The following is a 52932-nucleotide window of genomic DNA, read 5'->3' on the forward strand; positions in this document are numbered from 1 at the left end:
CCGCCAACCTCGATCGTGTCGGTTTCGATGCCTATCACGGCGCTCCTGCTGCACGTAACGTCAGCGGCAGCATCAGCGGCAACCTGGGCAAGGGCGAGCTGCGCATGGACAGCAAGGACTTCTCCTTGCACCTGTACCCGATCTTCGCCAAGCCTTGGCAGTACATCCAGGCCAACGCGACGCTGACCTGGAAGCTCGACCAGGAAGGCTTCACCCTGATCGCTCCGTATCTCAAGGTGCTGGGCGAGGAAGGCAAGATCGCCGGCGACTTCCTGATCCGCCTGCACTTCGATCATGCCCAGGAAGACTACATGGACCTGCGGGTCGGCCTGGTGGACGGCGATGGGCGCTATACCGCCAAGTACCTGCCCCAGGTGCTCAACCCGGCGGTGGATGAATGGCTGCGCACGGCGATCCTCAAGGGTGCGGTGGACCAGGGGTTCTTCCAGTACCAGGGCTCGCTGAACCACGACGCCATCGAGGCCGCGCGCAGCATCAGCCTGTTCTTCAAGGTGCATGATGCCGAGCTGGCCTTCCAGCCGGGCTGGCCGCACCTGACCAAGGTCAACGGCGACGTGTTCATCGAAGGCAGCCGGGTGCGCATCGTCGCCAGCAAGGGCCAGTTGCTCGATACCAAGGTGCACGATGTGTTCGTCAACATCCCCCATGCGCCGGACGGGCAAAGCTCGCACATGTACATCGACGGCGATTTTGCCGGTGGCCTGGGCGATGGCCTGAAGATCCTCCAGCAGGCTCCGATCGGCACCGCCTCGACCTTCGCAGGGTGGCAGGGCGAGGGCGACCTGCAAGGCAAGGTGGACCTGGATATCCCCCTGGCCAAGGGCGAAGAGCCGAAGATCGTGGTGGATTTCAAGACCGACAAGGCCCGTCTCAAGCTCAGCGAACCGCCGCTGGAGCTGACCCAGCTCAAGGGCGACTTCCGCTTCGACAGCGCCAAGGGCTTGAGTGGCGAAGGGATCAGTGCCCAGGCATTCGAGCGGCCGCTGACGGCGCAGATCTTCGCCGATGGCCGCGCCGGCAAGCTCAATACCCGGGTGGTGGCCAAGGGACAGGTGGCGGTCAAGAAGCTTACCGACTGGTTGCAGGTCAGCCAGCCATTACCGGTGTCTGGCGAGTTGCCGTTCCAGTTGCAGCTGAACCTCGATGGCGCCGATAGCCAGCTGATGGTCAGTTCCAGCCTCAAGGGCGCCGCGGTGGACCTGCCGGCACCATTCGGCATGTCCGCCAATACCGGGCGCAACAGCGTGTTTCGCATGACCTTGCAAGGTGCCGAGCGTCGCTACTGGTTCAGTTACGGCGACCTGGCGGGCTTCACCTTCGCCGCCCCCAATGGCAAGTTCGCCGAAGGCCGGGGGGAGTTGTTCCTCGGTGGCAGCGAAGCCCAGTTGCCGACGGTCAAGGGCCTGCGGGTGCGAGGCGTGTTGTCGGAGCTGGATGTCGAGCCCTGGAAGGCCCTGGCCGACCGCTATGCCGGGCAAGACCCAGGAGGCAGCGCCAAGCAGCTGCTCAGCAGTGCGGACTTCAAGGTCGGCAAGCTCACGGCCTTCGGCAGCACCCTGGACCAGGTCAACTTGTTGCTGACCCGCAAGTCCAGCGCCTGGGAGCTGCAGATCGATAGCCAGCAGGCCAAGGGCAATGTCGGTATTCCCGATGCCAAGGCGGCGCCCATGGCCATCGACATGCAGTACGTCCGCCTGCCGGCTGTCGACCCGACGGTCCAGGCCGATGAAAACGCCCCTGACCCCCTGGCATCGGTGGATCCCAAGAATGTGCCGCCGCTGGACATCTCCATTGCCCAGCTGTTCCAGGGCCCGGACCTGATTGGCCGTTGGGCGCTCAAGGTCCGGCCTACACCCAAGGGCATGTCGTTCAATGGCTTGAACCTTGGACTCAAGGGTATGTTGCTCGAAGGCGAGGGTGGCTGGGAGGGGCAGGCGGGTGCCAGCAGCAGTTGGTACCGGGGACGCATCGGCGGCAAGAACCTGGCTGATGTACTCAAGGGCTGGGGCTTTGCCCCTACCGTCACCAGCGAGGACTTTCACTTGGACGTCGATGGCCGTTGGCCCGGTTCGCCGGCCTGGGTTGGCTTGAAGCGTTTCTCCGGCAGCCTCGATGCGACCCTGAACAAGGGGCAGTTCGTCGAGGTCGAGGGCGGCGCCCAGGCCCTGCGGGTATTCGGCTTGCTCAATTTCAACTCCATTGGCCGGCGCTTGCGCCTGGACTTCTCCGACCTGTTCGGCAAGGGCCTGAGCTACGACCGGGTACGGGGCGTGCTGGCGGCCAGCAACGGGGTGTATGTCACCCGTGAGCCCATCGCGCTCACCGGGCCATCGAGCAACCTGGAGCTCAACGGCACCCTGGACATGGTGGCCGACCGGGTGGACGCCAAGCTGCTGGTGACCCTGCCGGTGACCAACAACCTGCCGATCGCCGCCCTGATCGTCGGGGCGCCGGCGGTGGGTGGCGCGCTGTTCCTGATCGACAAGCTGATCGGCGATCGCGTGGCGCGGTTCGCCAGCGTCAAGTACAACGTCAAGGGGCCGTGGAAAGAGCCGAAGATCACCTTCGACAAGCCGTTTTGAGCATCTGCGGCTTGCGTCCATGGAGTAGCATGGCGCTCTACCCAATATGGAGTTCGCCATGTCCCTTGCGGTGATTCAAATGGTCAGCCAGAGCGATGTGCTGGCCAATCTGGCACAGGCTCGCGGCCTGTTGGAGCGAGCCGCTGCCGGCGGGGCGAAGCTGGCGGTGCTGCCGGAAAACTTCGCCGCCATGGGCCGCCGGGACATGGCCGCCGTCGGGCGTGCCGAAGCCCTGGGCGAAGGTCCGATCCTGCCCTGGTTGAAACAGGCCGCCCGCGACCTCAGGTTATGGATAGTCGCCGGTACCTTGCCGTTGCCACCCCAGGACCAGCCCGAGGCCAAATCCAATGCCTGCTCGCTACTGGTGGATGACCAGGGGCAAGTGGTGGCTCGCTACGACAAGCTGCACCTGTTCGATGTCGACGTGGCGGACAATCGCGGGCGCTATCGCGAATCCGATGACTATGCTCATGGGAACCGGGTGGTGGTGGCGGATACGCCGGTGGGGCGTTTGGGGCTGACAGTCTGCTACGACCTGCGTTTTCCCGAGCTCTACAGCGAATTGCGCGCTGCCGGGGCAGAGCTGATCACCGCACCCTCGGCCTTTACCGCCGTGACCGGGGCCGCCCATTGGGAGGTGCTGGTACGAGCCCGGGCCATCGAGACCCAGTGCTACGTGCTGGCGGCGGCCCAGGGCGGAGTGCACCCCGGCCCCCGCGAGACCTACGGGCATGCGGCGATCGTCGACCCTTGGGGGCGGGTGCTGGCCGAGCAGGAGCAGGGCGAAGGCGTGCTGCTGGCCGAGCGTGACAGCAGCGAACAGGCGTCCATCCGGGCGCGGATGCCGGTGTTCAGCCACCGGCGCATTTTCTCGCAAGGCGTTCAACGGCTTGCATAAGTACGACGAATTTAAGGCCAAAGCATATGAGCGGGTTGTTGTCCTCAGTCAGTGAACATCTTCTAGCCCCTGGCGGCGTGACCATCGAAAGCCTGCAAGGCGTGCTGGGCGACCTGGCAGGTCCGGGCATCGATGCTGCCGACCTGTACTTCCAGGGGCAGATCTCCGAGTCCTGGTCCCTGGAGGACGGGATCGTCAAGGAAGGCAGCTTCAACCTCGACCAGGGTGTCGGGGTGCGCGCCCAGTCCGGCGAGAAGACCGGTTTTGCCTATAGCAACGCCATCACCCTGGAGGCCCTGGGCCAGGCCGCTCGCGCGGCGCGTTCGATTTCCCGGGCCGGGCAGAACGGCAAGGTGCAGGCGTTTTCTACCCAGGACGTGGCACAACTGTATGCCCCGGACAATCCGCTGGAGGTCATCAGTCGTGCCGAGAAGGTCGAACTGCTCAAGCGCGTTGACGCTGCGACCCGAGCCCTGGACCCACGTATCCAGCAGGTCAGCGTGAGCATGGCCGGGGTCTGGGAACGGATCCTGGTGGCTTCCACCGATGGTGGTTTGGCGGCGGACGTACGGCCGCTGGTGCGCTTCAACGTCAGCGTCATCGTCGAGCAGAACGGCCGGCGCGAGCGCGGTGGCCATGGCGGTGGCGGGCGTACCGACTACCGTTATTTCCTCAGCGAGGACCGGGCCATGGGTTACGCCCGCGAGGCGCTGCGCCAGGCGCTGGTCAACCTGGAAGCGATTCCGGCTCCAGCCGGCACCTTGCCCGTGGTACTGGGCTCCGGTTGGTCCGGGGTGCTGCTGCACGAAGCCGTGGGCCACGGCCTGGAGGGCGACTTCAACCGCAAGGGCAGTTCGGCCTACAGCGGCCGGATTGGCGAGATGGTCGCCTCCAAGCTGTGCACCATCGTCGACGACGGCACCCTGGCCGAGCGCCGTGGCTCGCTTAGCGTGGACGATGAAGGCACTCCCACCCAGTGCACCACGTTGATCGAGAACGGCGTGCTCAAGGGCTACATGCAGGACAAGCTCAACGCGCGCTTGATGGGCGTGGCGCGCACCGGCAACGGTCGCCGCGAGTCCTACGCACACCTGCCGATGCCACGCATGACCAACACCTACATGTTGGGTGGCGAAAGCGATCCGGCGGAAATCATCGCCTCGGTGAAGAAGGGCATCTACTGCGCCAACCTCGGCGGCGGCCAGGTGGATATCACCAGCGGCAAGTTCGTGTTCTCCACCAGCGAGGCGTACCTGATCGAGGACGGCAAGATCACCGCGCCGGTCAAGGGGGCGACCCTGATCGGCAATGGCCCGGAAGCCATGAGCCGGGTATCGATGGTGGGCAACGACCTGTCCCTGGACAGTGGCGTCGGCACCTGCGGCAAGGACGGGCAGTCCGTACCGGTAGGCGTCGGCCAGCCAACTTTGAAGATCGATGCGATCACGGTGGGTGGCACAGGGGCGTGATTGGGCAAGGGACGGCTGGGCTGCCTGGGCTGCCTGGGCGGCCCAGCCGGAGCGGCTCAGCGCAGGCCGCGCTGGGTCTCGTCGATGTCGCGGATGTACTTGAAGATCTTGCGGCTGGTGGCAGGGGGCTTGTTATGGGCCACCTCATGCTGGGCCTGGCGGATCAGCGAGCGCAGTTGCTGGCGATCGGCCTCGGGATACTCGCTGACGAACTTGTCCAGCACGTCGTCGCCGCCGGCGATCAGGCGATCGCGCCAACGTTCCAGGTTATGGAAGCGTTCGTTGTACTGCCGGGTGGAGGCATCGAGTTGATCGAGCAACTGCAAGATGGCGTCGATGTCCTGGTCCCGCATCAGCTTGCCGATGAATTGCAAGTGGCGTTTACGGGCGATATGGGCGACATGCTTGGGGGCTTCCGCCAGGGCCCGGCGCAGGGCGTCGGTCAATGGCAGTTTGGCCTGCAGATCGGGTTTGAGAGTGGTAAGGCGCTCGCCGAGATCAACCAGAGCATGCAGCTCGCGTTTGACCTGGGTTTTGCTTTTCTCCCCATCGAGGGAGTCGTCGTAAGAATCAACCATGGTGGCAGTCCGCAAAGAAACGCCGCCATGATAACCAGTCGAGGGCCGCTTGTCCGGCCCGGTCGCTCGCCGGCCTTAATCGAAAGCAGAATTTGAGTGGAGAACACCATGAGTGCAGCACAAAGCGTCGGCCCACAAGCTTTGCCGGCCCTGCAGGAGCAAGTGGAGCAGATCATCGCCGAAGCGCGGCGCCAGGGAGCCAGTGCCTGTGAAGTGGCAGTATCCCTGGAACAGGGACTGTCGACCTCGGTGCGCCAGCGGGAAGTGGAGACCGTGGAGTTCAATCGCGACCAGGGCTTTGGCATCACCCTCTATGTAGGCCAGCGCAAGGGCTCGGCCAGCACCTCCGCCAGTGGTCCGGACGCTATCCGTGAAACCGTGGCCGCGGCCCTGGCGATCGCCAAGCACACTTCCGAGGACGAGGCCTCGGGCCTGGCCGATGCGTCCCTGATGGCTAGCGAGGTGCGGGACTTCGATCTGTTCCATGCCTGGGACATCACTCCCGAGCAGGCCATCGAGCAAGCCCTGGCCTGCGAGGCGGCGGCGTTCGCTGCCGATGCGCGAATCAAGAATGCCGACGGCACTACCCTGAACACCCACCAGGGTTGCCGGGTATATGGCAACAGCCATGGCTTCATCGGTGGCTACGCCTCTACCCGTCATAGCCTGAGCTGCGTGATGATCGCCGAGGCCGATGGCCAGATGCAGCGCGACTACTGGTATGACGTCAATCGCCAGGGCCAGTTGCTGGCGGATCCGGCGAGCATCGGCCAGCGCGCCGCCCAACGTGCCGCCAGTCGCCTGGGCGCTCGCCCGGTGCCTACCTGCGAAGTGCCGGTGCTGTTTTCCGCCGAGTTGGCCGGTGGTCTGTTCGGCAGCTTCCTGGGGGCGATTTCCGGCGGCAACCTGTACCGCAAGTCTTCGTTCCTGGAAGGCGCCCTGGGCCAGCAACTGTTCCCGCAATGGCTGACCATCGACGAGCGTCCGCACCTTCTGCGCGCCATGGGCAGCTCGGCCTTCGATGGCGACGGCCTGGCCACCTACGCCAAGCCTTTCGTCAAGGATGGCGAGTTGGTGTCCTATGTGCTTGGCACCTATTCGGGGCGCAAACTGGGTATGCCGAGCACCGCCAACGCCGGTGGGGTGCACAACCTGTTCGTCACCCATGGCGATGAAGACCATGCCGCCTTGCTGCGGCGCATGGGTCGAGGGCTGCTGGTCACCGAGCTGATGGGCCATGGCCTGAACATGGTCACCGGCGACTATTCCCGCGGTGCCGCCGGTTTCTGGGTCGAGAATGGTGAAATCCAGTTCCCGGTGCAGGAGGTGACCATTGCCGGCAACCTGCGGGACATGTTCAAGCAGATCGTGGCCGTGGGTAATGACTTGGAACTGCGCAGCAACATCCGCACCGGCTCGGTACTGATCGAACGCATGACCGTCGCTGGCAGCTGATCATCGTTTGTGTCTTCAGAACGCGCCGCCCTTTGGGTGGCGCGTTTTTTTATGCCTGGCATTTCCATGGCGGTGCAGGAGCTGGACAAAACCTGTACAAGCCAGATTGATTTGATTCTCAATATCATTTAATAATGAAAATCATTATTCAATGAGCCCAGGTCATGAGTTCTGCCTTGCACGAGCAGCCTTACCTTGAAAGCTGGCGCTGGATGAGCCGCCAGATCCGTTGCGCACTGGACCCGGACGAACCCCGTCTGATCGAGCATTACCTGGCCGAGGGGCGATATCTGGCCTGTTGCACGGCCATATCCGCCTGGACCGTTGCCGAAACCTCCTTCCGTTTGTTGATCGATACCGCGACCGATACCGCGTTGCCCTGGCACTGGCGCAGCTTGTGCCTGGACCAGGCGTGGCGACCTCTGCGCGATATGGAGCGGTTGTCGTTGTGCAAGTGCCGGCTCAAGCGCTGGCAAAGCCATGCCTGGCGACTGGCGACCTGTTCGCTGTTGCCTTCCATTCCCCTGATTGAACTGGTGCAAGGATTTCCCGATGAGTAATACCCGTATCGAACGCGACAGCATGGGCGAGTTGCAGGTCCCGGAGCAGGCGTTGTATGGCGCGCAGACCCAGCGTGCGGTGGATAACTTTCCTATCAGCGGGCAGCGCATGCCGCGGGCTTTCATCCGGGCGCTGATCCTGGCCAAGGCCGCGGCGGCCAGGGCCAACGTCGAGCTGGGCCAGATCAGCCAGTCCCAGGGCAAGGCCATCGTCGATGCCGCCCAGGGGCTGCTGGAAGGCGACTTCATGCAGCACTTCCCGGTGGATGTGTTCCAGACCGGTTCCGGTACCAGCTCCAACATGAATGCCAACGAAGTGCTGGCGACCCTGGCCAGCCGGTTGCTGGGCGAGGTGGTCAACCCCAATGACCATGTGAACTGTGGCCAGAGCAGCAACGACATCATTCCCACCACCATCCATGTCAGTGCCGCCCTGACCTTGCATGAGCAACTGTTGCCAGCCTTGGTGCACCTGGTCGAGGTCATCGAGCGCAAGGCGTTGGAGGTGCACTCGTTCGTCAAGACCGGCCGCACCCACCTGATGGATGCCATGCCGGTACGCATGAGCCAGGTGCTGGAGGGCTGGGCACAGCAGCTCAAGGCCAACATCGCGCATCTGCAGGATTTGCTGCCGAGCCTGCAGGCCCTGGCCCAGGGGGGGACTGCGGTAGGTACGGGAATCAACGCGCATCCGGAGTTCGCCGCGCGTTTCAGCCGGCAACTGAGCGAGCTGACCCAGGTGCAGTTCACCCCTGGCAAGAACCTGTTCGCCCTGATCGGCTCCCAGGACACCGCGGTAACCGTCTCCGGGCAACTGAAGGCAACGGCGGTTTCGCTGATGAAGATCGCCAACGACTTGCGTTGGATGAACTCGGGACCACTGGCCGGATTGGGGGAGATCGAGCTGGAGGGCTTGCAACCTGGTTCGTCGATCATGCCTGGCAAGGTCAATCCGGTGATTCCGGAGGCGACAGCGATGGTGGCGGCCCAGGTGATCGGCAACGACAGCGCCATTACCGTGGCCGGGCAGTCGGGTAACTTCGAGCTCAACGTAATGCTGCCGATCATTGCCCAGAACCTGCTGAGCAGTATCGAGTTGCTGGCCAACTCCAGCCGCCTGCTGGCAGACAAGGCCATCGCCAGCTTCAAGGTCAATGAAGCGAAGCTCAAGGAAGCGCTCTCGCGCAACCCGATCCTGGTGACCGCCCTCAACCCGATCATCGGTTACCAGAAGGCCGCGGAGATCGCCAAGACCGCCTACAAGCAGGGGCGTCCGGTGATCGATGTGGCACTTGAACACACCGATCTGTCGCGCAGCCAGCTGGAGGTCCTGTTGGATCCGGAGAAGCTCACCGCAGGTGGCGTGTAACCCCCGTTAGCGCTTTGGAGGTCGATCATGGAGCACTGGAAACGCACGATTGAAAGGGCCAATCGCCTGTTCATGCAGGATGAGCTGGTGGATGCCCGTGAGTTCTACCTGCAAGCGCTGGCATTGGCCCAGGTGCTGTTCGAGCGCTGGCCTGATGCCGACGAAGCGGTGGCGGCCTGCGTGATCTCCCACCACAACCTGGCGGACCTGCATTTACGCCTGAACCAGCCGGAGGAGAGCGCGGAATATCTCTGCGCTATCCACCAGCGGTTGTTGCAGACCATGCAAGACAACCGCTTGCCCCTGGCGCTGCGTGAAGCGGCCTTGCGCCAAAGCAGCAAGACCTACCTCGAGCTGCTCAATTTCATCGGTGAGCACGGCGCATATCCCCGTTCCCACCGCTTGCTGGACAACAACATTGAGTGCCTGTCTGCGGATAGGCACGGCAGCCCCTCTCATGGAGTGCACTGACATGTCCTTTACCTTGCCTGTTCTGCCGTATGCATACGATGCCCTGGAACCGCATATCGATGCGCAGACCATGGAAATCCACTACACCAAGCACCACCAGACCTACGTCAACAACCTCAACGCGGCGATAGAAGGTACCGAATGGGCCGAGTGGGGGGTGGAGAGACTGGTGGCGAGCATCCAGCAGTTGCCGGAGGGGTTGCGTGCCGCGGTGATCAACCAGGGCGGCGGGCACGCGAACCATTCGCTGTTCTGGGCGGTGATGACGCCTGCTGGCGGGGGCAAGCCCGATGGCGCACTGGCACAGGCCATTGACCGGCATTTGGGTGGGTTCGAGAGCTTCAAGGAGGCTTTCACCAAGGCCGCGCTGACCCGTTTTGGCAGCGGCTGGGCCTGGCTCAGCGTGACTCCGGAGAAAACCCTGGTAGTGGAGAGCAGTGGTAACCAGGACAGTCCGCTGATGAATGGCAATACACCGATTCTTGGCCTGGATGTGTGGGAACACGCCTACTACCTGCGCTACCAGAATCGCCGGCCCGAATACATCAATGCCTTCTATAACGTGATCAATTGGCCAGAAGTCGCCCAGCGTTACCACGCCGCGATGGCCTGATTTTTCCTTGGATAATAAATAAGGTCGACTATGGGCACAGAGACATTGGCGATCAGCAGCGGACGGATGTTTCGTTATGCCTTCGGTTCGCTGCTGCTGTTGGCGGGTACCGCATTGCTGGTGGCTCAGGGGCTCAACTGGCTGAACCTGGAACCGCGTTTGTTGCGTGCCTTGCAGGGCGGCGCGATCTGCGCCTTGGGCACTGCGCTGGGAGCGGTGCCGGTGCTGGTGATCCGCAAGATGCCGATCGCGGTGAGTGATACCTTGCTTGGCTTTGGCGCCGGAGTGATGTTGGCGGCGACGGCGTTTTCGCTGATCGTGCCGGGCATCGCAGCGGCCCAGGAGCTGGGACTGTCGGCCTGGGGCGCCAGTGGCCTGGTCTGTACCGGGATCATGCTGGGTGCCCTCGGCCTGTTCCTGGTGGACCTGAAGATTTCCGGCGGCAGTTCGGAGACCCTGGTGGGCACGCCGGAGCATCCAGTCATCGCACCGCGGATCTGGTTATTCGTCTTCGCCATCATTGCCCACAACATTCCCGAAGGCATGGCGGTCGGAGTGTCGGCCGGCGGCGGCATGGCCGATGCGGATAGCCTGGCCATGGGTATCGCGCTGCAGGATGTGCCGGAAGGGCTGGTGATCGCTCTGGTGTTGGCAGGTGCTGGAATGTCGCGAGTCAGGGCGTTCCTGATCGGCGCTGCTTCTGGCCTGGTAGAGCCAGTGTTCGCCCTGCTTTGTGCCTGGCTGGTGAGCTTGGCACAGGTGCTGTTGCCTTTGGGGTTGGCCCTGGCGGCCGGAGCCATGCTGTTGGTGGTGACTCATGAGGTGATCCCCGAGTCCCGGCGCAATGGTCACGAAAAGCTTGCCAGTCTTGGCTTGTGTATCGGCTTCTGCCTGATGATGGTAATGGACACGGCACTCTCCTGAGTGCCGGCTGGGCATTTCCCGGGCAGGCTTACTCGCCTTCGTCGAAGTAGTTGTTGATCAAGGCGACCAGGGCATCCAGCGCTTGCTGTTCCTGTTCGCCCTCGGTCTTGAGATGGATCTTGGTGCCCTTGCCGGCGGCGAGCATCATCATGGCCATGATGCTCTTACCATCGACCATGGATTCCGGCGTCCGGCCAGCGCGAATCTGGCAGGGGAACTGGCCGGCGACGCCGACGAACTTGGCTGAAGCGCGGGCATGCAGGCCCAGTTTGTTGATGATCTCGATTTCCAGAGCTGGCATCGCGGGGTAGATCCTTTCAGCTAAGGTCGCGGTGGCGAACCTGGACGTTCTTCAGGGATTTTTGCAGGACCTGGCCCAGGCGCTCGGTCAGGTACACGGAACGATGGTGCCCGCCGGTACAGCCGATGGCGATGGTCACGTAGGCGCGGTTGCTGGCGGCGAAGCGTGGCAACCACTTGAGCAGGTAGCTGGAGATGTCCTGGAACATCTCTTCGACATCCGGTTGCGCAGCCAGGTATTCGGCCACGGGAGCGTCCAGTCCGGATTGGGCGCGCAGTTCGGGTTTCCAGTACGGGTTGGGCAGGCAACGCACATCGAACACCAGGTCGGCGTCCACCGGCATGCCACGCTTGAATCCGAAAGATTCCACCAGGAAGGCAGTGCCTGGCTCGGGCTGGTTCAACAGCCGCAGCTTGATGGTATCCCGCAGTTGGTAGAGATTGAGGTTGGTGGTGTTGACCTTGAGGTCGGCCAGGTCGACGATCGGCCCCAATAGTTGGGTCTCGTCATGGATGGCCTCGGCCAGCGAGCGGTTGGCGCTGCTCAAGGGATGGCGCCGGCGGGTTTCCGAAAAGCGCTTGAGCAGGGTTTCCTCGTCGGCGTCCAGGTACAGCACATCGCACTGGATGTGCCGGCTGCGAACCTCTTCCAGCAGCTCCGGAAAGCGCGACAGGTGGCTTGGCAGGTTGCGGGCGTCGATGGACACCGCCACCAGCGGTTGCGCCAACTCGGTATGGATCAACGCGCGTTCGGCCAGCTCGGGCAGCAGGCCGGCTGGCAGGTTGTCGATGCAGTAGTAGCCGTGGTCCTCCAGAACATCGAGGGCGGTGCTTTTACCTGAGCCGGAACGGCCGCTGACGATGATCAAACGCATGGTTACCGACCGTTCTGTTCGTCCAGCACGACCTGGTACAAGGCTTCGTTGCTGGTGGCGCTGCGCAGCCGCTCACGAACTTCCTTGCGATCGAGCATGCTGGCGATCTGACGCAGCAGTTCCAGGTGCGCGTCGGTGGCGGCCTCCGGGACCAGCAGTACGAATAGCAGGTCCACGGGAGCGCCGTCGATGGCATCGAAGTCGATCGGAGCGTCCAGGTGCATCAGCGCGCTGATGGGGGACTCGCAGCCTTTGAGGCGGCAGTGGGGAATAGCGATGCCGTTGCCGAACCCGGTGGAGCCGAGTTTCTCGCGGGCGATCAGGCTCTCGAATACGTCCTGCATCTCCAGATCAGGCACTTCACGGCTGATCAGGTTGGCAATTTGTTCGAGGGCGCGTTTTTTACTGCCGCCCGGCACGTTCACCAGGGAACGGCCGGGGGTCAGGATGCTTTCAAGTCGGATCATGGGAGGGGAGTATCAGCGACCCGTGCCTTGGAGAAGGTGGAGTTGCTTTTCCTTATGCTTTTTCAGTTGGCGGTCAAGCTTGTCCGTGAGCAGGTCGATTGCGGCATACATATCGTCATGTTCTGCATTGGCGACGACCTCCCCACCGTGGATGTGCAGGGTCGCCTCGATTTTCTGCTTCAGCTTCTCGACGGCCATGGTGACCTGCACATTGGTGATCTTGTCGAAATGGCGTTCCAGTCGGTCGAGCTTCTCGCCGATGTAGACGCGCAGAGGTTCAGTCACTTCGAGTTGGTGTCCACTGATGTTGACTTGCATACAGCTTCTCCTTCGTTGCCAGTGCATAACGCGGCAGGCCGTTTTGCCTGCCACCTAGACTGTGTCTGAAACCAGCCTGCACATCGATCGGGCTACCTTGCCCGGTCATCGCTCGGCGGGTTTCAAGCACACTCCGAAACGCTGTGGCCAGCCCGGCGGCTACATCAACCGCTTGCGTTCGCTGGAAGGCGCGATCCCAAGGGATTCGCGGTACTTGGCGACGGTCCGGCGGGCTACCTGGATACCTTGTGCCTCCAGTAAACCAGCGATCTTGCTGTCACTCAACGGCTTTTTCTGATTTTCCGCAGCCACCAGTTTCTTGATGATCGCGCGGATCGCCGTGGACGAGCATTCACCGCCTTCGGAGGTGCTGACGTGGCTCGAGAAAAAGTATTTCAGCTCATATATGCCCCGTGGGGTATGCATGAATTTCTGCGTGGTCACCCGGGAAATCGTCGACTCGTGCATGCCCACCGCTTCGGCGATATCGTGCAGGACCAGGGGCTTCATCGCTTCGTCGCCGTACTCGAGGAATCCGCGTTGGTGCTCGACGATCTGGGTGGCGACCTTCATCAGGGTTTCATTGCGGCTCTGCAGGCTCTTGATGAACCAGCGGGCTTCCTGCAACTGGTTGCGCATGAAGGTGTTGTCCGCACTGGTATCGGCGCGGCGCACGAACCCGGCGTACTGGGCGTTGACCCGCAGGCGTGGCACGGATTCCTGGTTCAGCTCCACCAGCCAGCGTTCGTTGTCCTTGCGCACGATGACGTCAGGAACCACGTACTCGGCTTCGCTGGACTCGATCTGCGAACCCGGGCGCGGGTTGAGGCTCTGGACCAGTTCGATGACCTGGCGCAGTTCGTCTTCCTTGAGCTTCATGCGGCGCATCAGTTGGCTGTAGTCGCGGCTGCCCAGCAGGTCGATGTAGTCGTTGACCAGGCGCTGGGCCTCGGCCAGCCAAGGGGTTCTCGCCGGCAACTGGCGCAGTTGCAGCAGCAGGCATTCGCCCAGGCTGCGGGCGCCGATGCCGGCCGGCTCGAATTGCTGGATGCGATGCAGCACGGCCTCGACCTCATCCAGCTCGATATCCAGCTCGGGGTCGAAGGCTTCGAGAATCTCTTCCAGGGTTTCGTCCAGGTAGCCCTGGTTGTTGATGCAGTCGATCAGGGTCACTGCGATCAGGCGGTCGGTGTCCGACATCGGGGCCAGGTTCAGCTGCCAGAGCAGGTGGCTCTGCAGGCTTTCGCCAGCCGAGGTGCGGGTGGTGAAGTCCCACTCGTCATCATCGCTGCTGGGCAGGCTGCTGGCGCTGGTCTGGTACACATCTTCCCAGGCGGTATCCACCGGCAGCTCGTTGGGGATGCGTTCGTTCCATTCGCCGTCCTCGAGACTGTCCACCGTCTGGGTGGTTTCCTGGTAGGAGGGTTCCTGGATCTCGGTGTTGGGTTTGGACTCGGTGTTGTCGGCCAGGGGGTCGCTGTTGTCGAAGTCGTCGCCGTCTTCCTGGCGTTCGAGCATCGGGTTGGACTCCAGGGCTTCCTGGATTTCCTGTTGCAGGTCCAGGGTCGACAGTTGGAGCAGGCGGATGGCCTGTTGCAGCTGCGGTGTCATCGTCAGCTGCTGGCCCATTCTCAGGACTAGCGATGGTTTCATGGCAGGGGCTTAACACCTTAATTGCCGGCGCACATGCGCCATCCACTACAGGGCGCCGGAGCGCCAAACATAAGCAAATTATATGCCTGAAACTGAAGTGTTTGCCTAGAGCGCTGTAACAATAAAGTTTGTGGGGTTTTATCGTTCCCAGCGCCCAGGCAATGGGTCCAGCACCTCAGCCCTTACAGGCGGAACTCATGGCCCAGGTAGACTTCCTTGACCAGTTCGTTGGCCAGGATGGTCTGGGAGTCGCCTTCGGCGATCAGTTGTCCGTCGTTGACGATATAGGCGGTCTCACAGATGTCCAGGGTTTCGCGGACGTTGTGGTCGGTGATCAGCACGCCGATCCCCTTGGCCTTGAGGTGGTGGATGATCTGCTTGATGTCGCCGACCGAGATCGGGTCCACGCCAGCGAAAGGTTCGTCCAGCAGGATGAACTTGGGGGCGGTAGCCAGGGCGCGGGCGATTTCCACGCGACGGCGCTCACCACCGGACAGGCTCATGCCGAGGTTGTCGCGGATGTGGTTGATGTGGAATTCCTGCAGCAGGCTTTCCAGCTCCTGGCGGCGGCCGGCCTTGTCCAGCTCCTTGCGGGTCTCGAGGATGGCCATGATGTTGTCGGCCACCGACAGCTTGCGGAAGATCGAGGCTTCCTGGGGCAGGTAGCCGATACCGGCACGGGCGCGGCCGTGCATCGGCTGGTGGCTGACGTCCAGGTCGTCGATCAGGACTCGGCCCTGATCGGCTTGGACCAGGCCCACGATCATGTAGAAGCAGGTGGTCTTGCCGGCACCGTTGGGGCCAAGCAGGCCGACGATCTGGCCGCTGTCGATGGACAGGCTGACATCACGTACGACCTGGCGGCTCTTGTAGCTCTTGGCCAGGTGCTGGGCTTTGAGAGTTGCCATTACTGGGCCTTTTGCTCGTCGGTTTTCTTTTTCGGCTGGATGACCATGTCGATTCGCGGACGTGGCGCGGTAACCGAGCTGCCGTTGGCGCGACCGGCGTTGGCCACTTGCTTGACGGTGTCGTAGACGATCTTCTCGCCTTCGGTAGTGTTGCCGTCGTTGATGACCTTGGCCTTGTCGATCAGCACGATGCGGTTTTGCTGGGCATGGTACTGGATGGTCACGGCATAGGCCTGGACCGGCTTCGGATCGGTCTGCTTCTGCAGTTGCTCGAAGTAGGCCAGGTTGCCCACCGAGGTCACTACGTCGATTTCACCGGTTTTGGCCCGGGTGATGGTCACGGTGTTGCCGGTGATCTTCATCGAGCCCTGGGTGATGATTACGTCGCCCTTGTAGGTGGCCACGCCATTCTTGTCGTCGAGCTGGGCGTCATCGGCCTGGATACGGATCGGCTGTTGGCTATCGTTCGGCAGAGCCCAGGCGCTCACGCTTCCCAGTGCTGCGCCCAGACTGAGCAAAATAGGGAGGGTTTTAACGAGCCTCATACTGTCCTCTTACGTTCGATAGCAGGTTCATCCTGCCGTCTTTCAAATACGCTTTCATTCCCTTGGCAGTGGTCACGCCGTCGGCGCCGTCGATTCTAACGGCTTGCTCGGTCTGCGCATATTGCTTCTGCGGGAATACTGTCATGCGGCTGGTGGTGATCAGCAGGTTGCGATTTCTCTCGTCGGTTCGGGCCACGCGGACGGAGTCGATCAGCTCGACTTCGGTGCCATCGGGGTTGACCTCGCCACGCTCGCTCTGGACATGCCACGGATAGGTGGTGCCGCGATACATCTGCAGGTCAGGCTTGGTCAGCAGGGTCACTTCGCTGGCCTTGACGTGCTCGACCTTGTCCGAGGTCATCTCGTACTGCAGCTTGCCATCGGGCAGGTACTGCACGCTGTGGGCGTTGATCACGAAATAGTCGATGGCGCTTTCATCGACCTGCACCACTGGCTTGTCGAGAAACCGCTCAGGGCTGATGTTCCAGTAACCGACCGCCGCGAACAGCAGGGCGATGGTCCCGAAGATCAGGATGTTGCGAATCTTTTTGCTCAGCATCGGTGGGACCCTATAAATAAGCAGCGTTGGCTGCTTCGAGGCGGTCCTGGGCATGCAGGATCAGTTCGCAGAACTCGCGGGCAGCGCCTTCGCCGCCCCGTGCCGTTGTAGTGCCGTGGGCATGCTCGCGGACGAACGGGGCCGCGTTGGCGACCGCCATGCCCAGGCCGACGCGGCGGATCACCGGCAGGTCGGGCAGGTCATCGCCCAGATAGGCGACCTGTTCATAGCTTAGGCCCAGTTGGGCGAGAAGCCCGTCCAATACCACCAGTTTGTCTTCGCGGCCCTGGTACAGGTGAGGGATTCCCAGGTTCTTGGCCCGGCGCTCCACTACTGGCGTCTTGCGACCGCTGATGATGGCGGTTTGTACTCCGGCTGCCATGAGCATCTTGATGCCCTGGCCGTCGAGAGTGTTGAAGGTCTTGAATTCGCTGCCATCCTCGAGGAAGTACAGGCGCCCGTCGGTCAGCACGCCATCGACGTCGAAGACCGCCAGCTTGATGTGCTTGCCGCGTTGCAGCAGGTCGTCGTTCATTTACATCACTCCCGCGCGCAGCAGGTCGGACAGGTTGAAGGCGCCGATCGGGCGATCCTCGTTATCCACCACGATCAGTGCGTTGATTCGATTGTCTTCCATGATCTTCAAGGCTTCGGCTGCCAGCATTTCGGCGCGTGCGGTCTTGCCGCGCAGGGTCATGACTTCATCGATGGTGGTGTGATGGATGTCGATGTTGCGGTCCAGGGTGCGGCGCAAGTCGCCGTCGGTGAAGACCCCGGCCAGGCGCCCGTCGGCCTCGGCGATAGCGGTCATGCCCAGGCCCTTGCGGCTCATCTCCATCAGGGCGTCCTTGAGCAGGGTGCCGCGCTGGACCTGGGGCAGCTGTTCGCCGGCATGCATGATGTTTTCGACCTTCAGCAGCAGGCGACGCCCCAGTGCACCACCAGGGTGGGAGAAGGCGAAGTCTTCGGCGGTGAAGCCGCGCGCCTCCAGCAGCGCCACGGCCAGGGCATCGCCCATGACCAGGGCGGCGGTGGTCGAGGAGGTCGGTGCCAGGTTCAGCGGGCAGGCCTCATGTTCGATATGGGCGTTGAGGTTGACGTCGGCGGCTTTGGCCAGCGGTGAATCAGGGTTGCCGGTAATACTGATCAGTTGGATGCCCAAGCGCTTGATCAGTGGCAGCAGGGTCACGATTTCATTGGTGGAGCCGGAGTTGGAGAGGGCGAGGATCACATCGTCGCGGGTGATCATGCCCATGTCGCCATGGCTGGCTTCGGCCGGGTGGACGAAGAACGCCGTGGTGCCGGTGCTGGCCAGGGTGGCGGCGATCTTGTTGCCGATATGCCCGGACTTGCCCATGCCGACCACTACTACTCGACCTTTGCTGGCCAGAATCATCTCGCAAGCACGAACGAAATCTGCGTCGATATGGGGCAGCAAGCTCTCTACTGCCTGGATTTCGAGGCGAATTGTGCGTTGTGCCGATTGAATCAGGTCGCTGGATTGACTCATGTCTGAAATCGTATAGCCCGATGAAAAGGCGGCGATTATAGCGGTAATGATCGAATCCCTCACGCAAGTTCGTCAGCCTTTGTCTACTTGCGCAGAGAATCCGGCGATTTTGCCTGTCCTATACCTGAACGGTCATGGCTTCGGCCTTGGGGGCTCTGCATCAGCAGTGATATAGTTCGCCGCCAGTTCGGCCTGCCCAGGGGCACGTGCTCTCGGGAGAGAGCCTAGCGTCCGAGTGTTAGGCTGCATCGCAAGGAGTTTAGATGAGTGCCGACAACGCTTACGCGGTCGAGCTGAAGGGCGTTTCCTTCAAGCGCGGTGCGCGCAGCATATTCAATAACGTGGATATCCGTATTCCGCGGGGCAAGGTCACCGGCATCATGGGGCCTTCCGGCTGTGGGAAAACTACCCTGTTGCGCTTGATGGGCATGCAGTTGCGGCCTAGCAGCGGCGAGGTCTGGGTCAATGGCCAGAACCTGCCGACGCTCTCGCGCAGCGATCTGTTCGATGCTCGCAAGCAGATGGGCGTGCTGTTCCAGAGCGGTGCGCTGTTCACCGATCTGGATGTCTTCGAGAACGTGGCCTTTCCGCTGCGGGTGCACACCCAGCTGCCTGACGAAATGATTCGTGACATTGTCCTGCTCAAGCTGCAGGCGGTGGGGCTGCGTGGGGCCGTCGACCTCATGCCTGATGAGCTTTCAGGCGGCATGAAGCGCCGGGTCGCCCTGGCCCGGGCCATCGCCCTGGATCCGCAGATCCTCATGTACGACGAGCCTTTCGTGGGCCAGGACCCGATCGCGATGGGGGTGTTGGTGCGCCTGATTCGCCTGCTCAACGATGCCCTGGGCATCACCAGCATCGTGGTGTCCCATGACCTGGCGGAAACCGCGAGCATCGCCGACTACCTCTATGTAGTGGGTGATGGCCAGGTGTTGGGCCAGGGAACTCCTGCCGAGTTGATGGACTCCGACAATCCGCGTATCCGGCAATTCATGAAGGGCGATCCCGACGGCCCGGTACCGTTTCACTTTCCAGCGCCGGACTACCGCGCAGATCTTCTGGGGAAGCGCTGATGCGCAAGATATCGCTAATCGAGAGGATTCGCCTCTTCGGTCGCTCAGGCATCGATGTCCTGGCGGTACTGGGGCGTTCCACCCTGTTCCTGTTCCATGCGCTGCTCGGTCGCGGCAGCATCGGCGGTGGTTTCGGCCTGTTGGTCAAGCAACTGCATTCAGTGGGCGTCATGTCCCTGGTGATCATCGTCGTGTCGGGGATCTTCATCGGCATGGTGCTGGCGCTGCAGGGCTTCAACATCCTCTCCAGCTACGGTTCGGAGCAGGCGGTAGGCCAGATGGTCGCCCTGACTCTGCTGCGCGAGCTGGGGCCGGTAGTCACCGCGCTGCTGTTCGCCGGGCGCGCCGGTTCGGCACTGACCGCCGAGATCGGCAACATGAAATCCACCGAGCAGCTCTCCAGCCTGGAGATGATCGGTGTCGATCCGCTCAAGTACATCATCGCCCCGCGCCTGTGGGCCGGTTTCATCTCCTTGCCCCTGCTGGCCATGATTTTCTGCGTGGTGGGTATCTGGGGGGGCTCGTGGGTGGCCGTCGACTGGCTGGGAGTCTATGAAGGCTCCTACTGGGCGAACATGCAGAACAGCGTGAATTTCAGCAGTGACGTGCTCAATGGCGTGATCAAGAGCATCGTCTTTGCCTTTGTAGTGACCTGGATCGCCGTATTCCAAGGCTACGACTGTGAGCCCACCTCAGAGGGGATCAGCCGTGCCACTACCAAGACCGTGGTGTACGCCTCGTTGGCCGTACTGGGCTTGGACTTTATTCTGACCGCCTTGATGTTTGGAGATTTCTGATGCAAAACCGCACCCTGGAAATCGGTGTCGGCCTTTTCCTGCTGGCCGGCATCCTGGCTTTGCTGTTGCTTGCCCTGCGGGTCAGTGGCTTGTCTCCGACCGCGAGCACCGATACTTATAAACTTTATGCCTATTTCGACAATATCGCCGGTTTGACGGTCAGAGCTAAGGTGACCATGGCCGGGGTGACCATCGGCAAGGTCACGGCAATCGATCTGGACCGCGACAGCTTCACTGGCCGGGTGACGATGCAGCTGGAAAAGCGCGTGGATAACCTGCCGACCGACTCCACTGCATCTATCCTGACTGCTGGCCTGTTGGGTGAGAAATACATCGGTATCAGCGTGGGTGGGGAAGAGGCCCTGCTCAAGGATGGTGGAACCATCCACGACACCCAGTCGTCGCTGGTATTGGAAGACCTGATCGGTAAATTCCTGCTCAATACCGTTAGCAAAGACGCCAAATGAGGAGTTTTTCGATGATTTCTATCTTGCGACGTGGCCTGCTGGTGCTATTCGCTGCGCTGCCGTTGCTGGCCAATGCGGCGAGCCCGACCTCCGCCCATGACCTGGTGCAGGACACTACCAACCGCCTGCTGGCCGATCTTGCCGCCAATAAAGAGAAGTACAAGCAAAGCCCGAACGACTTCTACAACTCCCTGAACGGTATTGTCGGCCCGGCGGTGGATGCCGATGGCATCTCCCGCAGCATCATGACCGTCAAGTATTCGCGCAAGGCCACCCCGGAGCAGATGGCGCGCTTCCAGGAGAACTTCAAGCGCAGCCTGATCCAGTTCTATGGCAACGCGCTGCTGGAATACAACAACCAGGGCATCACCATTTCTCCTCCCAAGGATGAAAGCGGTACCCGTACCAGCGTCGACATGCAGGTCAAGGGCAACAACGGGGCGATCTACCCGGTGTCCTACACCCTGGAGAAGATCAGCGGCGAGTGGAAAATTCGTAACGTGATCATCAATGGCATCAATATCGGCAAGCTGTTCCGCGATCAGTTCGCCGATGCCATGCAGCGCAACGGCAACAACCTGGACAAGACCATCGACGGCTGGGCCGGCGAAGTGGCCAAGGCCAAGGAAGCTACCGACAACGCCGCGCCAAAGGCCGAGCAATGAGCGAGGCGGGCGTACGCCTCGGTACCGCCGGGGAGCTGTTGATCAGCGGCGTGCTGGACTATCGCAGCGGCCCGGGCCTGCGCAAGCAGGGCCAGGCGCTGATCAAGTCGAGCCAGGCCCCGGCGCTGGTGCTCGACTGCTCGGCGGTAGAGCGCTCCAGCAGTGTCGGCCTGGCCTTGTTGCTGGCCTTCATGCGTGACGCCCAGGCGCTGGGCAAGGCCGTGAGCGTGCATGCGCTTCCGGACGGCATGAAGGAAATCGCCGAGGTGTCCGGGGTGACCGAGATCCTCGCGCAGCCCTAGTCGCCACAGGGTCACGCAAAGCCCCCCGTCAGAGTCCTGCTTATGCGGGGTTCGCAGGCGCGGGGCTTTTTTGTATGATGTCCGACCCGCGCGCACAGGGCGCCGATTGAGGTTGAGCATGCAGGCCAACGAAGTGAAGAGCTTTCTCGAGGGAAAGCTGCCCGGAACTCAGGTAGAAGTTGAGGGCGAAGGCTGCAACTTTCAGCTGAACGTGATTAGCGACGAACTGTCGGCCTTGAGCCCGGTTAAGCGTCAGCAGAGCATCTATGCCCATTTGAATCCATGGATTGCCAATGGCAGCATCCACGCGATCACCATGAAATTTTTCAGCCGCGCGGCCTGGGCCGAGCGCACCTGAGCCCAAGGGCGTCGAGACTCTTATGGATAAATTGATTATTACCGGCGGTGCTCGCCTCGATGGCGAGATCCGCATTTCCGGGGCCAAGAACTCCGCGCTGCCTATCCTGGCGGCAACCCTGCTGTGCGATGGCCCGGTCACCGTGGCCAACCTGCCGCACCTGCACGACATCACCACCATGATCGAGCTGTTCGGTCGCATGGGCATCGAGCCTGTGATCGACGAGAAACTCAGCGTCGAGATCGACCCGCGCACCATCAAGACCCTGGTGGCGCCTTACGAGCTGGTCAAGACCATGCGTGCCTCGATCCTGGTGCTGGGCCCGATGGTCGCGCGCTTCGGTGAAGCCGAAGTGGCCTTGCCTGGCGGCTGCGCCATCGGCTCGCGTCCGGTGGACCTGCACATCCGCGGCCTGGAAGCCATGGGCGCGCAGATCGACGTCGAAGGCGGCTACATCAAGGCCCGTGCCCCCGAAGGCGGCCTGCGTGGCGCGAACTTCTTCTTCGATACCGTGAGCGTGACCGGTACCGAGAACATCATGATGGCCGCTGCCCTGGCCAAGGGCCGCAGTGTGCTGCAGAACGCCGCCCGCGAACCCGAAGTCGTCGACCTGGCGAACTTCCTGATCGCCATGGGTGCGAAGATCTCCGGCGCCGGCACCGACACCATCACCATCGATGGCGTCGAGCGCCTGCACTCGGCCACCTACAAGGTCATGCCCGACCGTATCGAGACCGGCACCTACCTGGTGGCCGCCGCCGTTACCGGTGGCCGGGTCAAGGTCAAGGATACCGATCCGACCATCCTTGAAGCCGTATTGGAAAAACTCAAGGAAGCGGGCGCCGAAGTCACCACCGGCAGCGACTGGATCGAGCTCGACATGCACGGCAAGCGCCCCAAGGCGGTCAACGTGCGTACCGCTCCATACCCGGCGTTCCCGACCGACATGCAGGCGCAGTTCATTTCCCTGAACGCGATTGCCGAGGGCACTGGCGCGGTGATCGAGACCATCTTCGAGAACCGCTTCATGCACGTGTACGAGTTGCACCGCATGGGCGCCAAGATCCAGGTCGAAGGCAACACCGCCATCGTTACCGGCGCCGACCTGCTCAAGGGCGCGCCAGTGATGGCCACCGACCTGCGGGCCTCGGCCAGCCTGGTGATTTCGGCCCTGATGGCCGAAGGCGATACCCTGATCGATCGCATCTACCACATCGACCGTGGCTACGAGTGCATCGAAGAGAAGCTGCAGATGCTGGGCGCGAAGATCCGCCGCGTACCGGGCTAGCCTGCCGTGGGCACAGGGAGGTGCCACAGATTCTTGTTCCACGTCGAGCCTGTCTTCAGGCTCGACGCATGTCTGGCGCCGTTTGCGTCCGGGCATCAGTCGCCGCATAAGGACTTACGTTACTCATGTTGACCATCGCACTGTCCAAGGGCCGTATCCTCGACGACACGCTGCCGCTTCTGGCTGAAGCGGGCATCGTGCCAACCGAGAATCCGGACAAGAGCCGCAAACTGATCATCCCCACGACCCAGGACGATGTACGCCTGCTGATCGTGCGTGCCACCGACGTGCCGACCTATGTCGAGCATGGCGCCGCTGATCTCGGGGTGGCCGGCAAGGACGTCCTGATGGAGTACGGCAGCCAGGGCCTGTACGAGCCGCTGGACCTGCAGATCGCCAAGTGCAAGTTGATGACTGCCGGCGCCGTCGGTGCCCAGGAGCCCAAGGGCCGCCTGCGGATCGCCACCAAGTTCGTCAACGTGGCCAAGCGCTACTACGCCGAGCAGGGTCGCCAGGTGGACATCATCAAGCTCTATGGTTCCATGGAGCTGGCACCGCTGATCGGCCTGGCGGACAAGATCATCGACGTGGTCGATACCGGCAATACCCTGCGAGCCAATGGCCTGGAACCCCAGGAACTGATCGCTACCATCAGCTCCCGCCTGGTGGTCAACAAGGCATCCATGAAGATGCAGCACGCCCGCATCCAGTTGCTCATCGATACCCTGCGCAAGGCAGTGGAATCGCGACACCGCGGCTGACTCACATGCGTGGCCCCCGAGCCGCGCCCATCTATCCGCGTCATACCCAGCATGCTCAGGTGCCCACGCGGATGGCCTGGTAGTCTTGCGGCGCCTGAGTCATGCAAAACCAAGCTTGTCCTTTTGTGCATTCGCCAATCAATGAGGCCTTCGCTATGACCGCTCCCACTGCAATTCGCCGACTCAACGCTGCCGATGCGGATTTCGCCCGACATCTGGATCATCTGCTGAGCTGGGAAAGCGTGTCCGACGACGCGGTCAACCAGCGTGTGCTCGACATCATCAAGGCCGTGCGCGAGCGCGGTGATGCGGCGCTGGTGGAGTTCACCCAGCGTTTCGATGGCGTCCAGGCCAAGGCCATCGATGACCTGATCCTCGACCGTGCCCGCCTGGAGCTGGCCCTGACCCGCATCACCCCGGTACAGCGCGAGGCCCTGGAAAAGGCCGCCAACCGCGTGCGCGTCTACCATGAGCGGCAGAAGCAGGACTCCTGGCAGTACACCGAGGCCGATGGCACCGTGCTCGGCCAGAAGGTCACGCCCCTGGACCGTGCCGGCCTGTATGTGCCGGGCGGCAAGGCGTCGTATCCGTCTTCGGTGCTGATGAACGCCATCCCGGCGAAAGTTGCCGGCGTCTCCGAGGTGGTGATGGTGGTGCCGACTCCTCGTGGCGAGGTCAACGAGCTGGTGCTGGCCGCAGCCTGCATCGCCGGGGTCGACCGGGTGTTCACCATCGGTGGCGCCCAGGCCGTGGCCGCGCTGGCCTATGGCACCCAGAGCGTGCCCCAGGTGGACAAGATCGTCGGTCCGGGCAACATCTATGTGGCCACCGCCAAGCGGCATGTATTCGGCCAGGTCGGTATCGACATGATCGCCGGTCCCTCGGAGATCCTGGTGGTGTGCGATGGCCAGACCGATCCGGACTGGATCGCCATGGATCTGTTTTCCCAGGCCGAGCATGATGAGGATGCCCAGGCGATCCTGGTCAGCCCGGATGCCGAGTTCCTCGATCGGGTAGCCGCCAGCATCGCCAAGCTGCTACCGACCATGGAGCGGGCCGAGATCATCAACACCTCGATCAATGGCCGGGGCGCGCTGATCCAGGTCCGCGACATGCAGCAAGCCATCGAGGTGGCCAACCGCATCGCCCCCGAGCACCTGGAGCTATCGGTGGCCGACCCGCAAGCCTGGTTGCCGCAGATCCGCCACGCCGGGGCGATCTTCATGGGCCGCCACACTTCGGAGGCCTTGGGCGACTACTGCGCCGGCCCGAACCACGTGCTGCCGACTTCCGGCACCGCGCGTTTTTCCTCGCCGCTGGGGGTGTATGACTTCCAGAAGCGCTCGTCGATCATCTTCTGTTCCGAGCAGGGCGCATCCGAACTGGGCCGTACGGCCTCGGTGCTGGCCCGTGGCGAGTCGCTGACCGCCCACGCCCGCAGCGCTGAATACCGTATTGTCGACGACCAAGATCAGGGGCAATGAGCATGAGCAAATTCTGGAGTCCGTTCGTCAAGAACCTGGTGCCCTACGTACCGGGCGAACAACCCAAGCTGACCAAGCTGGTCAAGCTCAACACCAACGAAAATCCCTATGGCCCGTCGCCCAAGGCCCTGGCCGCAATGCAGGCCGAGCTCAACGACAACCTGCGGCTGTACCCCGATCCCAACAGCGACCTGCTCAAGCAGTCGGTGGCCAGCTACTACGGGGTGAAGGCCAACCAGGTGTTCCTCGGCAACGGTTCCGACGAAGTCCTGGCGCACATCTTCCATGGCCTGCTGCAACAGGACCTGCCGCTGCTATTCCCGGACATCAGCTACAGCTTCTATCCGGTGTATTGCGGCCTGTATGGCATCGATTTCGACGCGGTGCCGCTGGACGAGCAATTCCAGATCCGCGTGGCCGACTACGCCAAGCCCAATGGCGGCATCATTTTCCCCAACCCGAATGCGCCTACCGGTTGCCTGTTGGCCCTGGAGGCGGTGGAGCAGATCCTCAAGGCCAGCCCCGATTCGGTGGTGGTCGTGGATGAGGCCTACATCGATTTCGGTGGCCAGACCGCCATCAGCCTGGTGGACCGCTACCCGAACCTGCTGGTGACCCAGACCCTGTCCAAGTCCCGTTCCCTGGCGGGTTTGCGGGTGGGCCTGGCGGTAGGGCATCCGGACCTGATCGAGGCCCTGGAACGGGTCAAGAACAGCTTCAACTCCTACCCCCTGGATCGCCTGGCGATTGTCGGTGCGGCCGCGGCTTTCGCAGATCGCGAGTACTTCCAGAAGACTTGCCAGCAGGTAATTGAAAGTCGCGAATGGCTGGTGGCGCAGTTGCAGGCCAAGGGTTTCGAAGTGCTGCCTTCGGCGGCCAACTTCATCTTTGCCCGCCACCCGCAACACGATGCCGCGGGCCTGGCAGCCAAGCTGCGGGAGCAAGGCGTGATCGTGCGTCACTTCAAGCAGCAGCGGATCGCCCAGTTCCTGCGGATCAGCATCGGCACGCCGGAGCAGAACCAGGCCCTGGTCGACGGATTGGGGCAGCTCTAAGCGGCAAGCTGGAAGCCCTGAGCATGTGCCTGGGGCTTCTCGCTTGCAGCTAAAGGCTTGCCGCTTTGCCACTGCAGCCTGCGGCTGCGCTTATTCGTGGTGCGGTTGTCCCAGGAATGTCAGGGAGCTGAACAGGCCGCGGGAGGCCGCGTCGGGGTTGTCCTTGAGCGGCACCTCGACCTGCGCGGCGATCACGTTCAAGCCCTCGTTGCGCACCAGTACCTGGGCGCGGCCCTGGGCATCGGTCTCGGTGCTCAGGGTATTGGGTGCATTGCGGTAATCCCCCACCAGCTTCACTCCCGCCGCCGGCTGGCCGTCGAGCAGGACCCGTACCGGCAGGCTCTTGCCGGGCCCCACCAACAGCGGATCGGTCTCGGGCAGGATCACCAGCTTGAGCTGATCGAGGCTGGGTAGCTTCGCTCCGGGCTGATAGATCGCCAGGCTGTACTTGAAGGTATGGGTCGAGGCGATGGCGCCAGGCACCTGGCTACGTCCCTGGTTGATCCACTGTTTGTCGGCGGTTTGCGACCAGGGCCCGTTGTCCAGGGCGACCGCCAGCACAGCTGGAGGCTTGAGCGGTTGCAGCCGGGCGTGATCGGCAAGGCGTTGCACCGTCACCGGGATCATCCTTCCCAGGCTGTCATAGGCCCAGGCGCCGCTGATCTTGCGCGGCTTGAAGGCATCATCCTCGGCGCCATGGCCGTACACCACCTCGATGTTGCCGCGTCGCTGTTCGGTCCACAGGCCATGGGCCACGGCCTGGGTGGTGCCCAGGGTGCCGAGCAGGCCCAGCAGGACAATGGTTTGCATCGATTGCATGGTGGTTCCCTTCTACAGGTTGAGTGTCAGGCTGACGGTGAAGTTGCGCGGTTCTCCCGGGGTGACCCAGTAGTTGCTGTAGGAGCGCTCGTAGTACTTCTCGTCGAACAGGTTGTTCAGGTTCAGGCCCAGGGTCAGGTTGTCGCTGGCTTTGTAGTGGGCCAGCAGGTCCAGGGTACGGTAGGCGGGAAGTTCGAAGCGGCCTCCGGCCTCGCCCGAACGGTCGCCGACATAAGTCAGGGCCGCGCCGATATCCGAGCCCTTGAGGCGACCGTCCTGGAATTCATAGACTCCCAGCAGGCTGCCACTGTGCTTGGCGACCCCGAGAATGCGGCTGCCGGTGGGAATTGCCTGGTCGCCCTTGGTGACTTCGGCATCGATCAGCGCATAGGCGCCAATCACCCGTACCGCGTCGCTCAGCTGCCCACTGAATTGCAAATCGAAGCCCTGGCTGCGTGCCTTGCCCATGGCGCGGCTGGAATCGGTGCCGGGATCCAGGGCCAGGACGTTTTCCTTGTCGATGTGGAAGGCGGCAAGAGTGGCGCTCAGGCGTTCGTCGAACAGCTCGCTCTTGATCCCCACTTCATAACCGACGCCTTCCTCGGGATTGAAGGTCTTGCCGGCAGCATCCACCCCATTGTTGGGCTTGAACGAGGTGGAGGCGTTGGCGAACAGGCCGAACTGCGGAGTCAGTTGATACAGGAGCCCGGCGCGTTGGGTCAGGGCATCGTGGTTCTGGCGGCTGCGCTTGCCGGTGGCGTGGTCGTCGATCCGTTGCTCGAAATGTTCGAAACGCGCGCCCAGCATGCCGCGCAGGCGTTCGCTGAAGACGATCTGGTCCTGGAGGTTCAAGGCGCGGCTTTCGACGTGCTCGAAAAAGTCAGTGCCGGAGCGCTTGCCGTCGGGCTTGGCCTGGCCGTAGACCGGGTTGTAGATATCGATGGCATAGGGGCTGCCAGCAATGGCGGTGACCCGCTCGTTCTTGCGGTAGTTCTCGTACTCGCTACCGATTAGCAGCTCATGCTGCCAACTGCCGAGGTCGAACAGGCCCCGCAGTTCCAGCTGGGTGATGCTGTCGTGCCAGTTATTGTCGCGCTCGCGGTAGCGCCGGTCGACGGTATGCCGGTCGGCATTCAAGGGGCGGGTTTCCGAGGCGAAGCCCCACAGCTTGCCCTCCTTGTAGTGGCTGGCCAGGCGCAGCTTCCAGTTGTCGTCGAGGTGATGTTCCAGGCTGGCCTGAAGCATGCTGTTGTGGTTGTCGATGTTGCCGTCGCTGGGCTCGCCGAGAAAGGTCGAGCGCGAGACGCCATTCCAGCGGTTGCCGGGGGCGACGATGCCGCGGTCGAAGGTCGAGCTGTGGCGAACGAACTCGCTTTCCAGCAGCAGGCTGGTATCCGGGTTCAACTGCCAGCTCAAGGAGGGGGCGACGAACACCCGGCGACTGTCGACGTGCTCGCGAAAGCTGTGGTTGTCCTCCACCGCCAGGTTGACCCGCGACAGCAGGTTGCCCTGGGCATCCAGCGGGGTGTTGAGGTCCAGTTCGGTGCGGTAGCGATCCCAGCTACCGGCACTGGTGCGCAGGGTGGTGAATGCCTGCGGCTGGGGCTTCTTGGTGACGATGTTCACCGTGCCCCCGGGGTCGCCGCGGCCGTAGAGGCTGGCGGCCGGGCCCTTGAGCACTTCGATGCGTTCGATGCTGGCGGCGTCCGGGGTGCTGGGGTAGCCACGATTGGCGCTGAAGCCGTCCTTGTAGAACTCCGAGGTGGTGAAGCCGCGGATGCTGTATTCATACAAGGTCAGGCCGCCGAAGTTGTTCTGCTTCGAGACGCCTCCGGCGAAGTCCAGGGCCCGCTCGACGTTACTGCTGCCCAGGTCCTGGAGCACGCTGGTGGGGATCACGCTGATGGACTGCGGGATCTCGCGAATCGCCGTATCGGTCTTGGTGGCGCTGGCGGAGCGGGTGGCGCGGTAGCCTTTCACCGGGCCCGTGGCGGATTCGGACTCGCCGCTGATGCGGATGGTCTCCAGTTCCACCGGCTGCGGTTCTTCGGCGTATACGGGATCGGCCAGCAGGCCCAGGGCCAGGCCTGCCAGGGTGAAGATTCTTCGGGGCGTCATGGGGCTGTTCCAATAGCGATATTGAAACAATATAACATGACCAATGAGAGTGTATATTGTTAGCCCGGCATGGCCGGGCTCACATCATTCCTCTTCCTTGACTGGCGCGGGAGGCGGTCGCAGGCCGATCTCGGCAGTCAGCTTGAGTTCCTTGCCGTTGCGCATGACCTGGATCGCCACCTTCTCGGTGGGCTTGATCCGGGCCACCTGGTTCATCGAGCGGCGGCCGTCGCCGGCAGGTTCGCCATCGATGCTGAGGATCACGTCGCCCAGTTGCATGCCGGCCTTTTGCGCCGGGCCATCGCGGAAGATCCCCGCCACCACGATGCCCGGGCGCCCGGCCAGCCCGAAGGACTCCGCCAGCTCCTGGGTCAGCGGCTGCACCTCGATTCCCAGCCAGCCACGGATGACCTGGCCGTGTTCGATGATCGACTTCATCACTTCCATGGCCAGCTTGATCGGGATGGCGAAGCCGATGCCCTGGGAGCCGCCGGACTTGGAGAAGATCGCGGTGTTGATGCCGGTCAGGTTGCCGTTGGCGTCCACCAGGGCGCCGCCGGAGTTGCCCGGGTTGATCGCCGCATCGGTCTGGATGAAGTCTTCGTAGTTGTTCAGGCCCAGCTGGTTGCGGCCAGTGGCGCTGATGATGCCCATGGTCACGGTCTGGCCTACCCCGAACGGGTTGCCGATGGCCAGGGCGACGTCGCCAACGCGGACGTTTTCCGAGCGGCCGACGGTGATCGAGGGCAGGTTCTTCAGATCGATCTTGAGTACCGCCAGGTCGGTTTCCGGGTCGCTGCCGATGACCCGGGCCAGGGTTTCCCGGCCGTCCTTGAGGGCCACCACGATTTGCTCGGCGCCGGAGGTCACGTGGTTGTTGGTCAGCAAGTAGCCTTCGGGGCTCATGATCACCCCGGAACCCAGGCTCGACTCCATGCGCTGCTGCTTGGGCAGGTTGTCACCGAAGAAGCGTCGGAACTGCGGGTCCTCGAACAGCGGGTGGGCCGGCCGGTTGATCACCTTGGTGGTGTACAGGTTGACCACCGCAGGGGCGGCGATGATCACCGCATCAGCGTAGGACACTGGTCCCTGTTGGGTACCAGTGGTTTGCGGCGCTTGCTGCAGGTTCACATCCAGGCTGGGCAGGCCGACCCATTGCGGGTAACGCTGAATAATCAACAACGCGATAAGCACGCCGGCCAGTAGTGGCCAGCCGAAAAAACGCAGAGCCTTGAGCATCGGGCAAGTCCTGGGTGGTTACGAAGGGCTGCGCACGGCCCCATAATGTCGCGCATTATACGAGGCCGCACGCGCCTCTGGACGGGATATTTAGGAGTCTTTCATGGCCGTTGCCCTGAGCACACTGGTAGAAGAAGCGGATCGCTACCTGGGCAGTTCGCGTATCGCCGACTATTGCCCCAATGGCCTGCAGGTCGAAGGGCGTCCACAGGTCATGCGCATCGTCAGCGGAGTCACCGCCAGCCAGGCGTTGCTGGACGCGGCAGTAGAGGCCAAGGCCGACTTGGTGCTGGTCCACCATGGCTATTTCTGGAAAGGCGAGAACCCTTGCATCACCGGCATGAAGCAGCGCCGCTTGAAGACCCTGCTCAAGCATGACATCAGCCTGCTGGCCTATCACCTGCCCCTGGACCTGCATCCGGAAGTGGGCAACAACGTGCAATTGGCCCGGCAACTGGACATTACCGTGGAAGGCCCGCTGGATCCGGAGAACCCCAAGGTCGTGGGGCTGGTGGGTTCCCTGGACGAGCCCGTCACTGCGCGGGACTTCGCCCGCCGGGTACAGGAGGCGATGGGCCGTGAACCGCTGCTGGTGGAAGGCAGCGAGATGATCCGCCGGGTCGGCTGGTGCACCGGCGGTGGCCAGGGTTACATCGATCAGGCGGTGCAGGCCGGGGTCGACCTGTACCTGAGTGGCGAGGCTTCGGAACAGACCTTCCACAGCGCCCGGGAGAACGACATCAGTTTCATCGCTGCCGGCCACCATGCCACCGAGCGTTACGGCGTGCAGGCGCTGGGTGACTACCTGGCCCGGCGCTTCGCCCTGGAGCACCTGTTCATCGATTGCCCGAACCCGATCTGACGGCATTTCGTCAGGTCTTTCCCGGTGGGCCCCGCCGGTGTCGATCGCCGTTTGCGGCCGCATCGGCAGGGCCCGGAACCAGCGAACGGGCGGGTATATTCATATACCGTTTCGTTCTAGTTGGCTCCCTGATTAGAAGAAGGCCGCTGTGCTAGCATGCCCCGCTCGAACACGGCCCGCAGGCCGTCCATAAGAAAGCTTTCGTGAGTAGCCATGGTCGACAAACTGACGCATCTGAAACAGCTGGAGGCGGAAAGCATCCACATCATCCGCGAGGTGGCGGCCGAGTTCGACAATCCGGTGATGCTGTACTCCATCGGCAAGGACTCTGCGGTGATGTTGCATCTGGCCCGCAAGGCGTTCTTCCCCGGCAAGCTGCCATTCCCGGTGATGCACGTCGATACCCGGTGGAAATTCCAGGAGATGTACAAGTTCCGCGATCGCATGGTCGAGGAAATGGGCCTGGACCTGATCACCCACGTCAACCCCGATGGCGTGGCCCAGGGCATCAACCCCTTCACCCACGGCAGTGCCAAGCACACCGATATCATGAAGACCGAGGGCCTCAAGCAGGCCCTGGACAAGCACGGCTTCGACGCCGCGTTCGGCGGGGCTCGCCGCGATGAAGAGAAGTCCCGCGCCAAGGAGCGCGTCTACTCGTTCCGCGACAGCAAGCACCGCTGGGACCCGAAGAACCAGCGTCCCGAGCTGTGGAACGTGTACAACGGCAAGGTCAACAAGGGCGAGTCGATCCGTGTGTTCCCGCTGTCCAACTGGACCGAGCTGGACATCTGGCAATACATCTACCTGGAAGGTATCCCGATCGTGCCGCTGTACTTCGCCGCCGAGCGTGAAGTGATCGAAAAGAACGGCACCCTGATCATGATCGACGATGAGCGCATCCTCGAGCACCTCAGCGATGAGGAGAAGGCGCGCATCGTCAAGAAGAAAGTGCGTTTCCGTACCCTGGGCTGCTACCCGTTGACGGGCGCGGTCGAGTCCGAAGCCGAGACCCTGACCGACATCATCCAGGAAATGCTCCTGACCCGTACGTCGGAGCGCCAGGGCCGGGTCATCGACCACGATGGCGCAGGCTCGATGGAAGACAAAAAACGCCAAGGCTACTTCTAATTTCAGGGTTTCATCATGTCGCACCAATCCGATCTGATCAGCGAGGACATCCTCGCCTACCTGGGCCAGCACGAACGCAAGGAACTGCTGCGCTTCCTTACCTGCGGCAACGTGGATGACGGCAAGAGCACCCTGATCGGGCGCCTGCTGCACGACTCGAAGATGATCTACGAAGATCACCTGGAAGCCATCACCCGTGACTCGAAGAAGGTCGGCACCACCGGTGACGACATCGACCTGGCCTTGCTGGTGGATGGCCTGCAGGCCGAGCGCGAGCAGGGCATCACCATTGACGTGGCCTACCGTTACTTCTCCACCGCCAAGCGCAAGTTCATCATCGCCGACACCCCGGGCCATGAGCAGTACACCCGCAACATGGCCACCGGCGCCTCCACCTGCGACCTGGCGATCATCCTCGTGGACGCCCGCTACGGTGTGCAGACCCAGACTCGCCGGCACAGCTACATCGCTTCCCTGCTGGGGATCAAGCACATCGTCGTGGCCATCAACAAGATGGACCTCAAGGGGTTCGACCAGGACGTGTTCGAGTCGATCAAGGCCGACTACCTGCAGTTCGCCAAGGGCCTGAAGATCCAGCCCACCAGCCTGCACTTCGTGCCGATGTCGGCGCTCAAGGGCGACAACGTAGTGAACCGCAGCGAGCGTTCGCCGTGGTACACCGGCCAGTCGCTGATGGAAATCCTCGAGACCGTGGAGGTTTCCGGCGATCGCAATTTCACCGACCTGCGTTTCCCGGTGCAGTACGTCAACCGTCCGAACCTGAACTTCCGTGGTTTCGCCGGCACCCTGGCCAGCGGCATCGTGCACAAGGGCGACGAAGTGGTGGTGCTGCCTTCGGGCAAGAGCAGCCGGGTCAAGTCCATCGTCACCTTCGAAGGCGAACTGGAGCAGGCCGGTCCCGGCCAGGCCGTGACCCTGACCATGGAGGACGAGATCGACATCTCCCGGGGCGACCTGTTGGTGCATGCCGACAATGTGCCGCCGGTGACCGAGAACTTCGAAGCCATGCTGGTATGGATGGCCGAGGAGCCGATGCTGCCGGGCAAGAAATACGACATCAAGCGCGCCACCAGCTATGTGCCGGGTTCGATCGCCAGCATCGTTCACAAGGTCGATGTGAACACCCTGGAAGAGGGTGCAGCCAGCGCCCTGCAACTGAACGAGATCGGTAAGGTCAAGGTCAGCCTCGACGCGCCGATCGCCCTGGATGGTTATGAAAGCAACCGCACCACGGGCGCGTTCATCGTCATCGATCGCCTTACCAACGGCACCGTTGGCGCCGGCATGATCATCGCCCAGCCTGTGGCCCACGGCAGCGCCTCCCAGCATGGCAAGCTGGCCCATGTCGCCACCGAGGAGCGTGCCCAGCGCTTCGGCCAGCAGCCGGCCACCGTGCTGTTCAGCGGCCTGTCGGGCGCAGGCAAGAGCACCTTGGCCTATGCCGTGGAGCGCAAGCTGTTCGATATGGGGCGGGCGGTGTTCGTCCTCGACGGCCAGAACCTGCGTCACGACCTGAACAAGGGCCTGCCCCAGGATCGCGCCGGGCGTACCGAAAACTGGCGGCGTGCGGCTCACGTTGCCCGTCAGTTCAACGAGGCGGGCTTGTTGACCCTGGCGGCGTTCGTGGCGCCCAGTGCCGAAGGTCGCGAGCAGGTCAAGGGGCTGATCGGCAAGGAGCGTCTGCTGACGGTCTATGTCCAGGCTTCGCCAGCCGTATGCGCCCAGCGTGATCCCCAGGGCCTCTATGCCGCCGGTGGCGACAACATTCCGGGCGAGTCCTTCCCCTATGACGTGCCGCTGGATGCCGACCTGGTGATCGACACCCAGTCCGTGTCGCTGGAGGAGGGCGTCAAGCAAGTGCTGGATCTGCTGCGCAAGCGCGGCGCGATCTAAGGTAAGGGCAGCGGCGAGCTTCTAGCTTCAAGCTGCAAGAAAAAGCCCGCGGACAGGTGACTGTCTGCGGGCTTTTTTGTGTCTGTTCGAACGCGAAGCGGCCCTTGCAGGCGCTTCATCGCTTGCCCGGATACTCCCGGTGCAGTTGCTCGAGCAGCGCGTCCTTGGCTTGCCAGCGCTGGTTGATCCAGTCCTGGAAGGCCTGCCGATAAACCGCGTCCTGTTCGTAGTTGCGCCCGATGAACTGCTGGGGAATCGACACTTCTTCGAAACGCACCACCACGTCCTTGAGCTTGCCGCTGAGCAAGTCCCAGAACCCCGGGCGGCCGGCCGGATAGTGGATGCTCACGTCGACGATCGATTGCAGCTGCTCGCCCATGGCATCCAGCACGAAGGCGATGCCGCCGGCCTTGGGCTTGAGCAGGTACTTGAATGGCGATTGCTGCTGGGCATGCTTGGCCTCGGTGAAGCGCGTGCCCTCGACGAAGTTGAAGATACCTACCGGATTGCTGCGGAATTTCGCGCAGGTCCTGCGGGTGGTTTCCAGGTCCTTGCCCTTTTTTTCCGGATGCTTTTCCAGGTAGGCCTTGGAGTAGCGCTTCATGAAGGGAAAGCCCAGGGCCCACCAGGCCAGGCCGATCACCGGCACCCAGATCAGTTCCTGCTTGAGGAAGAACTTCAACGGGCGGATACGCCGGTTGAGCACGTACTGCAGCACCAGGATATCGACCCAGCTCTGGTGGTTGCTGGTGACCAGGTAGGAGTGCTGGTAATCCAGGCCTTCAAGGCCCTGCACGTGCCAGCGGGTGCGGCAGACCAGCTGCATCCAGGCCTTGTTGTTGCTGATCCAGGCCTCGTGGGTGTGGTTCATCAACCAGTGGCTGAAACGCTGGGTGAGGCGCAACGGCAAGGCCTTGAAGAGCGCCACGCAGAACAGGAACGAGCACAGCAAAATAGTGTTGAGCGCCAGCAGCAGCGAGGCGATGGTGCCGCGTACGGCACCCGGTAGAAAGTCCAGCATTCAGGCATCCATGGGTCGGTTGGCAGCTTGGATCGCAGTCAGGGCGATGGTGTAGACGATATCGTCCACCTGGGCGCCGCGCGGCAGGTCGTTCACCGGCTTGCGCAGGCCTTGCAGCATCGGCCCCAGGCTCACGCAATCGGCGCTGCGTTGCACCGCCTTGTGGGTGGTGTTGCCGGTGTTCAGGTCGGGGAACACGAACACCGTGGCCTTGCCCGCGACCTGGCTGTTGGGGGCCAGTTGCCGGGCGACGTTCTCGTTGGCGGCGGCGTCGTACTGCAACGGGCCGTCGATCAACAGCGAGCGCTGGGCTTCATGGGCCAGCAGGGTGGCCTCGCGGACCTTCTCCACTTCTTCGCCGCTGGCCGAGTCGCCACTGGAGTAGCTGATCATCGCCACCCGTGGCGAGATGCCGAAGGCCGCTGCCGAATCGGCGCTCTGCAGGGCGATCTCCGCCAGTTCGCTGGCGCTGGGGTGGGGGTTCATCACACAGTCGCCGTAAACCAGCACCTGCTCGGGAAACAGCATGAAGAACACCGAGGACACCAGGGTGCAGCCCGGTGCGGTCTTGATCAATTGCAGGGCCGGGCGGATGGTGTTGGCGGTGGAATGGACGAGCCCGGAAACCAGGCCGTCGACCTCATCCAGGGCCAGCATCACGGTGCCGATCACCACCGGGTCTTCCAGTTGCTGCTCGGCCATCGGCGCGTTCAGGCTCTTGCTCTTGCGCAGGGCTACCATGGGCTCGACATATCGCTCGCGGATCAGGTCCGGATCAAGGATCTCCAGGCCCTCGGGCAGCTCGATGCCCTGGGCCCGAGCCACGGCGTGGACGTCGTCCGGCTTGGCCAGCAGCACGCAGCGGGCGATGCCGCGGGCCTGGCAGATGGCGGCGGCCTGCACGGTCAGGGGCTCGCTGCCCTCGGGCAGGACGATGCGCTTGTCGGCTTGCTGGGCGCGCTGGATCAACTGGTAGCGGAACACCGCCGGCGACAGGCGCATTTCCCGCGGGGTGCCACAGCGCTGGTGCAGCCAGTCGGCGTCCAGGTGACTGGCCACGAAGTCGGTGATGATTTCCGCACGCTCGCGGTCATCGATGGGGATTTCCTTGTTCAGGCCGTTGAGCTGGTTGGCGGTGTCGTAGGAGCCGGTGCTTACCGACAGCACCGGCAGGCCGGCATTCAGCGCTCCACGGCACAGGTCCATGATCTTCGGGTCGGGCAGGGTGCCGCTGGTCAGCAGAAGGCCGGCCAGCGGTACGCCGTTGATCGCCGCGAGACTCACGGCGAGGATGATGTCGTCACGGTCGCCCGGGGTCACCACCAGCACTCCGGGCTTGAGCAGCTCCACGGTGTTGCGCATGGTGCGCGCGCAAATGATGATCTTGGTCATGCGCCGGGTTTCGTAGTCCCCGGCGTTGAGTACCTGGGCGCCCATCAGATCGGCCACGTCGCGGGTGCGCGGGGCATTGAGCTCCGGCTGGAACGGAATGCAGCCCAGCAGGCGGAAGTCGCCACTGCGCAACAGCGGCGAATGTTCTTTCAGGCGGGCGCTGAACGCCTCGATGCTTTCGTCGGTGCGTACCTTGTTGAGGATCACCCCCAGCACCTTCGGATCCCGTGGGCCACCGAACAACTGCGCCTGCAACTCGACCCGCCCGGACAGCTCGGTGAGCACTTCGTTTTCCGGGGCCGAGACCAGGATCACCTCGGCATCCAGGCTCTTGGCCAGGTGCAGGTTGACCCGGGCCGCGTAGCTGGCGGCACGGGTCGGCACCATGCCCTCCACGACCAGTACATCCTTGCCGATGGCCGCCTGCTGGTAGAGGGTGATGATTTCTTCCAGCAGCTCGTCCAGCTGGCCATCGCCCAGCATCCGCTCCACATGGGCCAGGCCCAGGGGTTGTGGTGGTTTCAGACCGTGGGTGCGGGCCACCAGCTCGGTGGAGCGTTCGGGGCCGGTGTCGCCCGGATGCGGTTGGGCGATGGGCTTGAAGAAACCGACCTTGAGGCCGGCGCGTTCCAGGGTGCGTACCAGCCCGAGGCTGATGGAGGTCAGGCCCACACCAAAATCGGTGGGTGCGATGAAGAAAGTTTGCATGCGAATTCTCGAAGGGTGCATGGCAAGGGCGACGGTCTTTGGCCGTCTGCCGCGGTAGTCAGGGGCTAAGGTTATCGTTTCCGGCGTCCTGCGCACACCAGCCACAGGCAAAGGGCCGGCCTATTTTTTCTGCCCGCCGCGCCGGGTCCAGGACCCAGGCGCGTGACTGCCATGGTGGCTGGTGGCGCAGGTGCTGGGTGTGGCCGCACGACAGTTCGACCACCCAGTGGCCGTCCTCGTCCTGGTGGAAACCGCATATTGTCGGGGGCTGCTGCATATTCCGTTTGTCCGGGTTCCGTTCGCTTTCGCGCGATTGCTTCGCTAAACTTGGACGTTCTTCATTCTTATGCAAAAGGTCTCGCCCCATGCTGATCGCCGCCAATAAGGCTGTCTCCATCGACTATACCCTCACCAACGACGCTGGTGAGGTCATCGACAGCTCTGCCGGCGGCGCCCCGCTGGTCTACCTGCATGGCGCAGGTAACATCATCCCAGGCCTGGAAAAGGCCCTGGAAGGCAAGCAGGTCGGTGACGAGCTTAAGGTTGCCGTGGAACCTGAAGACGCCTACGGCGAATACGCTGCCGAACTGGTCAGCACCCTGAGCCGCAGCATGTTCGAAGGCGTCGACGAGCTGGAAGTGGGCATGCAGTTCCACGCTTCCGCTCCGGACGGCCAGATGCAGATCGTCACCATCCGTGACCTGGACGGCGACGACGTGACCGTCGATGGCAACCACCCACTGGCTGGCCAGCGCCTGAACTTCCAGGTCAAGGTCGTTGCCATCCGTGATGCCAGCCAGGAAGAAGTCGCCCATGGCCACGTCCATGGCGAAGGTGGTCATCACCACTGAGTTTCTGCGCTAAGCTCAGGATTACTCGAAAGGCGCCCGCGGGCGCCTTTTTAGTCTGCGGCTTTTGGCTGTACTGTCGAGAGGCTGTCTTCTGCAAGAACACGGGAATTTGGAGTTCGTCATGAGTGCTTTTCACGACCTTAAACTGAAAGCCCTGGATGGTCAGGAACTGCCGCTCGCGCCCTTCAAGGGGCAAGTCGTGCTGGTGGTCAACGTCGCTTCCAAATGTGGCCTGACGCCACAATATGCGGCTCTGGAAAACCTCTACCAGCAATACAAGGCCCAGGGTTTCAACGTGCTGGGCCTGCCCTGCAACCAGTTCGCCGGGCAGGAGCCCGGGACCGAGCAACAGATCCAGGAATTCTGCAGCCTCAACTACGGGGTGACTTTCCCCCTGAGCAGCAAGCTGGAGGTCAACGGCCCGGAGCGGCACCAGTTGTACCGCCTGCTGGCAGGCGAGGGTGCGGAGTTTCCCGGGGACATCACCTGGAACTTCGAGAAGTTCCTGGTAGGCAAGGATGGCCGGGTACTGGCGCGTTTCTCCCCGCGCACCGCCCCCGATGATCCCGCAGTGGTCCAGGCCATCGAGAAAGCCCTGAGCTGACTCCGCGCGCCGGGCGCTCGCCCGGCCTGCCGCGCTACCTGTCCGACGCCGCTGCATAGCGGCGTTTTTGCCTCCAGATCACTCAAATCAATAGTGCTGTGCAGTGCCTTGGGGGACGAATATTATCCTCATCATAAGTGCGCCGGGAGCTATACCCGGCGCGGCCTTGTGCGTCGATCCTCGACTCCAGTCCTTTTCTGTCGGAGTGCAGCATGCCTGTCCAAGCCTTGTTCAAACCCTTCCGCCTGGGTGCGTTGGAATTGCCGACCCGTGTGGTGATGGCCCCGATGACCCGCTCGTTCTCGCCGGGCGGCGTGCCCAATTCCAAGGTCATCGAGTACTACCGCCGGCGTGCCGCGGCAGGGGTCGGCCTGATCATCACCGAAGGCACCACCATCGGGCACCAGGCATCCAACGGCTACCCCAATGTGCCGCAGTTCCACGGCGAGGCGGCACTGGCCGGCTGGAAGAAGGTGGTGGACGCGGTACACGCCGAGGGCGGCAAGATCGTCCCGCAGCTGTGGCATGTGGGCAACGTGCGGCGCCTGGGCACCGAGCCGGATGCCAGCGTGCCGGGCTATGGTCCGTGCGAGAAACTCAAGGACGGCCAGGTGGTGGTGCATGGCATGACCCACCAGGATATCCAGGAGGTGATCGCTGCATTCGCCCAGGCCGCCAAGGATGCCCAGGGCATCGGCATGGACGGCGTGGAGATCCATGGCGCCCATGGTTACCTGGTGGACCAGTTCTTCTGGGAAGGCAGCAACCAGCGCACCGACGAGTACGGTGGCGACCTGGCCCAGCGTTCGCGTTTTGCCATCGAGCTGATCCAGGCCGTGCGTGCTGCCGTTGGCCCGGACTTCCCGATCATCCTGCGCTTTTCCCAGTGGAAGCAGCAGGACTACACCGCCCGCCTGGTAGAGACCCCAGAGGCCCTGGAAGCCTTCCTCAAGCCATTGGTGGCGGCTGGCGTGGATATCTTCCACTGCTCGACCCGGCGCTTCTGGGAGCCGGAGTTCGAAGGTTCCGAGCTGAACCTGGCCGGCTGGACCCGCAAGCTCACCGGCAAGCCCACCATCACCGTGGGCAGCGTTGGCCTGGATGGCGAGTTCCTGCAGTTCATGGTCAAGACCGACAAGGTGGCGCAACCGGCCAGCCTGGAGAACCTGCTGCAACGCCTGGATAACGACGAGTTCGACCTGGTGGCCGTAGGCCGCGCACTGCTGGTGGATCCGGACTGGGCGCAGAAGGTCCGGGACGGGCGTGACCAGGAAATCCTGCCGTTCAGCCGTGACGCGCTGACAACCCTGGTCTAACCACCGGCTCCGGGTGGCGAGGGGGGCAACCCCCTCGCCACGCCGAGCGTCTCGCTGTCGTCCTCTACCAGGCCGGTCGCCCCGGCCACGGCCTGGAGGGCCGCCGTTGGCGCCTCTTGGCAGGCGCTGCGCAATTGCTCCTCGAACTGTTCGATCACCGTTGCCCAGCCTTGGCGGCTGGCGTGTTGGCGGGCGTTGAGGCGTACCCGGCGCAGGGTCTCGGTTTCTTCCAGCAGCCAGCTGGCGGCATCGCAGAAGGCATTCTCGTCACCCGGCATCGCCAGCACGCCGTTGTAGCCGTGACGGATATGTTGCGCCGCCGCAGCCTGATCGTAGGCCACTACTGCCAGGCCTGAAGCCAGGGCCTCGAGCACCACGTTGCCGAAGGTCTCGGTAAGGCTGGGAAACAGGAACACGTCACCGCAGGCGTAATGGGCCGCCAGGGCTTCGCCGCGCTGGCTACCGCAGAACAGCGCTTGGGGCAGGCTGCGCTCCAGGCTGGCCCGTTGCGGGCCATCGCCCACCACGATCAATTTCATCTTGCGCTGCGCATAGGTCGCCTGCAGTTGTTCGAAGCAGCGCTTGAGCAGGCCCAGGTTCTTTTCCGGCGCCAGGCGCCCGACATGGATCACCGCCAGGTCATCCGGCTCCAGGCCCCAGCTGGCGCGCAGCTCATTGACCCGTTTGGCCGGGTGGAACAACTGGCTGTCGACGCCCCGGGACAACAGGGACAGGCGTTCGAAGTGGCGCCGCTCCAGCTCCAGGCGCTGGCTGGCGCTGGGGACCAGGGTCAGTTTCGAGCGGTTGTGGAACCAGCGCAGGTAGTGGGTCAGCAAGCGCGTCAGCAAGCCCAGGCCGTACTGGCTGGAGTACTGCTGGAAATTGGTGTGGAAGCCGCTGACCACCGAGATCCCCAGGCGCTTGGCCGCCCGTAGCGCGGATAAGCCAAGGGGCCCTTCGGTGGCGATGTACAGCACATCCGGGCGCTGGCGTTTCCAGCGGCGCAGCAGCTTGTGCATCGACGACTGGCCCCACTGCAACCCCGGGTACCCCGGCAACGGCCAGCCCCGGCACAGCAGCAGGGCCTCGTCGCTGCGCCGGCTCTGGTCGCAACCCTGGCGCGGGCGCACCAGTTCCACCTGATGCCCACGGGCCCGCAGGCCATCGCACAGGCGGCCAAGGGTATTGGCCACACCGTTGATTTCCGGCGGGAAGGTCTCTGTGATGAGAGTGATATGCAGGGCTGTGCTCATGGCCCCAGTGTCGGCTGGGGCCATGTCGTCATTGTGACCTTGGGATGATGGATTTATGACCGCTCAGCGCTGCGGTTGCAGGGCGTTGCGATAGTGCTTCAGGGCGGTCTCGGTGCTCCGGCGGAAAAAATCCGCATACAACTCCAGGGTCTGGCGGGTCAGTTCGGGGCCGGCCAGCTCCGGGGTGCCGACATTGAAAGGTGCGCGAGGGTGGTACTCGATGGTCAGTTCCAACAGCTTGGCGATCTGCTCGCCCCGCAAGCGAGCCAGTACCATCAACGCCGTCTCGAAGGAGCCGGTGGCAGGGCCTGCACTGTACAGTGGGCCGTCGATCACTACTTCGCCACCGCTGACCGCCGTGGCACCGAATGCTTCCAGGGTATGGGTCAGGTGCAGGTTGGTGGTCGCCCGGCGTCCTTCCAGGAAACCAGCGGCGCCCAGCAGCAGGGCGCCGGCGCAGATGGAGATGACGAAGCGGGTACGTGGGCACTGTTCACGCAGGAACTGGATCAATTGCGGGTCTTCGATCGCCGCCGTGCCCACCGCACCTATCACCAGCACATCGAGGTCGGGCGGGCATTCGTCGAACGTCGTGCTGGCATGGCAGGGGAAGTCCGGCATGGCCATGACCGGATGGCGATCCTTCCACAGCACATGCAGTTCGGTATTGGGTGCCATGCCGAACACCGAGTGGGCGCCGGCGATATCCATCAGGGCGAACCCCGGGGCGATGAGAATCCCGACTTTTAGAGGTGTTCCTGGTTCGATCAGCATCTGAGGTTCCTTGGATTGTGCCGCGGCGGGTGCCGGGCTGGACGTACCTTAATCAGCCTGCACTTGGCGTTCTTGCCAAAAATGCGACAATTCACGCCAAATCCTTCCAGGTATCCAGGTCATGTCGCAGCCGCCCAGGCTCATTCAGTTTCTGGTGTTTCCCGCAGTGAACATGCTCGATCTATCGGGCCCCCTGCGGGTGTTCGCTACCGCCAATGAGCTGCTGGCATTCGCCGGCCAAGCCGCGGCCTATGACGTCACTGTGATTGCTGCCCAGGCACCATTGCTGTCTTCCGAGGGGCTGGAGCTCACCCCGCTGCCATTACCTGATGTCCAGTCGCCCTGCGACACTTTGCTGGTGATCGGTGGCCAGGGAGTGGGGGCGGCCTGCCGGGATGGCGCCCTGCCACGCTGGATCGGACAGAGGGCGCTGGTGGCGCGCAGGTTGGTGTCGATCTGTAATGGTGCCTTTCTGCTGGCGGCCGCGGGACTGCTCGATGGTCGGCGTGCCGTGACTCACTGGAGCCGCTGCGAAGCACTGGCCCGGCGCTTTCCCCTGGTCCGGGTCGAGCCCGATTCGATCTTCGTCAACGACGGGCCGATCTGGACTTCAGCCGGGGTCACGGCCGGCATCGACCTGGCCTTGGCCCTGGTGGAAGAGGACCTGGGTCATGAGCTGGCCTTGGAAATCGCCCGCTACCTGGTGGTTTTTCTCAAGCGCCCAGGCGGCCAGGCGCAGTTCAGTGTGCCGCTGTTCCTGCAGCACCGTGCTGGCGGTTTTGCCCAGTTGCATGCCTGGATCACCGAACATGTCGCTCAGGATCTGTCGGTGGCAGTGCTGGCGCAGCGGGTGGGAATGAGCGAGCGCAGTTTCCTGCGTCACTACCGAGAGCAGACCGGCACTACGCCGGCCAAGGCGGTGGAGCGGATCCGGGTGGAAGCGGCCCGGCAACTGCTGGATGAAACCCCGTGGCCGCTCAAGCGGATCGCCCTACGTTGCGGCCTGGGTAGCGAGGCGACATTCCGTCGTGCATTCCAGCGAGTTTTCGGCATCAACGCCCAGGATTACCGCCAGCGCTTCAGCTCTCGCGATGAGGCCAAAGCGCAGGTCCTCTGAGGTGCAGGAAGGGGTCAGCGTGGTTGGCCCGGCAAGTTATCCACACCGCGCTCGCGGACCCAGAACAGGGTCGCCCCGGCCACGGCGGCGGGCATCATCAGGATGTTGACGAAGGGAATCATCAGCGCCAGGTAGACGATGCCGCCGAAGCCCAGGCTCTGCCAGCGCTTGGCCCGCAGCCAGGCGAGCATGTCCTGCCAGCTCATCTTGTGGTTGTCCGCCGGGTAGTCGATGTACTGGATGGCCATCATCCAGATACCGAACAACAGCCACAGCGGCGCGGCCACCAGGTTGACCACCGGGATCAGCGAGAGGATGAACAAGCCGATGGCCCGGGGCAGGAAGTAGCCCAGCTTGCGCATCTCCCGGGACAGGGTACGGGGGATCATCGCCAGCAGTTCGCCCCAGCTGAAGGGAGGGAAATCATCGGTGCCGCGGACCACGGTCTCGACCTTTTCCGCGAGGAAGCCGTTGAACGGGGCGGCGATGATATTGGCCAGCATGGTGAAGCTGAAGAACACCATCAGCACTACCAGCACCACGAACAGCGGCCACAGGATGTAGCTGAGAAAGCTCAGCCATTGCGGCAGGGTCGGCATCAGGGCGTCGACCCAGAGGCTGAATTGATGACCGGCGAAATAGATCAATCCGACGAACAGCACCAGGTTGACCAGCAGCGGCAAGAGCACGAACAGGCGCAGGCCGGGCGTGAGGATCAACTTGAGGCCCTCGCGCAGGTATTGCGGGCCGGACAAGACAGGGGCGGGCATAGAAGGCTCCGAGCAGAAGGAAAACGCGCCGACCTTACCGGCTTTGCACAAGGGACGAAAGTGCGGCGCATAGGGCGACATCAACGGTAACAAAGACCTCTTCATACTGGTCTTCAGAAGATAGAGACCGCCTATGAGCTGGATTGTTAAACCGTATTTCCTTAATCTTCGCCCCCTCTATACGCTGCACCCATTATTTTTTGGACGGACGAGTTTTAGCCTTCCCCAAGGTTTCGCCGTCCTTTTTTATTCCAGCCGGCAATCCGGCGTTCCGCGCCAGGGCAGCCGGGCCGGTCGATAGGAGTGAGTCATGTCTGATGTACGTCATTCGCGTGTGATTATTCTCGGTTCCGGCCCTGCCGGTTACAGCGCCGCGGTCTATGCCGCCCGCGCCAACCTGAAGCCACTGCTGATCACCGGCATGCAGGCCGGTGGCCAGCTGACCACCACCACCGAAGTCGACAACTGGCCGGGCGACGTGCACGGCCTGACCGGCCCGGCGCTGATGGAGCGGATGCGCGAGCACGCCGAGCGCTTCGAAACCGAAATCGTCTTCGATCACATCAATGCCGTGGACTTCGCCGCCAAGCCCTACACCCTGACCGGTGACAGCGGCACCTACACCTGCGACGCCCTGATCATCGCCACCGGCGCCAGCGCTCGCTACCTGGGCCTGCCATCGGAAGAAGCCTTCATGGGCAAGGGCGTTTCCGCCTGCGCCACCTGCGACGGTTTCTTCTACCGCAACAAGCCAGTGGCCGTGGTCGGTGGTGGCAACACCGCTGTCGAGGAAGCCCTGTACCTGGCCAACATCGCCAGCAAGGTCACCCTGATCCACCGTCGCGATACCTTCCGCGCCGAGAAGATCCTGATCGACAAGCTTCACGCCCGGGTTGCCGAAGGCAAGATCGAGCTCAAGCTCAACGCGACCCTGGACGAAGTGCTGGGCGACAACATGGGCGTGACCGGTGCCCGCCTGAAGAACAACGATGGCAGCTTCGACGAGCTGAAAGTCGACGGCGTGTTCATCGCCATCGGCCACACTCCGAACACTTCGCTGTTCGAAGGCCAGCTGGCGCTCAAGGACGGTTACCTGGTCGTGCAGGGCGGTCGTGAAGGCAATGCCACCGCTACCAGCGTCGAGGGCATCTTCGCCGCCGGCGACGTGGCTGACCACGTCTACCGCCAGGCCATCACCTCGGCCGGTGCCGGTTGCATGGCGGCCCTGGACACCGAGCGTTACCTGGACGGCCTGCAGAACGCTTCGTTCTGATCGTCCTGAAATGAAAAAACCGGCGCAAGCCGGTTTTTTTATGGGTGATGGTCTTGCCGGTGTGGATCAGCGGCGGGTCAGCGGCTGGGCGTTGAACTTCACTCCGGCCAGGCCATGGGCGATCAGGGCGCGGATGTTGCCGTGGTCGCTGCCTTGCGGGGTGGCCAGCACCGAGCGATAGTGCTCGCCGAATGCCAGCAATGCTTCGGCGTCGCTCAGGCCTTCCAGCAGGGCCAGGCCCAGGGTCTTGCACGAGCCTTCGTTCTGCCCGGCGGCGTTTTCCACGCCACCATTGTTGAACGCCTGGGGCTGGTAGTCATAACCGGCGGCGATGAACGCCAGGGTGTCGGCAAAGGCGTGTTCGCCGCTGTTGAGGCTGGCGCGCAGGGTGTTCAGGTCAGTCATGGGGTTTTCCTTTGGCGAACGCCGCTTGCTGCTCGGCGCTGGCTTCTTTCTGATAGAGATTCTTCCACTCGGCGTAGGGCATGCCATACACCACTTCACGGGCGTCATCGAGGCTGACCTCGATCTGGCGCTGGTCGGCTTCGGCCTTGTACCACTTGGACAGGCAGTTGCGGCAGAACCCGGCAAGGTTCATCAGGTCGATATTCTGCACGTCCTTGCGGTTGTCCAGGTGGGCCACCAGGCGGCGAAAGGCCGCCGCTTCCAGTTCCAGGCGTTGTTGTTCGGTCATGGGATTCTCCGAGGGGGGACAAGCTCCTGGGGGGATATGGAGCTTGTCGCTTGAGGCGGTGGTCAGGCTGGATCGCGACTTGCCGCTAACGTGATGGATACCGATTCGGCAAAGCGCAGGGCGTGGGGTTTGTCCACTTCGACCTCGGCGTACTGCACCGAGGCGTTGCTCATCACCAGGTCCAGCAGTTCCTGGGTCAGGCGCTCCAGCAGGGCGAAGCGGTTGCCCTCGACGTGGGCGATGATGGCCTTGGTGATGGTGCGATAGTTCAGCGCGTGATCGATGTCGTTGTCGCGCACCGCATCTTGGGCGGGATACAGGATGGTCAGGTTGATCAGGACATCCTGCTTGTTGAGGATTTCTTCCTCGTTGATTCCGATGTAGGTCCGCAGGAGCAGGTCCTTGACTCGGATACGAGCCATTCCTGGCTGAAGTTGTGGCATTTACTTGCTCCGTCCAATCAATTGCAGGAATTCCTGGCGAGTGGTGCTCGATTCGCGAAAGGCGCCGAGCATCACCGAGGTATGCATGGTGGAATTCTGTTTCTCGACACCGCGCATCATCATGCACATGTGCTTGGCTTCGACCACCACGGCGACGCCGGCGGCCTGGGTCACGCTCTGCACTGCGTCGGCGATCTGCCGGGTGAGATTTTCCTGGATCTGCAGGCGCCTGGCGAACATGTCGACGATGCGCGCGATCTTCGACAGCCCCAGCACCTTGCCCGTGGGAATATAAGCCACATGGGCCTTGCCGATGAAGGGCAGCAGGTGATGTTCGCACAGGGAGTACAACTCGATGTCGGCCACTATCACCATCTCGTCGTTGTCGGAGGCGAACAGCGCGCCGTTGACGATTTCCTCCAGCGACTGCTCGTAGCCATGACACAGGTACTGCATGGCCTTGGCGGCACGCTTGGGCGTATCGAGCAGACCCTCGCGCTCGGGGTCTTCGCCGAGACCCTTGAGGATCTCGCGGTAGTGCTGGGGCAGGGAAAGGCTCATGCAAGGTCCTCGCGGGGCCGGTCTATTTGACGTGCCGCCCGCCGTTGACGGTCAGGGTGGTGCCGGTGACATAGGGATTGTCCAACAGGTAGCGCAGGCTCTGGTAGATCACTTGCGCGCCGGGCTCGATGCCCAGTGCGGATTTGGCCAGGGTCTTGGCGCGGTACGCCGCGTCGTCGTCGGGATTGAACAATAGCAGGGCCGGTGCGATGCCGTTGACCTTGATTGTCGGGGCGTACTTGGCGGCGAAAGACAGGGTCAGGCTGTCCAGGCCGGCCTTGCTGGCGCAGTAGGCGATGTGCTTGGCGCTGCCCTTGCGGGTCACGTCGTCGCTGATGTGGATGATGTCCGCCGGGCTGCAGGCCTGCAGCAATTGGGCGCAGTGCAGGTTGATCAGGTAGGGCGCCAGCATGTGCACGCCGAACATCCGGGCGAAGGCCTCGGTTTCCTGGCCCGGGCTTTCCTCGAGCCATTCCGAGGCGTTGTGGATGATCGCCCGCAGGCTGTCGGTGTGGGCCTTGAGCTCGGTGATCAGGGCCATGATCCCGGCCTCGCAGGACAGGTCGGCGAACAGCAGGGTCGCGCCCTGCTCACGCAGTGTTTCGAGCCCCGGGCGCTGGCTGCGGTAGGTGACGATCAGCCGATGCCCGTCTTCGAGCAGGCGCAACGCGCAGTGCAGGCCGACACGCTGGCTGGCGCCGGTGATCAGGATCGGTGCGGAGGAAGCGTTCATGGCGGGCTCGCGTCGGCGGGTAGGGCAGAACTATACCAGCGGGGGCGTCCGAGCGTGGGATGGATCGGCAGCAAGCCGGCACCGCTCCGTGGTAGGCGGTGGCCGGCTTGGGCGAGGCTCAGGAGTTCTGCGTCGAAGGCGCCACGGGCAGCCGGCGGGGCGGGGCGGCGTTGAGCCAGTTGGCCAGCAGCCGGGTGGACAGCGGGATGAAGAAGTAGACCATCAGTGGAGTCAGGGCCAAGGTGCTGACGAACACCCGGGGCAACATGCCCAGGTCGTTGAGCAGCGGGCCGAGGACGAAGTTGAACAGCAGCGAGACCGGGAAGAACGCCAGCCAGATCGCCACGGCCTGCTTCCAGCGCGGCGGACGCTGTCCGGCGGCGCCGAACCAGCCATCGATACCGCTGACCCGATGTTCCAGTGGATGGGCGAACAGATCGCTGCCCCGGGCCAGCCAGGCGGTACGCGAGGCGGAGTGTTCCCAGGTGTGCAGGGTCTGTTCGTCGGCGAAGCGGAAGATGATCTGGAATTCATCGTCGCCGGGCGGAGGGGCCAGGACGCCGGAGCCCAGGTAGCCGGGAAAGTCGGTGGCCAGTTGCTCGCCTTCGCGCAGCCAGGCGATCAGGTCCTGGTAGCGACCATCGGCAACGCGCCGGGCCACCATCAGGGTGACGGGTGAGGTAGACATCATGTATCTCCGTAAAACCAATACGCTGCCTGGGTAAGGCAGTCGTTGACGGGGCACCGGGGTGTCGGGCCGCACCTTGGACAAGCAAGGATTATTCCTGATTGGCACGGATGTACCAATGACAGTGGTCGGATATTCCCGCCCTTGAAGCTTCGGCACCCTGGGAGAGTAGAATGACGGCCATTTTGTCCATCGGTGTTCTCTCCCCCAGATGCCCGCCACCATTGCACCTTCCGTCACCCACCAGGCTCCGGACGCCCTCGCGCAGGACGAGCTGTTCCCGATCCGCGAGGTTTCCCGCCTGACCGGCATCAATCCCGTGACCCTGCGGGCCTGGGAACGACGCTACGGTCTGATCCAGCCGACGCGCACCGAAAGTGGGCACAGGTTGTATTCCATGCACGATGTTGAGGCGGTGCGCGAGATCCTCGGCTGGATCGAGCGCGGCGTGGCGGTGAGCAAGGTCGGGCGGATCATGGCCAAGAACCGCGCCGTCCAGACCCAGCTCAAGGCTTCGGCCGACGATGGCCAGCAGGATGAATACGCCCAGTGGCGCGATCAGTTGAAGCTGGCGGTCAATACCTTCGATGAAGAGCAGTTGGAGCGGATCTACGGCCAGGTGTTCTCCAGCTATGCCCTGCCGGTGGTGTTCCAGGACATCTTCCTGCCGTTCTGGAAGCAGCTGCTGCAGCAACGCGACACCTTCGGCCATACCAGCGAATGGCTGTTCCTGGATGCTTTCCTGCGCTCGCGAATCAGCCAGCGCCTGTTGTTGCAGCGCACAGACTCGCAGCCGCTATTGCTCACCGCATTCAACCAGCAATGCCGTGAGCTGGAGCTGCTGGTGGCGGCGCTGCTGCTGGGGCACGACCAGCTCGGCGTACAGGTGCTGGGGCCGGGAGTACCGCTGGAGGAATTGACCCTGGTCTGTGAAAAGCTCAAGCCCCAGGCCCTGGTGGTGTTCTCCAACCATGCGCCGACGGCCGAGCTGCCCAAGCGTCTCAAGCGCCTGGCGCTGACCCTGGATTGCCCACTGATGCTGGCCGGGGATGCCGCGGACCTGGCCCAGGACAGCCTGGCGGAGTCGCCAGTGGCCTGCCTGGGTGGAGAGGGGCGGTTGATGCAGCAGCGCCTGCGGCAATTCCTCGGCGGGCACCTGGATACCTGACACCGCGCGCGGATGCCTCAGGCGTGCAGGGCGGGGTGGGAATGGCGGTGTTGCTGGAGGATGAATTGGCGCAGGCGCTCGGTTTCCTCGGCATCGTCCTGCTCCAGGCGATAGGCGTAGAAACCCGCCTCGGTCTCGCGCTCGAAGTGCCCGCGCAGGGCGATCCGCTCATATCCCGAGGGGCTGAACCACTGGGCGAACTGCCTGGGCGGCCGGGTCTTGTTGCGGACCTCCAGCAGCACCCCCTTGAACGACACTTCCCGCACCCACAGGCGCCCGGGCTGGCCCTTGGCATTCTCCAGGGCCACCGGTTCTTCCAGGCCCAGGCGCCATGGCCGCACCATGGGGCCGTCCTCGAAGATGCTCGGTACTCCCAGGCGCAGGTGCAAGGCGTGGAATTCGTCTTCGACCAGGTGCAGCGGGAAGGTCATCTGCTGATTGTCGAAATGCGCCTGGATGGTGACCTTCTCGTTGGCCGCCAGGCGTGTCAGCAAGTCACGGATCTGCGAGCCGCCGTTGACCAGCAGGCTGGATGTGGTGTCGCGCACATTAAGGTGCGGGTTGTGCTGGATGCTCCGGATGAAGTCCAGTTCATCCTGAGTGAGAAGGGCGTCGCGCTGCATGATGTTGCTCGGAAGGTGGAAGACAAGTCAGCGGGGATACCCCTACGACCACTAAACCTGCGACTTATTAGGGCCGTTGGTCGCCTTGAGGGCGGCCAGTTCAGCCCGGGCCTCGGCCAGTTGCTGCTCCACCTGCGAGAGGCGCTGCTGGGCCTTGACCTGTTCGGTGACGTCCTTTTGCACCCCGATGAAATAGTGCAGCCGGTCGCTGTCGTTGAATACCGGGGTGATCGACAGCTCGTTCCAGAAGTGGCTGCCGTCCTTGCGATAGTTGCGCAGCACCTCGCGGCACGGCCGGCCCTCCTTCAGGGCCTGGCGGACCGCCTGCAAGCCTGGCTGGTCCCGATCGCCCGATTGCAGGAAACGGCAGTCCTGGTACAGCACTTCATCGGCGCTGTAGCCGGTCAGCCGCTCGAAGGCCGGATTCACATAGATCAGTATGGTGTCCTCGCCTTCCTGCTCGGCGACCACAATCCCGTCGTTGGAGGCGTTGATCATCCGTTGCAGCAAGTGGGCGTTGATCATCCCGGAGTTCCGTCTTCGATCGGCAAGGGCTGGATTCTAAGGCATGCTGGCATTGTGTCTACAGCTGCTTTGCAGCCTGAGGGCGAGCGAAGACGGGATTTTACTCCGTAGCTGTTAATATCCCAGGCTTTTAGTCAGCTTCAGGATCAGATTGATGAAAGTCGCCATCCTTTCCGGCACGGTGTACGGCACGGCTGAAGAAGTCGCCCAGCATGCCGCCAAACTCCTCGACGCCGCGGGCTTCCAGGCCTGGCACAACCCCCGTGCGACCCTGGCCGATGTCCAGGCGTTCGCGCCAGAGGCGTTCCTGGCCGTGACCTCGACCACCGGCATGGGCGAGTTGCCGGACAGCCTGCTGCCGCTGTACTCGAGCATTCGCGATCAACTACCGGCCGCCTGGCGCGGTTTGCCCGGGGCGGTGATCGGCCTGGGTGACTCCAGCTATGGCGATACCTTTTGCGGTGGCGGCGAGCAGATGCGCGAGCTGTTCGCCGAACTGGGCGTACGCGAGGTGCTGCCGATGCTGCGCCTGGACGCCAGCGAGACCGTGACCCCGGAAACCGACGCCGAGCCTTGGCTGGCGGAGCTGGTCAGCGCACTGCGGGGCTGACTGGCTGTTCCCGTAGCAGCGCCAGCCAGGCCTGTGCGGCCTTGGACAGGTAGGCCCCTTCGCGCCAGATGAAGGCAATGTCCCAGCGCAGGTACTCCGGAGCCTTCAGGGTCAGGCGTACCACGCCCGGGCGTACCAGGGCCCGGGCCACCACGCTGGGCAGCAGCACCACGCCCTGGCCCGCCGCCACCAGCGCCGCGAGGAAGTCCGCCTGGCCGCTGCGCCCACCTTCCCTGGGAGTGAACCCCAGCTGCTGGCAGGCCTGGAGCAGGCGGTCGTTGAGCACGAAGCTGCGCTGGTACAGCAGGAACGGGGTATCGGCCAGCTCCTCCAGGCGCACCTTGGCATTCATCGCCAGCGGATGATCGGCGGGCAGCAGGGCATCCAGCGGCTCATCGCAGAACGGCTGGTAGGCGAAGGCCGGATCCTTGGGAGTCAGGCTGCCGCCCAGTTCCAGCTCGCCGCTGCGTACCGCCTGCTCGACGTTCAAGCTGCCGCCCTCGAGCAAATGCACCTGGATATTCGGATAGCGCCGCCGGTACTCGGCGAAGCGGCTGGCGAACAGCGTATCGCTGCCCAGCATCGGCAGGCCCAGGCGCAGCTCGCCCCGGGTCATGTGGCTCAGGTCGTCCAGTTCGCTGAGCAGTTCATTGCGCAGACGCAGCATGCCCTCGGCCCGTTGTAGCACCACGTTGCCAGCGGCGGTCAGGTGGATGTGCGAACCCTGGCGCTCCAGCAACGGCGTGCCCAGGCTCTGTTCCAGCTGGGCGACCTGCTTGCTCACCGCCGACTGGCTGATATGCAGGGTCTTGGCGGCCTGGGTGAAGCCGCCCTGGTGGATCACTTCGACGAAGCTGCGCAGTTGCTTGAAATCCATGGTGGTAATTCCAGTTTGGAATGGCTTCCAGTCTAACAATTCGCTTCGGTGATGAAGGGGCTTTTCATAAAATAGGTCCCCGAGAGGACCGAACCACCATGAACATTCCCACCTTGAAACGCTTGGGCCGCCTGCTTTGCGAGCTGGCGGTGCTGCTGGCCATCTATTTTCTCGGCTGCCAACTGGCTACCTGGCTGCCCTGGCCGATTCCCGGCGGGGTCATCGGCCTGGCCATGCTGTTGCTGGCCTTTGCCCTGGGCTGGGTCAAGCCGGCAGCACTGCAATTGGGCGCTGGTCTCTTGATGGCCGAGATGCTGCTGTTCTTCATCCCGGCGCTGATGAGCCTGCTGGACTACGGCGGCCTGCTGCGCCAGGACGGCTGGCGGATCCTGCTGGTGATCGGCGTCAGCACCCTGCTGGTGATGCTGGTGACCGCGCTGACCGTGGAACTGGTGTGTCGCTGGAGGATGCGCCATGAAGCTTGAGGCGATGCCGATGTTCTGGCTGGCGCTGACCCTCGGCG

General features: G+C 63.0%; 60 protein-coding genes (2 of these 60 only partly in view). 31 read left to right on the plus strand and 29 right to left on the minus strand.

Translation table 11 applies throughout. The features are described 5' to 3' along the window. The 3 genes in view from GDH07_RS02865 to tldD are tightly spaced (at most 58 nt apart) and all read left to right on the plus strand, a layout consistent with a single transcriptional unit that may run on beyond the window. Positions 1-2603: the 3' portion of a YhdP family protein gene (locus tag GDH07_RS02865; protein ID WP_152896641.1), read on the plus strand. It extends 1201 nt beyond the left edge of the window; the window shows 2603 of its 3804 coding nt (coding positions 1202-3804); its start codon lies beyond the left edge, outside the window; the stop codon is at positions 2601-2603. Positions 2604-2661: 58 nt separating this feature from the next. Then, positions 2662-3501, plus strand: coding sequence for a carbon-nitrogen hydrolase family protein (locus GDH07_RS02870; protein ID WP_152896642.1), 840 nt, complete (start codon positions 2662-2664; stop codon positions 3499-3501). Positions 3502-3527: 26 nt separating this feature from the next. Then, complete coding sequence (tldD, locus tag GDH07_RS02875; protein WP_031320895.1) at positions 3528-4970, plus strand: metalloprotease TldD; 1443 nt, start codon at positions 3528-3530, stop codon at positions 4968-4970. 56 nt (positions 4971-5026) lie between these two features. Here tldD and yjgA read toward each other — a convergent pair whose 3' ends face one another. Then, positions 5027-5548 (minus strand): ribosome biogenesis factor YjgA, encoded by a 522-nt coding sequence (gene yjgA / locus GDH07_RS02880; RefSeq protein ID WP_022642316.1) that lies wholly within the window; start codon positions 5546-5548, stop codon positions 5027-5029. A gap of 108 nt (positions 5549-5656) precedes the next feature. Here yjgA and pmbA point away from each other — a divergent pair, with 108 nt between their 5' ends. From pmbA to GDH07_RS02910, 6 genes are all read left to right on the plus strand, one after another. Further along, positions 5657-7003, plus strand: a complete 1347-nt coding sequence (pmbA, locus tag GDH07_RS02885) for a metalloprotease PmbA (protein ID WP_152896643.1) — start codon at positions 5657-5659, stop codon at positions 7001-7003. Between the two features lie 164 nt (positions 7004-7167). Beyond that, entirely contained in the window at positions 7168-7563 is a 396-nt protein-coding gene (locus GDH07_RS02890) for a hypothetical protein (RefSeq protein WP_053134134.1), read from the plus strand. Then, positions 7556-8932: a class II fumarate hydratase gene (locus GDH07_RS02895; RefSeq protein WP_022642319.1), complete on the plus strand. Its 1377-nt coding sequence runs from the start codon at positions 7556-7558 to the stop codon at positions 8930-8932. Before GDH07_RS02890 ends, GDH07_RS02895 begins: the two co-directional genes overlap by 8 nt. A 27-nt stretch (positions 8933-8959) precedes the next feature. After that, positions 8960-9403 (plus strand): hypothetical protein, encoded by a 444-nt coding sequence (locus GDH07_RS02900; protein ID WP_022642320.1) that lies wholly within the window; start codon positions 8960-8962, stop codon positions 9401-9403. A gap of 1 nt (position 9404) precedes the next feature. Continuing rightward, positions 9405-10016 carry a superoxide dismutase gene (locus GDH07_RS02905; protein ID WP_152896644.1) on the plus strand — a complete coding sequence of 204 codons (612 nt, stop codon included), beginning with the start codon at positions 9405-9407 and terminating at the stop codon, positions 10014-10016. Positions 10017-10046: 30 nt separating this feature from the next. Continuing rightward, positions 10047-10940, plus strand: a complete 894-nt coding sequence (locus GDH07_RS02910) for a ZIP family metal transporter (protein ID WP_031320901.1) — start codon at positions 10047-10049, stop codon at positions 10938-10940. Between the two features lie 28 nt (positions 10941-10968). Here GDH07_RS02910 and GDH07_RS02915 read toward each other — a convergent pair whose 3' ends face one another. The 10 genes from GDH07_RS02915 to GDH07_RS02960 form a co-directional block, all read right to left on the minus strand. Then, positions 10969-11241: an HPr family phosphocarrier protein gene (locus GDH07_RS02915; protein WP_022642323.1), complete on the minus strand. Its 273-nt coding sequence runs from the start codon at positions 11239-11241 to the stop codon at positions 10969-10971. A gap of 16 nt (positions 11242-11257) precedes the next feature. Next, positions 11258-12115, minus strand: coding sequence for an RNase adapter RapZ (gene rapZ, locus GDH07_RS02920; RefSeq protein ID WP_011059266.1), 858 nt, complete (start codon positions 12113-12115; stop codon positions 11258-11260). A 2-nt stretch (positions 12116-12117) separates the two neighbouring features. Continuing rightward, a complete protein-coding gene (ptsN, locus tag GDH07_RS02925; protein ID WP_022642324.1) occupies positions 12118-12582 on the minus strand; it encodes a PTS IIA-like nitrogen regulatory protein PtsN in 465 nt (154 codons plus the stop codon). 12 nt (positions 12583-12594) lie between these two features. After that, positions 12595-12900 (minus strand): ribosome hibernation-promoting factor, HPF/YfiA family, encoded by a 306-nt coding sequence (hpf, locus tag GDH07_RS02930; protein WP_011059268.1) that lies wholly within the window; start codon positions 12898-12900, stop codon positions 12595-12597. Between the two features lie 159 nt (positions 12901-13059). Further along, positions 13060-14553 carry an RNA polymerase factor sigma-54 gene (locus GDH07_RS02935; protein WP_152896645.1) on the minus strand — a complete coding sequence of 498 codons (1494 nt, stop codon included), beginning with the start codon at positions 14551-14553 and terminating at the stop codon, positions 13060-13062. Positions 14554-14735: 182 nt separating this feature from the next. After that, on the minus strand, positions 14736-15461 hold the full coding sequence (lptB, locus tag GDH07_RS02940) for an LPS export ABC transporter ATP-binding protein (RefSeq protein WP_022642325.1): 726 nt from the start codon (positions 15459-15461) through the stop codon (positions 14736-14738). After that, positions 15461-16006 (minus strand): lipopolysaccharide transport periplasmic protein LptA, encoded by a 546-nt coding sequence (gene lptA / locus GDH07_RS02945; protein ID WP_053134140.1) that lies wholly within the window; start codon positions 16004-16006, stop codon positions 15461-15463. Before lptA ends, lptB begins: the two co-directional genes overlap by 1 nt. Next, complete coding sequence (gene lptC, locus GDH07_RS02950) at positions 15993-16565, minus strand: LPS export ABC transporter periplasmic protein LptC (RefSeq protein ID WP_085596309.1); 573 nt, start codon at positions 16563-16565, stop codon at positions 15993-15995. Before lptC ends, lptA begins: the two co-directional genes overlap by 14 nt. A 10-nt stretch (positions 16566-16575) precedes the next feature. Next, positions 16576-17100 (minus strand): KdsC family phosphatase, encoded by a 525-nt coding sequence (locus GDH07_RS02955; RefSeq protein ID WP_022642327.1) that lies wholly within the window; start codon positions 17098-17100, stop codon positions 16576-16578. After that, positions 17101-18075 carry a KpsF/GutQ family sugar-phosphate isomerase gene (locus tag GDH07_RS02960; protein ID WP_031320905.1) on the minus strand — a complete coding sequence of 325 codons (975 nt, stop codon included), beginning with the start codon at positions 18073-18075 and terminating at the stop codon, positions 17101-17103. It abuts the gene before it with no gap. Between the two features lie 263 nt (positions 18076-18338). Here GDH07_RS02960 and GDH07_RS02965 point away from each other — a divergent pair, with 263 nt between their 5' ends. From GDH07_RS02965 to hisC, 10 genes are all read left to right on the plus strand, one after another. Beyond that, positions 18339-19148, plus strand: coding sequence for an ATP-binding cassette domain-containing protein (locus GDH07_RS02965; RefSeq protein ID WP_022642329.1), 810 nt, complete (start codon positions 18339-18341; stop codon positions 19146-19148). Beyond that, entirely contained in the window at positions 19148-19945 is a 798-nt protein-coding gene (gene mlaE, locus GDH07_RS02970) for a lipid asymmetry maintenance ABC transporter permease subunit MlaE (RefSeq protein WP_022642330.1), read from the plus strand. Before GDH07_RS02965 ends, mlaE begins: the two co-directional genes overlap by 1 nt. Then, the gene (gene mlaD / locus GDH07_RS02975) at positions 19945-20412 is read left to right on the plus strand and encodes an outer membrane lipid asymmetry maintenance protein MlaD (protein WP_011059277.1); all 468 of its coding nucleotides are present in this window, start codon (positions 19945-19947) and stop codon (positions 20410-20412) included. The genes mlaE and mlaD overlap by 1 nt, the downstream gene beginning before the upstream one ends. Positions 20413-20423: 11 nt before the next feature. After that, a complete protein-coding gene (locus GDH07_RS02980) occupies positions 20424-21077 on the plus strand; it encodes an MlaC/ttg2D family ABC transporter substrate-binding protein (protein ID WP_103325013.1) in 654 nt (217 codons plus the stop codon). Further along, positions 21074-21379 carry an STAS domain-containing protein gene (locus GDH07_RS02985; protein WP_085596302.1) on the plus strand — a complete coding sequence of 102 codons (306 nt, stop codon included), beginning with the start codon at positions 21074-21076 and terminating at the stop codon, positions 21377-21379. Before GDH07_RS02980 ends, GDH07_RS02985 begins: the two co-directional genes overlap by 4 nt. Positions 21380-21497: 118 nt before the next feature. Then, positions 21498-21737, plus strand: coding sequence for a BolA family protein (locus tag GDH07_RS02990; RefSeq protein ID WP_022642333.1), 240 nt, complete (start codon positions 21498-21500; stop codon positions 21735-21737). 22 nt (positions 21738-21759) lie between these two features. Continuing rightward, complete coding sequence (gene murA / locus GDH07_RS02995; protein WP_022642334.1) at positions 21760-23025, plus strand: UDP-N-acetylglucosamine 1-carboxyvinyltransferase; 1266 nt, start codon at positions 21760-21762, stop codon at positions 23023-23025. 125 nt (positions 23026-23150) lie between these two features. Further along, on the plus strand, positions 23151-23786 hold the full coding sequence (gene hisG / locus GDH07_RS03000; protein WP_152896646.1) for an ATP phosphoribosyltransferase: 636 nt from the start codon (positions 23151-23153) through the stop codon (positions 23784-23786). 155 nt (positions 23787-23941) lie between these two features. Beyond that, complete coding sequence (gene hisD / locus GDH07_RS03005; protein ID WP_022642335.1) at positions 23942-25270, plus strand: histidinol dehydrogenase; 1329 nt, start codon at positions 23942-23944, stop codon at positions 25268-25270. A 2-nt stretch (positions 25271-25272) separates the two neighbouring features. Then, positions 25273-26325: a histidinol-phosphate transaminase gene (hisC, locus tag GDH07_RS03010; protein ID WP_152896647.1), complete on the plus strand. Its 1053-nt coding sequence runs from the start codon at positions 25273-25275 to the stop codon at positions 26323-26325. 90 nt (positions 26326-26415) lie between these two features. On the opposite strand, the gene GDH07_RS03015 is transcribed toward hisC, so the two are convergent. The 3 genes from GDH07_RS03015 to algW form a co-directional block, all read right to left on the minus strand. Further along, positions 26416-27135: a DUF4198 domain-containing protein gene (locus GDH07_RS03015; protein ID WP_178124025.1), complete on the minus strand. Its 720-nt coding sequence runs from the start codon at positions 27133-27135 to the stop codon at positions 26416-26418. Between the two features lie 21 nt (positions 27136-27156). Next, entirely contained in the window at positions 27157-29262 is a 2106-nt protein-coding gene (locus GDH07_RS03020) for a TonB-dependent siderophore receptor (protein ID WP_152896649.1), read from the minus strand. 84 nt (positions 29263-29346) lie between these two features. Further along, positions 29347-30501 carry a Do family serine endopeptidase AlgW gene (gene algW / locus GDH07_RS03025; RefSeq protein ID WP_022642338.1) on the minus strand — a complete coding sequence of 385 codons (1155 nt, stop codon included), beginning with the start codon at positions 30499-30501 and terminating at the stop codon, positions 29347-29349. A gap of 103 nt (positions 30502-30604) precedes the next feature. On the opposite strand from algW, the gene GDH07_RS03030 reads away from it, so the two are divergent. The 3 genes from GDH07_RS03030 to cysN all read left to right on the plus strand — a co-directional run bounded on the left by GDH07_RS03030 (position 30605) and on the right by cysN (position 34408). Beyond that, entirely contained in the window at positions 30605-31363 is a 759-nt protein-coding gene (locus GDH07_RS03030) for a Nif3-like dinuclear metal center hexameric protein (protein ID WP_022642339.1), read from the plus strand. Between the two features lie 213 nt (positions 31364-31576). Further along, positions 31577-32494 (plus strand): sulfate adenylyltransferase subunit CysD, encoded by a 918-nt coding sequence (cysD, locus tag GDH07_RS03035; RefSeq protein WP_022642340.1) that lies wholly within the window; start codon positions 31577-31579, stop codon positions 32492-32494. A 15-nt stretch (positions 32495-32509) separates the two neighbouring features. Further along, on the plus strand, positions 32510-34408 hold the full coding sequence (gene cysN / locus GDH07_RS03040; RefSeq protein ID WP_152896650.1) for a sulfate adenylyltransferase subunit CysN: 1899 nt from the start codon (positions 32510-32512) through the stop codon (positions 34406-34408). A gap of 115 nt (positions 34409-34523) precedes the next feature. Here cysN and GDH07_RS03045 read toward each other — a convergent pair whose 3' ends face one another. From GDH07_RS03045 to GDH07_RS03055, 3 genes are read right to left on the minus strand one after another with little or no spacing between them, the layout of a single operon-like run. Beyond that, on the minus strand, positions 34524-35429 hold the full coding sequence (locus tag GDH07_RS03045; RefSeq protein WP_152896651.1) for an acyltransferase: 906 nt from the start codon (positions 35427-35429) through the stop codon (positions 34524-34526). Continuing rightward, positions 35430-37529 carry a phosphate acetyltransferase gene (pta, locus tag GDH07_RS03050; protein WP_022642344.1) on the minus strand — a complete coding sequence of 700 codons (2100 nt, stop codon included), beginning with the start codon at positions 37527-37529 and terminating at the stop codon, positions 35430-35432. A gap of 58 nt (positions 37530-37587) precedes the next feature. Further along, positions 37588-37926 (minus strand): DUF3565 domain-containing protein, encoded by a 339-nt coding sequence (locus tag GDH07_RS03055; protein ID WP_083456939.1) that lies wholly within the window; start codon positions 37924-37926, stop codon positions 37588-37590. On the opposite strand from GDH07_RS03055, the gene GDH07_RS03060 reads away from it, so the two are divergent. The 3 genes from GDH07_RS03060 to GDH07_RS03070 all read left to right on the plus strand — a co-directional run bounded on the left by GDH07_RS03060 (position 37895) and on the right by GDH07_RS03070 (position 40300). Further along, complete coding sequence (locus tag GDH07_RS03060) at positions 37895-38380, plus strand: FKBP-type peptidyl-prolyl cis-trans isomerase (RefSeq protein ID WP_022642345.1); 486 nt, start codon at positions 37895-37897, stop codon at positions 38378-38380. The two genes, GDH07_RS03055 and GDH07_RS03060, sit on opposite strands and share 32 nt — an antisense overlap. A gap of 121 nt (positions 38381-38501) precedes the next feature. Beyond that, positions 38502-38984: a glutathione peroxidase gene (locus tag GDH07_RS03065; RefSeq protein WP_053134161.1), complete on the plus strand. Its 483-nt coding sequence runs from the start codon at positions 38502-38504 to the stop codon at positions 38982-38984. 212 nt (positions 38985-39196) lie between these two features. Continuing rightward, positions 39197-40300 (plus strand): NADH:flavin oxidoreductase, encoded by a 1104-nt coding sequence (locus GDH07_RS03070; protein ID WP_152896652.1) that lies wholly within the window; start codon positions 39197-39199, stop codon positions 40298-40300. Here the strand turns inward: GDH07_RS03070 and GDH07_RS03075 are convergent. After that, a complete protein-coding gene (locus GDH07_RS03075; RefSeq protein WP_152896653.1) occupies positions 40297-41577 on the minus strand; it encodes a glycosyltransferase family 4 protein in 1281 nt (426 codons plus the stop codon). The genes GDH07_RS03070 and GDH07_RS03075 overlap by 4 nt on opposite strands. A 39-nt stretch (positions 41578-41616) precedes the next feature. Then, positions 41617-42327 carry a DJ-1/PfpI family protein gene (locus GDH07_RS03080; protein ID WP_022642349.1) on the minus strand — a complete coding sequence of 237 codons (711 nt, stop codon included), beginning with the start codon at positions 42325-42327 and terminating at the stop codon, positions 41617-41619. A gap of 121 nt (positions 42328-42448) precedes the next feature. Here GDH07_RS03080 and GDH07_RS03085 point away from each other — a divergent pair, with 121 nt between their 5' ends. Next, the gene (locus GDH07_RS03085) at positions 42449-43444 is read left to right on the plus strand and encodes a GlxA family transcriptional regulator (protein ID WP_152896654.1); all 996 of its coding nucleotides are present in this window, start codon (positions 42449-42451) and stop codon (positions 43442-43444) included. 14 nt (positions 43445-43458) lie between these two features. On the opposite strand, the gene cysZ is transcribed toward GDH07_RS03085, so the two are convergent. Further along, on the minus strand, positions 43459-44214 hold the full coding sequence (gene cysZ, locus GDH07_RS03090; RefSeq protein ID WP_022642351.1) for a sulfate transporter CysZ: 756 nt from the start codon (positions 44212-44214) through the stop codon (positions 43459-43461). A gap of 310 nt (positions 44215-44524) precedes the next feature. Between cysZ and trxB the strand changes: the two genes are divergently transcribed. Beyond that, positions 44525-45487 (plus strand): thioredoxin-disulfide reductase, encoded by a 963-nt coding sequence (gene trxB / locus GDH07_RS03100; protein WP_053134173.1) that lies wholly within the window; start codon positions 44525-44527, stop codon positions 45485-45487. 66 nt (positions 45488-45553) lie between these two features. On the opposite strand, the gene GDH07_RS03105 is transcribed toward trxB, so the two are convergent. The 6 genes from GDH07_RS03105 to GDH07_RS03130 form a co-directional block, all read right to left on the minus strand. Continuing rightward, positions 45554-45892: a HopJ type III effector protein gene (locus GDH07_RS03105; protein ID WP_022642352.1), complete on the minus strand. Its 339-nt coding sequence runs from the start codon at positions 45890-45892 to the stop codon at positions 45554-45556. Beyond that, positions 45885-46181 (minus strand): DUF1244 domain-containing protein, encoded by a 297-nt coding sequence (locus tag GDH07_RS03110; RefSeq protein WP_022642353.1) that lies wholly within the window; start codon positions 46179-46181, stop codon positions 45885-45887. Before GDH07_RS03110 ends, GDH07_RS03105 begins: the two co-directional genes overlap by 8 nt. Positions 46182-46243: 62 nt before the next feature. After that, a complete protein-coding gene (gene folX, locus GDH07_RS03115; RefSeq protein ID WP_031320912.1) occupies positions 46244-46624 on the minus strand; it encodes a dihydroneopterin triphosphate 2'-epimerase in 381 nt (126 codons plus the stop codon). Then, the gene (gene folE / locus GDH07_RS03120) at positions 46625-47185 is read right to left on the minus strand and encodes a GTP cyclohydrolase I FolE (protein ID WP_022642355.1); all 561 of its coding nucleotides are present in this window, start codon (positions 47183-47185) and stop codon (positions 46625-46627) included. A 22-nt stretch (positions 47186-47207) separates the two neighbouring features. After that, positions 47208-47918: a dihydromonapterin reductase gene (gene folM, locus GDH07_RS03125; RefSeq protein WP_152896655.1), complete on the minus strand. Its 711-nt coding sequence runs from the start codon at positions 47916-47918 to the stop codon at positions 47208-47210. A gap of 118 nt (positions 47919-48036) precedes the next feature. Continuing rightward, positions 48037-48606 carry an antibiotic biosynthesis monooxygenase gene (locus tag GDH07_RS03130; RefSeq protein WP_053134180.1) on the minus strand — a complete coding sequence of 190 codons (570 nt, stop codon included), beginning with the start codon at positions 48604-48606 and terminating at the stop codon, positions 48037-48039. Between the two features lie 211 nt (positions 48607-48817). Here GDH07_RS03130 and GDH07_RS03135 point away from each other — a divergent pair, with 211 nt between their 5' ends. Then, positions 48818-49774, plus strand: coding sequence for a MerR family transcriptional regulator (locus tag GDH07_RS03135; RefSeq protein WP_152896656.1), 957 nt, complete (start codon positions 48818-48820; stop codon positions 49772-49774). A 17-nt stretch (positions 49775-49791) separates the two neighbouring features. On the opposite strand, the gene GDH07_RS03140 is transcribed toward GDH07_RS03135, so the two are convergent. Both GDH07_RS03140 and GDH07_RS03145 read right to left on the minus strand, forming a co-directional pair. Continuing rightward, the gene (locus tag GDH07_RS03140) at positions 49792-50397 is read right to left on the minus strand and encodes a hypothetical protein (protein ID WP_152896657.1); all 606 of its coding nucleotides are present in this window, start codon (positions 50395-50397) and stop codon (positions 49792-49794) included. Between the two features lie 51 nt (positions 50398-50448). Then, complete coding sequence (locus GDH07_RS03145) at positions 50449-50922, minus strand: PAS domain-containing protein (RefSeq protein ID WP_022642361.1); 474 nt, start codon at positions 50920-50922, stop codon at positions 50449-50451. A 154-nt stretch (positions 50923-51076) separates the two neighbouring features. Here GDH07_RS03145 and GDH07_RS03150 point away from each other — a divergent pair, with 154 nt between their 5' ends. Further along, positions 51077-51532 (plus strand): flavodoxin, encoded by a 456-nt coding sequence (locus GDH07_RS03150; RefSeq protein ID WP_152896658.1) that lies wholly within the window; start codon positions 51077-51079, stop codon positions 51530-51532. On the opposite strand, the gene GDH07_RS03155 is transcribed toward GDH07_RS03150, so the two are convergent. After that, positions 51513-52409, minus strand: a complete 897-nt coding sequence (locus GDH07_RS03155) for a LysR family transcriptional regulator (RefSeq protein WP_022642364.1) — start codon at positions 52407-52409, stop codon at positions 51513-51515. The genes GDH07_RS03150 and GDH07_RS03155 overlap by 20 nt on opposite strands. A gap of 98 nt (positions 52410-52507) precedes the next feature. On the opposite strand from GDH07_RS03155, the gene GDH07_RS03160 reads away from it, so the two are divergent. Both GDH07_RS03160 and GDH07_RS03165 read left to right on the plus strand, forming a co-directional pair. After that, positions 52508-52894, plus strand: a complete 387-nt coding sequence (locus GDH07_RS03160) for a CidA/LrgA family protein (protein WP_022642365.1) — start codon at positions 52508-52510, stop codon at positions 52892-52894. Then, positions 52884-52932, plus strand: the beginning of a protein-coding gene (locus GDH07_RS03165; protein ID WP_053134186.1) for an LrgB family protein. Its footprint extends 638 nt past the window's final position; the window shows 49 of its 687 coding nt (coding positions 1-49); the start codon lies at positions 52884-52886; the stop codon falls past the right edge of the window. The genes GDH07_RS03160 and GDH07_RS03165 overlap by 11 nt, the downstream gene beginning before the upstream one ends.

Source organism: Pseudomonas piscis (genome assembly GCF_009380155.1).
Taxonomy (GTDB): Bacteria; Pseudomonadota; Gammaproteobacteria; order Pseudomonadales; family Pseudomonadaceae; genus Aquipseudomonas; species Aquipseudomonas piscis.

What these genes read in the sequence shown, in the direction of transcription:
- GDH07_RS02915 (WP_022642323.1), bottom strand. Translation starts at nt 11,241, where the DNA reads ATGCCAGCTCTGGAAATCGAGATCATCAACAAACTGGGCCTGCATGCC.
- pta (WP_022642344.1), bottom strand. Translation starts at nt 37,529, where the DNA reads ATGCAAACTTTCTTCATCGCACCCACCGATTTTGGTGTGGGCCTGACC.
- GDH07_RS02955 (WP_022642327.1), bottom strand. Translation starts at nt 17,100, where the DNA reads ATGAACGACGACCTGCTGCAACGCGGCAAGCACATCAAGCTGGCGGTC.
- pmbA (WP_152896643.1), top strand. Translation starts at nt 5,657, where the DNA reads ATGAGTGCAGCACAAAGCGTCGGCCCACAAGCTTTGCCGGCCCTGCAG.
- tldD (WP_031320895.1), top strand. Translation starts at nt 3,528, where the DNA reads ATGAGCGGGTTGTTGTCCTCAGTCAGTGAACATCTTCTAGCCCCTGGC.
- murA (WP_022642334.1), top strand. Translation starts at nt 21,760, where the DNA reads ATGGATAAATTGATTATTACCGGCGGTGCTCGCCTCGATGGCGAGATC.
- GDH07_RS02990 (WP_022642333.1), top strand. Translation starts at nt 21,498, where the DNA reads ATGCAGGCCAACGAAGTGAAGAGCTTTCTCGAGGGAAAGCTGCCCGGA.
- lptA (WP_053134140.1), bottom strand. Translation starts at nt 16,006, where the DNA reads ATGAGGCTCGTTAAAACCCTCCCTATTTTGCTCAGTCTGGGCGCAGCA.
- GDH07_RS03105 (WP_022642352.1), bottom strand. Translation starts at nt 45,892, where the DNA reads ATGACTGACCTGAACACCCTGCGCGCCAGCCTCAACAGCGGCGAACAC.
- trxB (WP_053134173.1), top strand. Translation starts at nt 44,525, where the DNA reads ATGTCTGATGTACGTCATTCGCGTGTGATTATTCTCGGTTCCGGCCCT.
- GDH07_RS03045 (WP_152896651.1), bottom strand. Translation starts at nt 35,429, where the DNA reads ATGCTGGACTTTCTACCGGGTGCCGTACGCGGCACCATCGCCTCGCTG.
- GDH07_RS03085 (WP_152896654.1), top strand. Translation starts at nt 42,449, where the DNA reads ATGTCGCAGCCGCCCAGGCTCATTCAGTTTCTGGTGTTTCCCGCAGTG.
- GDH07_RS02890 (WP_053134134.1), top strand. Translation starts at nt 7,168, where the DNA reads ATGAGTTCTGCCTTGCACGAGCAGCCTTACCTTGAAAGCTGGCGCTGG.
- GDH07_RS02910 (WP_031320901.1), top strand. Translation starts at nt 10,047, where the DNA reads ATGGGCACAGAGACATTGGCGATCAGCAGCGGACGGATGTTTCGTTAT.
- GDH07_RS02905 (WP_152896644.1), top strand. Translation starts at nt 9,405, where the DNA reads ATGTCCTTTACCTTGCCTGTTCTGCCGTATGCATACGATGCCCTGGAA.
- mlaE (WP_022642330.1), top strand. Translation starts at nt 19,148, where the DNA reads ATGCGCAAGATATCGCTAATCGAGAGGATTCGCCTCTTCGGTCGCTCA.
- GDH07_RS03065 (WP_053134161.1), top strand. Translation starts at nt 38,502, where the DNA reads ATGAGTGCTTTTCACGACCTTAAACTGAAAGCCCTGGATGGTCAGGAA.
- GDH07_RS03080 (WP_022642349.1), bottom strand. Translation starts at nt 42,327, where the DNA reads ATGCTGATCGAACCAGGAACACCTCTAAAAGTCGGGATTCTCATCGCC.
- GDH07_RS03070 (WP_152896652.1), top strand. Translation starts at nt 39,197, where the DNA reads ATGCCTGTCCAAGCCTTGTTCAAACCCTTCCGCCTGGGTGCGTTGGAA.
- GDH07_RS03015 (WP_178124025.1), bottom strand. Translation starts at nt 27,135, where the DNA reads ATGCAAACCATTGTCCTGCTGGGCCTGCTCGGCACCCTGGGCACCACC.
- GDH07_RS02900 (WP_022642320.1), top strand. Translation starts at nt 8,960, where the DNA reads ATGGAGCACTGGAAACGCACGATTGAAAGGGCCAATCGCCTGTTCATG.
- hisC (WP_152896647.1), top strand. Translation starts at nt 25,273, where the DNA reads ATGAGCAAATTCTGGAGTCCGTTCGTCAAGAACCTGGTGCCCTACGTA.
- cysD (WP_022642340.1), top strand. Translation starts at nt 31,577, where the DNA reads ATGGTCGACAAACTGACGCATCTGAAACAGCTGGAGGCGGAAAGCATC.
- GDH07_RS03130 (WP_053134180.1), bottom strand. Translation starts at nt 48,606, where the DNA reads ATGTCTACCTCACCCGTCACCCTGATGGTGGCCCGGCGCGTTGCCGAT.
- GDH07_RS03150 (WP_152896658.1), top strand. Translation starts at nt 51,077, where the DNA reads ATGAAAGTCGCCATCCTTTCCGGCACGGTGTACGGCACGGCTGAAGAA.
- folX (WP_031320912.1), bottom strand. Translation starts at nt 46,624, where the DNA reads ATGCCACAACTTCAGCCAGGAATGGCTCGTATCCGAGTCAAGGACCTG.
- GDH07_RS02980 (WP_103325013.1), top strand. Translation starts at nt 20,424, where the DNA reads ATGATTTCTATCTTGCGACGTGGCCTGCTGGTGCTATTCGCTGCGCTG.
- cysZ (WP_022642351.1), bottom strand. Translation starts at nt 44,214, where the DNA reads ATGCCCGCCCCTGTCTTGTCCGGCCCGCAATACCTGCGCGAGGGCCTC.
- GDH07_RS02965 (WP_022642329.1), top strand. Translation starts at nt 18,339, where the DNA reads ATGAGTGCCGACAACGCTTACGCGGTCGAGCTGAAGGGCGTTTCCTTC.
- GDH07_RS02985 (WP_085596302.1), top strand. Translation starts at nt 21,074, where the DNA reads ATGAGCGAGGCGGGCGTACGCCTCGGTACCGCCGGGGAGCTGTTGATC.
- ptsN (WP_022642324.1), bottom strand. Translation starts at nt 12,582, where the DNA reads ATGATCCGACTTGAAAGCATCCTGACCCCCGGCCGTTCCCTGGTGAAC.
- GDH07_RS03020 (WP_152896649.1), bottom strand. Translation starts at nt 29,262, where the DNA reads ATGACGCCCCGAAGAATCTTCACCCTGGCAGGCCTGGCCCTGGGCCTG.
- GDH07_RS03145 (WP_022642361.1), bottom strand. Translation starts at nt 50,922, where the DNA reads ATGATCAACGCCCACTTGCTGCAACGGATGATCAACGCCTCCAACGAC.
- cysN (WP_152896650.1), top strand. Translation starts at nt 32,510, where the DNA reads ATGTCGCACCAATCCGATCTGATCAGCGAGGACATCCTCGCCTACCTG.
- GDH07_RS03135 (WP_152896656.1), top strand. Translation starts at nt 48,818, where the DNA reads ATGCCCGCCACCATTGCACCTTCCGTCACCCACCAGGCTCCGGACGCC.
- mlaD (WP_011059277.1), top strand. Translation starts at nt 19,945, where the DNA reads ATGCAAAACCGCACCCTGGAAATCGGTGTCGGCCTTTTCCTGCTGGCC.
- algW (WP_022642338.1), bottom strand. Translation starts at nt 30,501, where the DNA reads ATGCTCAAGGCTCTGCGTTTTTTCGGCTGGCCACTACTGGCCGGCGTG.
- lptB (WP_022642325.1), bottom strand. Translation starts at nt 15,461, where the DNA reads ATGGCAACTCTCAAAGCCCAGCACCTGGCCAAGAGCTACAAGAGCCGC.
- GDH07_RS03140 (WP_152896657.1), bottom strand. Translation starts at nt 50,397, where the DNA reads ATGCAGCGCGACGCCCTTCTCACTCAGGATGAACTGGACTTCATCCGG.
- folM (WP_152896655.1), bottom strand. Translation starts at nt 47,918, where the DNA reads ATGAACGCTTCCTCCGCACCGATCCTGATCACCGGCGCCAGCCAGCGT.
- GDH07_RS02960 (WP_031320905.1), bottom strand. Translation starts at nt 18,075, where the DNA reads ATGAGTCAATCCAGCGACCTGATTCAATCGGCACAACGCACAATTCGC.
- GDH07_RS03155 (WP_022642364.1), bottom strand. Translation starts at nt 52,409, where the DNA reads ATGGATTTCAAGCAACTGCGCAGCTTCGTCGAAGTGATCCACCAGGGC.
- lptC (WP_085596309.1), bottom strand. Translation starts at nt 16,565, where the DNA reads ATGCTGAGCAAAAAGATTCGCAACATCCTGATCTTCGGGACCATCGCC.
- GDH07_RS03110 (WP_022642353.1), bottom strand. Translation starts at nt 46,181, where the DNA reads ATGACCGAACAACAACGCCTGGAACTGGAAGCGGCGGCCTTTCGCCGC.
- hisD (WP_022642335.1), top strand. Translation starts at nt 23,942, where the DNA reads ATGACCGCTCCCACTGCAATTCGCCGACTCAACGCTGCCGATGCGGAT.
- rapZ (WP_011059266.1), bottom strand. Translation starts at nt 12,115, where the DNA reads ATGCGTTTGATCATCGTCAGCGGCCGTTCCGGCTCAGGTAAAAGCACC.
- GDH07_RS03160 (WP_022642365.1), top strand. Translation starts at nt 52,508, where the DNA reads ATGAACATTCCCACCTTGAAACGCTTGGGCCGCCTGCTTTGCGAGCTG.
- GDH07_RS02870 (WP_152896642.1), top strand. Translation starts at nt 2,662, where the DNA reads ATGTCCCTTGCGGTGATTCAAATGGTCAGCCAGAGCGATGTGCTGGCC.
- folE (WP_022642355.1), bottom strand. Translation starts at nt 47,185, where the DNA reads ATGAGCCTTTCCCTGCCCCAGCACTACCGCGAGATCCTCAAGGGTCTC.
- yjgA (WP_022642316.1), bottom strand. Translation starts at nt 5,548, where the DNA reads ATGGTTGATTCTTACGACGACTCCCTCGATGGGGAGAAAAGCAAAACC.
- hpf (WP_011059268.1), bottom strand. Translation starts at nt 12,900, where the DNA reads ATGCAAGTCAACATCAGTGGACACCAACTCGAAGTGACTGAACCTCTG.
- GDH07_RS03055 (WP_083456939.1), bottom strand. Translation starts at nt 37,926, where the DNA reads ATGGAGACAGCCTTATTGGCGGCGATCAGCATGGGGCGAGACCTTTTG.
- GDH07_RS03030 (WP_022642339.1), top strand. Translation starts at nt 30,605, where the DNA reads ATGGCCGTTGCCCTGAGCACACTGGTAGAAGAAGCGGATCGCTACCTG.
- GDH07_RS02895 (WP_022642319.1), top strand. Translation starts at nt 7,556, where the DNA reads ATGAGTAATACCCGTATCGAACGCGACAGCATGGGCGAGTTGCAGGTC.
- GDH07_RS02935 (WP_152896645.1), bottom strand. Translation starts at nt 14,553, where the DNA reads ATGAAACCATCGCTAGTCCTGAGAATGGGCCAGCAGCTGACGATGACA.
- hisG (WP_152896646.1), top strand. Translation starts at nt 23,151, where the DNA reads ATGTTGACCATCGCACTGTCCAAGGGCCGTATCCTCGACGACACGCTG.
- GDH07_RS03060 (WP_022642345.1), top strand. Translation starts at nt 37,895, where the DNA reads ATGCTGATCGCCGCCAATAAGGCTGTCTCCATCGACTATACCCTCACC.
- GDH07_RS03075 (WP_152896653.1), bottom strand. Translation starts at nt 41,577, where the DNA reads ATGGCCCCAGCCGACACTGGGGCCATGAGCACAGCCCTGCATATCACT.